General features: G+C 67.8%; 67 protein-coding genes, 4 tRNA genes and 1 pseudogene (2 of these 72 cut by a window edge). 13 read left to right on the top strand and 59 right to left on the bottom strand.

Annotated elements, in window-relative coordinates; genetic code table 11:
* From AC0693_RS18870 to AC0693_RS18855, 4 genes are all read left to right on the top strand, one after another.
* Nucleotides 1-47, top strand: a tRNA-Cys gene (locus AC0693_RS18870); it begins 27 nt to the left of the window's first position.
* A 1-nt stretch (nucleotide 48) separates the two neighbouring features.
* Nucleotides 49-120, top strand: a tRNA-Val gene (locus AC0693_RS18865).
* A gap of 21 nt (nucleotides 121-141) precedes the next feature.
* Nucleotides 142-213 (top strand) — tRNA-Val (locus tag AC0693_RS18860).
* Between the two features lie 42 nt (nucleotides 214-255).
* Nucleotides 256-327 (top strand) — tRNA-Val (locus AC0693_RS18855).
* A gap of 199 nt (nucleotides 328-526) precedes the next feature.
* Here AC0693_RS18855 and AC0693_RS18850 read toward each other — a convergent pair.
* On the bottom strand, nucleotides 527-712 hold the full coding sequence (locus tag AC0693_RS18850; protein ID WP_356412041.1) for a hypothetical protein: 186 nt from the start codon (nucleotides 710-712) through the stop codon (nucleotides 527-529).
* A 556-nt stretch (nucleotides 713-1,268) separates the two neighbouring features.
* Here AC0693_RS18850 and AC0693_RS18845 point away from each other — a divergent pair.
* Nucleotides 1,269-2,540, top strand: a complete 1,272-nt coding sequence (locus AC0693_RS18845) for a serine/threonine-protein kinase (RefSeq protein WP_468468746.1) — start codon at nucleotides 1,269-1,271, stop codon at nucleotides 2,538-2,540.
* A gap of 67 nt (nucleotides 2,541-2,607) precedes the next feature.
* Here AC0693_RS18845 and AC0693_RS18840 read toward each other — a convergent pair whose 3' ends face one another.
* The 8 genes from AC0693_RS18840 to AC0693_RS18805 form a co-directional block, all read right to left on the bottom strand.
* Nucleotides 2,608-3,426 carry a TrmH family RNA methyltransferase gene (locus tag AC0693_RS18840; RefSeq protein WP_356412038.1) on the bottom strand — a complete coding sequence of 273 codons (819 nt, stop codon included), beginning with the start codon at nucleotides 3,424-3,426 and terminating at the stop codon, nucleotides 2,608-2,610.
* Between the two features lie 114 nt (nucleotides 3,427-3,540).
* Nucleotides 3,541-4,761, bottom strand: a complete 1,221-nt coding sequence (gene cobA, locus AC0693_RS18835) for a uroporphyrinogen-III C-methyltransferase (RefSeq protein ID WP_468468743.1) — start codon at nucleotides 4,759-4,761, stop codon at nucleotides 3,541-3,543.
* A gap of 1,095 nt (nucleotides 4,762-5,856) precedes the next feature.
* Entirely contained in the window at nucleotides 5,857-9,261 is a 3,405-nt protein-coding gene (gene cobT, locus AC0693_RS18830) for a nicotinate-nucleotide--dimethylbenzimidazole phosphoribosyltransferase (RefSeq protein ID WP_478802342.1), read from the bottom strand.
* 387 nt (nucleotides 9,262-9,648) lie between these two features.
* Complete coding sequence (gene cbiE / locus AC0693_RS18825; protein ID WP_356412033.1) at nucleotides 9,649-10,887, bottom strand: precorrin-6y C5,15-methyltransferase (decarboxylating) subunit CbiE; 1,239 nt, start codon at nucleotides 10,885-10,887, stop codon at nucleotides 9,649-9,651.
* Nucleotides 10,888-11,018: 131 nt separating this feature from the next.
* Complete coding sequence (locus AC0693_RS18820; RefSeq protein WP_469320336.1) at nucleotides 11,019-11,687, bottom strand: GNAT family N-acetyltransferase; 669 nt, start codon at nucleotides 11,685-11,687, stop codon at nucleotides 11,019-11,021.
* 200 nt (nucleotides 11,688-11,887) lie between these two features.
* Nucleotides 11,888-12,748: a MetQ/NlpA family ABC transporter substrate-binding protein gene (locus AC0693_RS18815; protein ID WP_356412019.1), complete on the bottom strand. Its 861-nt coding sequence runs from the start codon at nucleotides 12,746-12,748 to the stop codon at nucleotides 11,888-11,890.
* A gap of 94 nt (nucleotides 12,749-12,842) precedes the next feature.
* Nucleotides 12,843-13,511, bottom strand: coding sequence for a methionine ABC transporter permease (locus AC0693_RS18810; protein ID WP_356412016.1), 669 nt, complete (start codon nucleotides 13,509-13,511; stop codon nucleotides 12,843-12,845).
* Complete coding sequence (locus AC0693_RS18805) at nucleotides 13,508-14,587, bottom strand: methionine ABC transporter ATP-binding protein (RefSeq protein ID WP_478802341.1); 1,080 nt, start codon at nucleotides 14,585-14,587, stop codon at nucleotides 13,508-13,510. The genes AC0693_RS18810 and AC0693_RS18805 overlap by 4 nt, the downstream gene beginning before the upstream one ends.
* A 630-nt stretch (nucleotides 14,588-15,217) precedes the next feature.
* Between AC0693_RS18805 and AC0693_RS18800 the strand changes: the two genes are divergently transcribed.
* Together AC0693_RS18800 and AC0693_RS18795 are read left to right on the top strand one after the other, a co-directional pair.
* A complete protein-coding gene (locus AC0693_RS18800) occupies nucleotides 15,218-15,586 on the top strand; it encodes a hypothetical protein (protein WP_356412010.1) in 369 nt (122 codons plus the stop codon).
* Nucleotides 15,579-16,007 (top strand): hypothetical protein, encoded by a 429-nt coding sequence (locus AC0693_RS18795; protein ID WP_469332296.1) that lies wholly within the window; start codon nucleotides 15,579-15,581, stop codon nucleotides 16,005-16,007. The genes AC0693_RS18800 and AC0693_RS18795 overlap by 8 nt, the downstream gene beginning before the upstream one ends.
* Nucleotides 16,008-16,031: 24 nt before the next feature.
* On the opposite strand, the gene AC0693_RS18790 is transcribed toward AC0693_RS18795, so the two are convergent.
* From AC0693_RS18790 to AC0693_RS18780, 3 genes and pseudogenes are all read right to left on the bottom strand, one after another.
* The gene (locus tag AC0693_RS18790) at nucleotides 16,032-16,529 is read right to left on the bottom strand and encodes a GNAT family N-acetyltransferase (RefSeq protein ID WP_356412004.1); all 498 of its coding nucleotides are present in this window, start codon (nucleotides 16,527-16,529) and stop codon (nucleotides 16,032-16,034) included.
* Nucleotides 16,530-16,566: 37 nt separating this feature from the next.
* Nucleotides 16,567-17,085 (bottom strand): RNA polymerase sigma factor, encoded by a 519-nt coding sequence (locus AC0693_RS18785; protein ID WP_469320334.1) that lies wholly within the window; start codon nucleotides 17,083-17,085, stop codon nucleotides 16,567-16,569.
* A 91-nt stretch (nucleotides 17,086-17,176) separates the two neighbouring features.
* Nucleotides 17,177-17,770 (bottom strand): annotated as a pseudogene (locus AC0693_RS18780) (glycerophosphodiester phosphodiesterase family protein); the annotation flags it as partial.
* Between the two features lie 53 nt (nucleotides 17,771-17,823).
* On the opposite strand from AC0693_RS18780, the gene AC0693_RS18775 reads away from it, so the two are divergent.
* The 3 genes from AC0693_RS18775 to AC0693_RS18765 all read left to right on the top strand — a co-directional run bounded on the left by AC0693_RS18775 (nucleotide 17,824) and on the right by AC0693_RS18765 (nucleotide 20,707).
* Nucleotides 17,824-19,458 (top strand): recombinase family protein, encoded by a 1,635-nt coding sequence (locus tag AC0693_RS18775; protein ID WP_478741378.1) that lies wholly within the window; start codon nucleotides 17,824-17,826, stop codon nucleotides 19,456-19,458.
* A gap of 416 nt (nucleotides 19,459-19,874) precedes the next feature.
* Complete coding sequence (locus AC0693_RS18770; protein ID WP_478741376.1) at nucleotides 19,875-20,303, top strand: hypothetical protein; 429 nt, start codon at nucleotides 19,875-19,877, stop codon at nucleotides 20,301-20,303.
* Nucleotides 20,300-20,707 carry a hypothetical protein gene (locus AC0693_RS18765; RefSeq protein ID WP_478741375.1) on the top strand — a complete coding sequence of 136 codons (408 nt, stop codon included), beginning with the start codon at nucleotides 20,300-20,302 and terminating at the stop codon, nucleotides 20,705-20,707. The genes AC0693_RS18770 and AC0693_RS18765 overlap by 4 nt, the downstream gene beginning before the upstream one ends.
* On the opposite strand, the gene AC0693_RS18760 is transcribed toward AC0693_RS18765, so the two are convergent.
* The 35 genes from AC0693_RS18760 to AC0693_RS18590 form a co-directional block, all read right to left on the bottom strand.
* Nucleotides 20,708-20,854 carry a hypothetical protein gene (locus AC0693_RS18760; protein WP_478741373.1) on the bottom strand — a complete coding sequence of 49 codons (147 nt, stop codon included), beginning with the start codon at nucleotides 20,852-20,854 and terminating at the stop codon, nucleotides 20,708-20,710.
* Nucleotides 20,851-22,329: a hypothetical protein gene (locus tag AC0693_RS18755; protein WP_478741371.1), complete on the bottom strand. Its 1,479-nt coding sequence runs from the start codon at nucleotides 22,327-22,329 to the stop codon at nucleotides 20,851-20,853. The genes AC0693_RS18760 and AC0693_RS18755 overlap by 4 nt, the downstream gene beginning before the upstream one ends.
* Nucleotides 22,330-22,338: 9 nt before the next feature.
* On the bottom strand, nucleotides 22,339-22,821 hold the full coding sequence (locus AC0693_RS18750; protein WP_478741370.1) for a hypothetical protein: 483 nt from the start codon (nucleotides 22,819-22,821) through the stop codon (nucleotides 22,339-22,341).
* Nucleotides 22,818-23,792, bottom strand: coding sequence for a hypothetical protein (locus AC0693_RS18745; RefSeq protein ID WP_478741368.1), 975 nt, complete (start codon nucleotides 23,790-23,792; stop codon nucleotides 22,818-22,820). Before AC0693_RS18745 ends, AC0693_RS18750 begins: the two co-directional genes overlap by 4 nt.
* A gap of 171 nt (nucleotides 23,793-23,963) precedes the next feature.
* Nucleotides 23,964-24,341 carry a hypothetical protein gene (locus tag AC0693_RS18740; RefSeq protein WP_478802340.1) on the bottom strand — a complete coding sequence of 126 codons (378 nt, stop codon included), beginning with the start codon at nucleotides 24,339-24,341 and terminating at the stop codon, nucleotides 23,964-23,966.
* 29 nt (nucleotides 24,342-24,370) lie between these two features.
* Entirely contained in the window at nucleotides 24,371-24,712 is a 342-nt protein-coding gene (locus AC0693_RS18735; protein WP_478741365.1) for a thermonuclease family protein, read from the bottom strand.
* The gene (locus AC0693_RS18730) at nucleotides 24,712-25,203 is read right to left on the bottom strand and encodes a hypothetical protein (RefSeq protein WP_478741363.1); all 492 of its coding nucleotides are present in this window, start codon (nucleotides 25,201-25,203) and stop codon (nucleotides 24,712-24,714) included. Before AC0693_RS18730 ends, AC0693_RS18735 begins: the two co-directional genes overlap by 1 nt.
* Nucleotides 25,204-25,218: 15 nt before the next feature.
* On the bottom strand, nucleotides 25,219-25,890 hold the full coding sequence (locus tag AC0693_RS18725; RefSeq protein WP_478802339.1) for an aggregation-promoting factor C-terminal-like domain-containing protein: 672 nt from the start codon (nucleotides 25,888-25,890) through the stop codon (nucleotides 25,219-25,221).
* 64 nt (nucleotides 25,891-25,954) lie between these two features.
* The gene (locus tag AC0693_RS18720) at nucleotides 25,955-26,728 is read right to left on the bottom strand and encodes a C40 family peptidase (protein WP_478741361.1); all 774 of its coding nucleotides are present in this window, start codon (nucleotides 26,726-26,728) and stop codon (nucleotides 25,955-25,957) included.
* An 85-nt stretch (nucleotides 26,729-26,813) separates the two neighbouring features.
* Entirely contained in the window at nucleotides 26,814-26,984 is a 171-nt protein-coding gene (locus AC0693_RS18715; protein ID WP_478741360.1) for a hypothetical protein, read from the bottom strand.
* A 2-nt stretch (nucleotides 26,985-26,986) separates the two neighbouring features.
* Nucleotides 26,987-27,175 carry a hypothetical protein gene (locus AC0693_RS18710; RefSeq protein WP_478741358.1) on the bottom strand — a complete coding sequence of 63 codons (189 nt, stop codon included), beginning with the start codon at nucleotides 27,173-27,175 and terminating at the stop codon, nucleotides 26,987-26,989.
* 207 nt (nucleotides 27,176-27,382) lie between these two features.
* Nucleotides 27,383-27,859, bottom strand: a complete 477-nt coding sequence (locus AC0693_RS18705; protein ID WP_478741356.1) for a hypothetical protein — start codon at nucleotides 27,857-27,859, stop codon at nucleotides 27,383-27,385.
* 15 nt (nucleotides 27,860-27,874) lie between these two features.
* Nucleotides 27,875-28,138: a hypothetical protein gene (locus tag AC0693_RS18700; RefSeq protein ID WP_478741355.1), complete on the bottom strand. Its 264-nt coding sequence runs from the start codon at nucleotides 28,136-28,138 to the stop codon at nucleotides 27,875-27,877.
* Between the two features lies 1 nt (nucleotide 28,139).
* Nucleotides 28,140-28,433: a hypothetical protein gene (locus tag AC0693_RS18695; protein WP_478741354.1), complete on the bottom strand. Its 294-nt coding sequence runs from the start codon at nucleotides 28,431-28,433 to the stop codon at nucleotides 28,140-28,142.
* A 104-nt stretch (nucleotides 28,434-28,537) separates the two neighbouring features.
* The gene (locus AC0693_RS18690; protein ID WP_478741353.1) at nucleotides 28,538-28,825 is read right to left on the bottom strand and encodes a stage V sporulation protein S; all 288 of its coding nucleotides are present in this window, start codon (nucleotides 28,823-28,825) and stop codon (nucleotides 28,538-28,540) included.
* Nucleotides 28,826-28,925: 100 nt separating this feature from the next.
* On the bottom strand, nucleotides 28,926-29,486 hold the full coding sequence (locus AC0693_RS18685; protein ID WP_478741352.1) for a hypothetical protein: 561 nt from the start codon (nucleotides 29,484-29,486) through the stop codon (nucleotides 28,926-28,928).
* The gene (locus tag AC0693_RS18680; protein ID WP_478741351.1) at nucleotides 29,483-30,058 is read right to left on the bottom strand and encodes a deoxynucleotide monophosphate kinase family protein; all 576 of its coding nucleotides are present in this window, start codon (nucleotides 30,056-30,058) and stop codon (nucleotides 29,483-29,485) included. Before AC0693_RS18680 ends, AC0693_RS18685 begins: the two co-directional genes overlap by 4 nt.
* Nucleotides 30,055-30,543 carry a hypothetical protein gene (locus AC0693_RS18675; protein WP_478741350.1) on the bottom strand — a complete coding sequence of 163 codons (489 nt, stop codon included), beginning with the start codon at nucleotides 30,541-30,543 and terminating at the stop codon, nucleotides 30,055-30,057. Before AC0693_RS18675 ends, AC0693_RS18680 begins: the two co-directional genes overlap by 4 nt.
* Nucleotides 30,506-30,769: a hypothetical protein gene (locus AC0693_RS18670; RefSeq protein ID WP_478741349.1), complete on the bottom strand. Its 264-nt coding sequence runs from the start codon at nucleotides 30,767-30,769 to the stop codon at nucleotides 30,506-30,508. Before AC0693_RS18670 ends, AC0693_RS18675 begins: the two co-directional genes overlap by 38 nt.
* Complete coding sequence (locus AC0693_RS18665; RefSeq protein WP_478741348.1) at nucleotides 30,769-31,053, bottom strand: hypothetical protein; 285 nt, start codon at nucleotides 31,051-31,053, stop codon at nucleotides 30,769-30,771. Before AC0693_RS18665 ends, AC0693_RS18670 begins: the two co-directional genes overlap by 1 nt.
* Complete coding sequence (locus AC0693_RS18660) at nucleotides 31,046-31,600, bottom strand: hypothetical protein (protein WP_478741347.1); 555 nt, start codon at nucleotides 31,598-31,600, stop codon at nucleotides 31,046-31,048. Before AC0693_RS18660 ends, AC0693_RS18665 begins: the two co-directional genes overlap by 8 nt.
* Nucleotides 31,597-31,956 carry a DUF6915 family protein gene (locus AC0693_RS18655; RefSeq protein ID WP_478741346.1) on the bottom strand — a complete coding sequence of 120 codons (360 nt, stop codon included), beginning with the start codon at nucleotides 31,954-31,956 and terminating at the stop codon, nucleotides 31,597-31,599. Before AC0693_RS18655 ends, AC0693_RS18660 begins: the two co-directional genes overlap by 4 nt.
* On the bottom strand, nucleotides 31,953-32,198 hold the full coding sequence (locus tag AC0693_RS18650; RefSeq protein ID WP_478741345.1) for a hypothetical protein: 246 nt from the start codon (nucleotides 32,196-32,198) through the stop codon (nucleotides 31,953-31,955). The genes AC0693_RS18655 and AC0693_RS18650 overlap by 4 nt, the downstream gene beginning before the upstream one ends.
* Entirely contained in the window at nucleotides 32,195-32,833 is a 639-nt protein-coding gene (locus AC0693_RS18645; RefSeq protein WP_478741344.1) for an RNA ligase family protein, read from the bottom strand. The genes AC0693_RS18650 and AC0693_RS18645 overlap by 4 nt, the downstream gene beginning before the upstream one ends.
* A gap of 13 nt (nucleotides 32,834-32,846) precedes the next feature.
* Entirely contained in the window at nucleotides 32,847-33,005 is a 159-nt protein-coding gene (locus tag AC0693_RS18640; protein ID WP_478741343.1) for a hypothetical protein, read from the bottom strand.
* Nucleotides 33,002-33,490: a hypothetical protein gene (locus tag AC0693_RS18635; RefSeq protein WP_478741342.1), complete on the bottom strand. Its 489-nt coding sequence runs from the start codon at nucleotides 33,488-33,490 to the stop codon at nucleotides 33,002-33,004. Before AC0693_RS18635 ends, AC0693_RS18640 begins: the two co-directional genes overlap by 4 nt.
* A 2-nt stretch (nucleotides 33,491-33,492) precedes the next feature.
* On the bottom strand, nucleotides 33,493-34,278 hold the full coding sequence (gene thyX / locus AC0693_RS18630; protein ID WP_478802338.1) for an FAD-dependent thymidylate synthase: 786 nt from the start codon (nucleotides 34,276-34,278) through the stop codon (nucleotides 33,493-33,495).
* Nucleotides 34,279-34,294: 16 nt separating this feature from the next.
* The gene (locus AC0693_RS18625) at nucleotides 34,295-34,492 is read right to left on the bottom strand and encodes a hypothetical protein (protein WP_478741339.1); all 198 of its coding nucleotides are present in this window, start codon (nucleotides 34,490-34,492) and stop codon (nucleotides 34,295-34,297) included.
* Nucleotides 34,493-34,690: 198 nt separating this feature from the next.
* Nucleotides 34,691-35,038: a hypothetical protein gene (locus AC0693_RS18620; RefSeq protein WP_478741338.1), complete on the bottom strand. Its 348-nt coding sequence runs from the start codon at nucleotides 35,036-35,038 to the stop codon at nucleotides 34,691-34,693.
* Complete coding sequence (locus AC0693_RS18615) at nucleotides 34,953-36,119, bottom strand: hypothetical protein (protein ID WP_478741337.1); 1,167 nt, start codon at nucleotides 36,117-36,119, stop codon at nucleotides 34,953-34,955. Before AC0693_RS18615 ends, AC0693_RS18620 begins: the two co-directional genes overlap by 86 nt.
* Nucleotides 36,038-36,418, bottom strand: a complete 381-nt coding sequence (locus tag AC0693_RS18610) for a WhiB family transcriptional regulator (protein WP_478741336.1) — start codon at nucleotides 36,416-36,418, stop codon at nucleotides 36,038-36,040. Before AC0693_RS18610 ends, AC0693_RS18615 begins: the two co-directional genes overlap by 82 nt.
* Nucleotides 36,419-36,724, bottom strand: coding sequence for a hypothetical protein (locus AC0693_RS18605; RefSeq protein ID WP_478741335.1), 306 nt, complete (start codon nucleotides 36,722-36,724; stop codon nucleotides 36,419-36,421).
* The gene (locus AC0693_RS18600) at nucleotides 36,705-36,863 is read right to left on the bottom strand and encodes a hypothetical protein (RefSeq protein ID WP_390400109.1); all 159 of its coding nucleotides are present in this window, start codon (nucleotides 36,861-36,863) and stop codon (nucleotides 36,705-36,707) included. The genes AC0693_RS18605 and AC0693_RS18600 overlap by 20 nt, the downstream gene beginning before the upstream one ends.
* Nucleotides 36,860-37,921, bottom strand: coding sequence for a P-loop NTPase family protein (locus AC0693_RS18595; RefSeq protein WP_478741333.1), 1,062 nt, complete (start codon nucleotides 37,919-37,921; stop codon nucleotides 36,860-36,862). Before AC0693_RS18595 ends, AC0693_RS18600 begins: the two co-directional genes overlap by 4 nt.
* A 183-nt stretch (nucleotides 37,922-38,104) precedes the next feature.
* Nucleotides 38,105-38,296, bottom strand: a complete 192-nt coding sequence (locus AC0693_RS18590) for a hypothetical protein (protein ID WP_478741332.1) — start codon at nucleotides 38,294-38,296, stop codon at nucleotides 38,105-38,107.
* A gap of 232 nt (nucleotides 38,297-38,528) precedes the next feature.
* On the opposite strand from AC0693_RS18590, the gene AC0693_RS18585 reads away from it, so the two are divergent.
* Both AC0693_RS18585 and AC0693_RS18580 read left to right on the top strand, forming a co-directional pair.
* Nucleotides 38,529-39,026 (top strand): hypothetical protein, encoded by a 498-nt coding sequence (locus tag AC0693_RS18585; RefSeq protein WP_478741331.1) that lies wholly within the window; start codon nucleotides 38,529-38,531, stop codon nucleotides 39,024-39,026.
* A 6-nt stretch (nucleotides 39,027-39,032) separates the two neighbouring features.
* A complete protein-coding gene (locus AC0693_RS18580) occupies nucleotides 39,033-39,821 on the top strand; it encodes a hypothetical protein (RefSeq protein ID WP_478741329.1) in 789 nt (262 codons plus the stop codon).
* A gap of 52 nt (nucleotides 39,822-39,873) precedes the next feature.
* On the opposite strand, the gene AC0693_RS18575 is transcribed toward AC0693_RS18580, so the two are convergent.
* The 8 genes from AC0693_RS18575 to AC0693_RS18540 form a co-directional block, all read right to left on the bottom strand.
* A complete protein-coding gene (locus tag AC0693_RS18575) occupies nucleotides 39,874-41,823 on the bottom strand; it encodes a glycyl radical enzyme family protein (RefSeq protein ID WP_478741328.1) in 1,950 nt (649 codons plus the stop codon).
* A gap of 379 nt (nucleotides 41,824-42,202) precedes the next feature.
* Entirely contained in the window at nucleotides 42,203-42,574 is a 372-nt protein-coding gene (locus AC0693_RS18570) for a hypothetical protein (protein ID WP_478741326.1), read from the bottom strand.
* Nucleotide 42,575: 1 nt separating this feature from the next.
* Complete coding sequence (locus tag AC0693_RS18565; RefSeq protein ID WP_478741325.1) at nucleotides 42,576-44,519, bottom strand: DNA polymerase; 1,944 nt, start codon at nucleotides 44,517-44,519, stop codon at nucleotides 42,576-42,578.
* 117 nt (nucleotides 44,520-44,636) lie between these two features.
* Nucleotides 44,637-45,479 carry a hypothetical protein gene (locus tag AC0693_RS18560; protein WP_478741324.1) on the bottom strand — a complete coding sequence of 281 codons (843 nt, stop codon included), beginning with the start codon at nucleotides 45,477-45,479 and terminating at the stop codon, nucleotides 44,637-44,639.
* 1 nt (nucleotide 45,480) lies between these two features.
* Nucleotides 45,481-45,708 carry a hypothetical protein gene (locus tag AC0693_RS18555; protein ID WP_478741323.1) on the bottom strand — a complete coding sequence of 76 codons (228 nt, stop codon included), beginning with the start codon at nucleotides 45,706-45,708 and terminating at the stop codon, nucleotides 45,481-45,483.
* Nucleotides 45,705-46,193, bottom strand: a complete 489-nt coding sequence (locus AC0693_RS18550) for a MerR family transcriptional regulator (RefSeq protein WP_478741322.1) — start codon at nucleotides 46,191-46,193, stop codon at nucleotides 45,705-45,707. Before AC0693_RS18550 ends, AC0693_RS18555 begins: the two co-directional genes overlap by 4 nt.
* Nucleotides 46,190-46,708, bottom strand: coding sequence for a hypothetical protein (locus tag AC0693_RS18545; protein WP_478741321.1), 519 nt, complete (start codon nucleotides 46,706-46,708; stop codon nucleotides 46,190-46,192). The genes AC0693_RS18550 and AC0693_RS18545 overlap by 4 nt, the downstream gene beginning before the upstream one ends.
* Before the next feature lie 209 nt (nucleotides 46,709-46,917).
* On the bottom strand, nucleotides 46,918-47,808 hold the full coding sequence (locus AC0693_RS18540) for a hypothetical protein (RefSeq protein ID WP_478741320.1): 891 nt from the start codon (nucleotides 47,806-47,808) through the stop codon (nucleotides 46,918-46,920).
* A gap of 134 nt (nucleotides 47,809-47,942) precedes the next feature.
* On the opposite strand from AC0693_RS18540, the gene AC0693_RS18535 reads away from it, so the two are divergent.
* Nucleotides 47,943-48,134 carry a type II toxin-antitoxin system Phd/YefM family antitoxin gene (locus AC0693_RS18535; RefSeq protein ID WP_478741318.1) on the top strand — a complete coding sequence of 64 codons (192 nt, stop codon included), beginning with the start codon at nucleotides 47,943-47,945 and terminating at the stop codon, nucleotides 48,132-48,134.
* Here AC0693_RS18535 and AC0693_RS18530 read toward each other — a convergent pair.
* The 4 genes in view from AC0693_RS18530 to AC0693_RS18515 are tightly spaced (each overlapping or abutting the next) and all read right to left on the bottom strand, a layout consistent with a single transcriptional unit that may run on beyond the window.
* Entirely contained in the window at nucleotides 48,113-49,753 is a 1,641-nt protein-coding gene (locus AC0693_RS18530; RefSeq protein WP_478741317.1) for a DEAD/DEAH box helicase, read from the bottom strand. The genes AC0693_RS18535 and AC0693_RS18530 overlap by 22 nt on opposite strands.
* Nucleotides 49,753-50,730, bottom strand: coding sequence for a CHC2 zinc finger domain-containing protein (locus AC0693_RS18525; protein WP_478741316.1), 978 nt, complete (start codon nucleotides 50,728-50,730; stop codon nucleotides 49,753-49,755). The genes AC0693_RS18530 and AC0693_RS18525 overlap by 1 nt, the downstream gene beginning before the upstream one ends.
* Nucleotides 50,705-51,979, bottom strand: coding sequence for a DnaB-like helicase C-terminal domain-containing protein (locus AC0693_RS18520; RefSeq protein WP_478741314.1), 1,275 nt, complete (start codon nucleotides 51,977-51,979; stop codon nucleotides 50,705-50,707). The genes AC0693_RS18525 and AC0693_RS18520 overlap by 26 nt, the downstream gene beginning before the upstream one ends.
* Nucleotides 51,979-52,171: the 3' portion of a hypothetical protein gene (locus tag AC0693_RS18515; protein ID WP_478741313.1), read on the bottom strand. 53 nt of this gene lie beyond the right edge of the window; only the last 193 of its 246 coding nucleotides appear in the window; the start codon falls outside the window, past its right edge — the gene reads right to left on this strand; it ends in the stop codon at nucleotides 51,979-51,981. Before AC0693_RS18515 ends, AC0693_RS18520 begins: the two co-directional genes overlap by 1 nt.

The raw sequence follows: 52,171 nt of genomic DNA, 5'->3' as shown, positions 1-52,171 counted from the left end.
GGCCTGCAAAGCCGTCTACACGGGTTCAAATCCCGTCTCCACCTCCAAGGACGATTAGCTCAGCGGGAGAGCGCTTCCCTGACACGGAAGAGGTCACTGGTTCAATCCCAGTATCGTCCACTGGATCCGCAAGGATCACCCGCGCGATTAGCTCAGCGGGAGAGCGCTTCCCTGACACGGAAGAGGTCACTGGTTCAATCCCAGTATCGCGCACGCTGTACAGTTGTGAACTGCGGCTTCACGGCCGCGGAACCCGCGCGATTAGCTCAGCGGGAGAGCGCTTCCCTGACACGGAAGAGGTCACTGGTTCAATCCCAGTATCGCGCACCGCCTGAAAGCCCCGGCCGTTTCGACGGCCGGGGCTTTCGCGTTCCGGGGCTCGGCAGGTACGGAAAAGGGTGCTGCCCGTACGACGTCTCCGTCGCACGGGCAGCACCCTTCTCCTGCCGTCCGCCGCACCCCCGTCCCCACGGGGCTGAAGGCCGATGTCCCGGCCCGGGCCGCTCTCCCGGACCTGGGGCGCCGCTCAGCGCCCCAGCATCGCGCCCACGGACGACGCTTGCGCCGCCACCTGGTCCCATCCTCCGAAGAGGAAGACCAGGAGGGCGGCCAGGGGGAGCACCATCGCCGCGGCGACCAGCGGGTGCCGCGTGCCGGACTCGTGGCCGTTGAACGCGAATGCCTTGCGTCCGTGCCGTGCGAAGTCCGCCATGGCCCTCTCCCTGTGGTTGGCAGCGGCGGGTTCGTGACCTCGGGGGACGAGTGCGCCACCCGCCGCTTGTCTTCAACACTAGGCGGGCGGCGCCCTCCTGGCCTCATGCCTTCGTACCCCTCGCGGGCCTCCAGGAGGATGACTGCGGCGGCCCCCGTGTACACCTCTGGTTGGAGACCGCCCGCTCCGTGTAGGGGTCATCCCCCAGGGGTGGGTGGGGCCCCGCTCCCGGGCGCCGCGGGGCCGTCACCGCTGGTGACTTCCCTCACGTCCGCCGCCCGTCGCACGCGGGCGCGCGCCGGGCACGCACGGGATCCGCGCCGGCCGGGCGCGGCCGGGGCCGCGTCCGGGTGGGGGCGCGTCAATGCCCTTGGCCCAAGGGCCGTTTGGGGGAACGGCCGTTACCCCGGACCCCTCACGCTCGTACCCCTGATTCTCCCTCAAGTGGCCTTCCCCGCACTGACAATCGAATCTCCCGGCGAGGGCGCGGCCTCTGAGCGGAGGTGCCGGATGGTCCGTAAGCTGTGCCACGTCAACAGGACGACCGGTCAGCGGGGTGGACATGGCGATGATGCGGCTCCGGCGGGAGGACCCGCGTGTCGTCGGTTCGTTCAGGCTGCACCGGCGGCTCGGCGCCGGCGGCATGGGAGTGGTCTACCTCGGCTCGGACCGGCGCGGTCAGCGGGTCGCGCTCAAGGTGATCCGTCCCGACCTCGCCGAGGACCAGGAGTTCCGTTCGCGCTTCGCCCGCGAGGTGTCCGCCGCGCGGCGGATCCGCGGCGGGTGCACGGCCCGGCTGGTGGCCGCGGACCTGGAGGCCGAGCGCCCCTGGTTCGCCACGCAGTACGTCCCCGGACCCTCGCTGCACGACAAGGTCGCCGAGGAGGGCCCGCTCACCGCCGCCCAGATCGCCGCGATCGGCGCCGCGCTGTCCGAGGGGCTGGTCGCCGTACACGAGGCGGGGGTCGTGCACCGCGACCTCAAGCCGTCGAACATCCTGCTGTCGCCCAAGGGCCCGCGGATCATCGACTTCGGCATCGCCTGGGCGACCGGTGCGAGCACCCTCACGCACGTGGGCACGGCCGTCGGCTCCCCCGGCTTCCTCGCCCCGGAACAGGTGCGCGGCGCCGCCGTCACGCCCGCCACCGACGTCTTCGCGCTGGGCGCCACCCTCGCCTACGCCGCGACCGCCGACTCGCCCTTCGGGCACGGCAGTTCCGAGGTGATGCTCTACCGCGTCGTGCACGAGGAGGCGCACCTGCTCGGCGTACCGGACGCGCTCGCCCCGCTGGTGCAGGCCTGCCTGGCCAAGGACCCGGAGGACCGGCCGAGCACGCTCCAGCTGTCGATGCGGCTCAAGGAGATCGCGGCGCGGGAGGCCCAGGGACTCACGGACGGGCGGCCGCCCGCCCAGCGCACCCGGCCCGAGCGGCCGACGGGCCGCCTCGCGGACGAGTACGCCGACCAGCGCACCGAGCGGCGTACGGCGGGCACTCCCGCGCTGCGCCCCCAGGGTGCGCCGCACGCGCCGTCCGCGAGCGGCTCGCACGGCGCGCAGGACGGGGCGCACGGCGCGCACAGCGGTTCCCACGCACGCCCCTCGGGCCCCCGGGAGCCCGGCGGCCCGTCCTCGCGGCCCACGGCGGGGCGTACGGGCGAGCGCACGAACGGGCGGCGTACGGGCGGCGGCCGCACGGGGCCGCGGACGACGGGCACGGGCCGCCGGCCCTCCCGGCCCGACCCGCGGCTGATGCGGCAGCGGCTGATCGTGTTCGTGCTGGTCACGCTGATCGTGGCGCTGGGGATCGCGGCCGCGCAGAAGCTCTGACGTCCGCCCTGCCCCGCGCCGGTGGAGGCGAGGCCCCGGGGCGGCTGAGGCCCCGGGGCGGGCCGGGTCAGGCCCGGGGGCGGGTCGCGTAGAAGGCGACGGCCGAGGCCGCCGCCACGTTCAGCGAGTCGATCCCCTCCGCCATGGGGATGCGGACCCACTCGTCCGCGGCGCGCAGGGCGTAGGTCGACAGGCCGTGGCCCTCGGAGCCCAGCATGATGGCGGACTGCGCGAAGCGCTCCGGCGGGACCTGGTCCAGCGGGGTGGCCTTCTCGCTCGGCGTCATGGCGAGGATCCGGTACCCGGCCTCGCGGACCTGCTCCAGGTCGGCGGGCCAGTCCGTCAGGCGCCCGTACGGGACGGAGAAGACGGACCCCATCGAGACCTTGATGGCCCGTCGGTAGAGCGGGTCGGCGCAGTCCGGAGACAGCAGGATGGCGCTGATGCCCAGGGCCGCGGCGCTGCGGAAGGCCGCGCCCAGGTTGGCGTGGTCGACGAAGCCCTCGAAGATCGCGATGCGGCGGCCACCGGGTTCCGCGCCCAGCAGTTCACCGGCGGTCGGCAGCTGGTTGCGCTGCATGGAGGCGAGGGCGCCGCGGTGCACGTGGTAGCCGGTGACCCGTTCGGCCAGCTCGGGGCTGACGGCGTACACCGGGGCGGGCAGCTCGTCGATGACGTCGCGCATGACGTCGACCCACTTCGCGGAGAGCAGCATGGAGCGCATCTCGAACCCGGCGTCCTTGGCCCGGCGGATGACCTTCTCGCCTTCGGCGATGAAGAGTCCTTCGGCGGGCTCGCGCCGGCGGCGCAGTTCGACGTCGGTCAAGCCCGTGTAGTCGCGCAGGCGCGGGTCGTCGGGGTCCTCGATGGTGATGAGATCAGCCACAGGGTGATACTGCCTTGTCCTGGGTGTGGTGCCAACGGCTTGGCGGTGCGGGGGAAACGGGGGTGGGCGCCCCCGGGGAGGGGCGCCCGGGGTCGGACGGCGGGGCGCCCCTGGTCAGGCGGAGGGGCCCACGTTCACGACCTCGCCGATGACGATCACGGCGGGCGGGCGGACCTCCTGGGCGCGGACGGTCTCGCCCACGGTGGCGAGGGTGGCGTCCACGCGGCGCTGGGTGGCCGTCGTGCCCTCCTGGACGACCGCGACCGGGGTGTCCGCGGAGCGGCCGTGGCGGACCAGGGCTTCGGCGATCAGCCCGATCTTGTCGACGCCCATGAGGATCACCAGGGTGCCGGTCAGTTTGGCGAGGGAGGCCCAGTCGACCAGCGAGCGCGGGTCGTCGGGTCCGACGTGGCCGCTGACGACCGTGAACTCGTGGGCCACCCCGCGGTGCGTCACCGGGATGCCGGCCGCGCCGGGCACCGAGATCGAGCTGGAGATGCCGGGGACGACGGTGCAGGGGATGCCGGCCTCGGCGAGCGCCTGGAGTTCCTCCATGCCGCGGCCGAAGACGTACGGGTCCCCGCCCTTGAGCCGGACCACCGACTTGCCGGCCTTCGCGTGCTCGATCAGCGCGTTGTTGATGGCCTCCTGGGCCATGAACCGGCCGTACGGGATCTTCGCCGCGTCGATGACCTCGACGTGCGGGGCGAGCTCGTCCAGCAGGTCGCGGGGGCCGAGCCGGTCGGCGATGACCACGTCGGCCTCGGCGAGCAGGCGGCGGCCGCGGACGGTGATCAGGTCCGGATCGCCCGGGCCGCCGCCGACCAGGGCCACGCCGGGGTTGCGCTTCGCGCGGCCGTGGGCCGGGGCGGCGAGGGTGCCGTCGCGCAGGCCCTCGACGATCGCGTCGCGCACGGCGGCGGAGCGGCGGGGGTCGGTGCCGGTCAGTACGGCCACGGTCACGCCCTCGCTGCGGCCGGTGGCCGGGGTCCAGGCGGTGGCCGCTTCGGCGTCGTCGGCGCGCACGCACCAGACGCGCTCGCGCTCGGCCTCGGCGGAGGCGGCGTCGTTGGCGGCCTTGTCGCGGGTGGCGATCAGGGCGTACCAGGTGTTCGCGAGGTCGCCCTCCTGGTAGCGGCGGCGCTCCCAGCGGATCTCGCCGGTCTCGGCCATGACGTCCACGGAGGGGGTGGCCGACGGGGAGATCAGGAGCACGTCGGCGCCGGCGGCGACGAGCGCGGGGAGGCGGCGCTGCGCGACCTGGCCGCCGCCGATGACGACGACCCGGCGTCCCGCCAGACGGAGGCCTACGGGGTAGGCGGGGTGTGCGGCCATGCGGGTCTCCTCGTGCGGGGGGTTCCGGTGCGGGCGGATCTCGCGGCGGCGGTGGCGCGAATCGCGTGGCCAACGTTACGGGCCGGGGCGGGCGGGTGCCGGTCCGGGGGGCGGGGTGACGGCCCCGCGGCTCCCGGGTCCCCACCCGGTGCCCGGGACGCGGCGATTCGTCCCGCCGAGCGGCGGGTGCGGTGCCCTTGGGCAGGGAGTCGGCTCGGGGCCGGCGGCCCCTGGTGCGGCGCCCCGGCCCGGCCCCCTGGGGCAGGGTTCGGCCCGGGGCGCCCGGGACCCGACTGACGGACTCGGCCCGAGGGCCGGGACCTGGCCAAGGCCGCCGCCCGAGTGCGGCCCGGTAGGCCCTCCGGGGGCGCCTCAAACGCCGGCGAGGCTGAATTTGGCGGGCCCGGTCGGTAAGCCCCGGGCGCCGGTGGGGCCGGATTTGGCGGGCCTGGTCGGCCGGTGCGGGCTACGGACCCGCGCTGTGGGGCCGAGACCCGGCCGAGGCAGCCGCCCGAGTGCGGCCCGGTACGCCCTCCGGGGGCGCCTCAAACGCCGGCGAGGCTGAATTTGGCGGGCCCGGTCGGCGGGTGCGGGGCGCCGGTGGGGCTGGATTTGGCGGGCCCGGTCGGCGGGTGCGGGGCGCCGGTGAGGCTGGATTTGGCGTCCCTGGTCGGCAAGCCCCGGGCGCCAGTGGGGCGGCTGGATGTGGCGGGCCTGGTCGGCAGGTGCGAGTGCCTCGGACGCCCGTGGGGCGGGGGTGGTCTGCGGTGTGTCGCTCGGTCTGCGGGAGAGGACCGGCTCCGGCCGCCATCCCTTCAGCCCCGCCGGCGTTTGAGGCGCACCCCGGAGAGGACCGGGAACAGCGAGCTCAGCCAGCAACCAGCCCCGCCGGCGATTGAGGCGCCCCCGGAGGGAACCGGCGGGGGGCAGCCCGGCCAGCCCAGCCGCGCCGGCGATTGAGGCGCACCTCTGGGGGACCGGGGACAGCGGCCACAGCCGCCATCCAGCCCCGCCGGCAATTGAGGCGCCCCCGGAGGGAACCGGCGGGGGCGGGTCGGCCCCCGCCTCGCCGGTGATTGAGGCGGGGGCCGGGGGTTATTTTTCGGTGACGCCCGCTGAGTCGAAGGTGGCTACCTCGTGCATCGCGCGCGCCGCGCTCTGGACCAGGGGGAGGGCGAGGAGCGCACCCGTGCCCTCGCCGAGGCGGAGGTCCAGGTCGACCAGGGGCCGCAGGCCCAGGGTGTTCAGCGCGGCCACGTGCCCCGGCTCCGCACTGCGGTGGCCCGCGATGCACGCGGACAGCGACTCCGGCGCAATGGCCCGGGCCACCAGCGCCGCCGCACCCGCGCTCACGCCGTCCAGGATGACCGGCGTCCGCAGCGAGGCCCCGCCCAGCAGCAGGCCGACGATCGCCGCGTGCTCCAGGCCGCCGATCGCGGCGAGCACGCCCACCGGGTCGGAGGGGTCCGGCTGGTGCAGTTCCAGCGCCCGGCGGACGACCTCGACCTTGCGGGCGTGCGTCTCGTCGTTGATGCCGGTGCCGCGCCCGGTGACCTCGGCCGGGTCGACCCCGGTGAAGACCGAGATGAGGGCCGCGGACACGGTGGTGTTCGCGATGCCCATCTCACCGGTGAGCAGCGCCTTGTTGCCCGCCGCGACGAGGTCGCGGGCCGTCTCGATGCCCACCTCGATGGCCGCGACGGCCTCCTCGCGGGTCATCGCCGGGCCGACGGAGAGGTCGGCGGTGCCGGGCCGGACCTTGCGCGGGAGCAGCCCCGGAGTGGCCGGGAGGTCGCCCGCGACGCCCACGTCGATCACGCAGACCTCGGCGCCCACCTGGTTCGCGAAGGCGTTGCAGACCGCTCCGCCGCCCAGGAAGTTGGCGACCATCTGCGTCGTGACCTCCTGCGGCCACGGGGTGACGCCCTGGGCGTGCACGCCGTGGTCACCGGCGAAGATGGCGACCGCGGCCGGCTCCGGGATCGGCGGCGGACAGACCCGCGAGAGGCCGCTGAGCTGCGCGGAGATGATTTCGAGCATGCCGAGGGCCCCGGCGGGCTTGGTCATGCGCTTCTGCCGCTCCCAGGCCTCGCCGAGCGCCTTCGCGTCGAGCGGCCGGATGCTCGCCACCGTCTCGGAGAGCAGGTCGTGCGGCTCCTCGCCGGGCAGCGCGCGGCGCCCGTACGTCTCCTCGTGGACCACCCAGGACAGCGGGCGCCGCTTGGACCACCCGGCCTGCATCAGCTCGGGCTCCTCGGGGAACTCGTCGACGTACCCGACGCACAGGTAGGCCACGACCTCCAGGTGCTCGGGCAGGCCGAGCGTACGGACCATCTCGCGCTCGTCGAAGAAGCTGACCCAGCCGACGCCGAGGCCTTCGGCGCGGGCGGCGAGCCAGAGGTTCTCGACGGCGAGCGCGGAGGAGTACGGGGCCATCTGCGGCTGGGTGTGCCGGCCGAGGGTGTGGCGGCCGCCGCGGGTGGGGTCGGCGGTGACGACGATGTTGACCGGGGTGTCGAGGATCGACTCGATCTTCAGTTCCTTGAACTGCTTCGCCCGGCCCTTGGGCAGCGACTTCGCGTAGGCCTCGCGCTGCCGCTGGGCCAGCTCGTGCATCGTCCGGCGGGTCTCGGCGGAGCGGATGACGACGAAGTCCCAGGGCTGCGAGTGCCCGACGCTGGGCGCGGTGTGGGCCGCCTCCAGCACGCGGAGCAGCACCTCGTGCGGGATCGGGTCGGTGCGGAAGCCGTTGCGGATGTCGCGGCGCTCGCGCATGACGCGCAGGACCGCTTCGCGCTCGGCGTCGTCGTAGGCGGGCGCCGGGGCGCCGCGCTCGGCCGGTTCGGCGGGCGCAGCGGGCTCGGTGGCCGCGCTCTCCCCGGCCTCCTCGGCCGCTTCGGCCGCTTCGGCCGGTACGGGCTCGGGGGCGGCCACCGGCTCGGCCTCGGCCGGGGCTTCGGCGGCCGGAACCTCGGCGGCGGGGGCGGCGGCAGCGGCGGGCTGCGGCTCGGGGAGCGGCTCGACGGGCGCGGCGGGCGGGGCGGCTTCCTCGGCGGGGGCCGGGGCCTGCTCGGCCTCGGGCGCGGGAGCGGCCTGCGCCCCGGCGGCCTCGGCCGGCGCTTCCACCGGCTCCGCGACGGGTTCGGCGACGGCCGCGGGGGCCGCCGGAGCGGGCTCGGCGACCGGCTCGGCCACGACGGCCACCGGCTCGGGCTGCGCGGCGGCGGGAGCCACCGGCTCCGCCGTCCACGGGGTGCCCGCGGGGAGCGGGACCTCCTGCGGGACGTCGAGGTATTCGAGGCCGGCGCCGGTCACCGGAGCGCTCTGGAAGACCTGAGCGGGGGCGACGGCTTCGGCGGGCGCTTCGACCGGAGCCTGCGCGGACTCCCCGGCGGGGGCCTCCGCCTGAACCTCGGCCGGAGCCTCGGGGAGCGGTGCGGCAGCCGCCTCGGCGGGGGCCTCCACCGGCGCCTCGGCCACGGCCTCCGGCGCGGCGGCGGTGACGGGCACGTCCTCGACCGGAGCCTGCACCGGATCCGCGGCGGCGACGCCGGGCTCGGCCTCTGCCCCGGCCTCGGCCTCGACGACCGATGACGCCACCGGTGCCTCGACCGGCGTCTCGACCGGCGTCTCGACCGGCGCCGGAGCCTCGACGGGAACCGCGGGCACCTCGACCGGAGCCGCGGCCACGGCCTCGGCAGCGGCCTCCGGGGCCTGCGCCTGGGCGGGTACCGCGACGGGAGCCTCCACCGCTTCGGCGACCTGGACCGGCGCCTCGGCCGGAAGCTCGTCCGACACCTGCACCGGAACGGGAGCCTCCGCAGCGGCCGGCACCTCGTCCGCGACCGGGGCCGGGGCCTCGGGAGCGACGGCGGCGGCCGGAGCCGGTACGACGGGCGCGGCCTGCGCTGGGGCGGCGGGCGCCACGGGCGCCGCCGGACCACGGTCGGCGAGGGAGCGTACGACGCCGCCCGAGGCGTCGGGGACCGGCGGCCCCATGTGCAGCGGGCGCCGGGCCGGGGTCACCGGCGCCGCCACGGCGGCGGGCGCCGGCGCGGACGGGGGCGGCAGCAGGCCGCCGAGGTCGAGGGCGCCGGAGTCGCGGCCGCCCGCCTCGTGGGCGCCGTGCGTGTAGGCCCCGGTGTCGCCGAAGCCCTGGTCGGTGAAGCCCGTACCGGTGAAGCCGGGTTCCGGGAAGCCGGCCGGGGGCTCGTAGTAGCCGTCGGCGTAGCCGCCCTCGACGGGGAAGACGGGCGCCGGGGGCACCACCTGCGGGTCGCTCCACGCGCTCTGGTTGCTGGGCATCAGCAGCAGGTCGTCGTCCTCGGCGGGATTGTCCATCAGGTCCTGGAACGCGTACCCGCCCGTGCCCTGGAGCGGACCCGGGGTCTGCGCCGGAGCCTGGGTCGGGGTGGGGACCGGCGCGGGGATGCCGTGCTGATCCACCATGCCCGCGTTGTCCGGGAGGCCCTCGCCCGGAACCTGGCCGGTGTCAGTCATGCGTACCCCTCGCCCATCGGTGTTGCTGCTTCGATCGCCCGGCGCCCGTATGACCAACGAGCGTGGCCGCCGTGCGGCACGAACCCCTCGGGCACGACGCCGCCGACAACCACTAAGCATTGTCGCGCCCGTTCGCCACCATGGCGGCCATAACCGCCACGGTCCGTTGTGGACTGCGCCACGTCGGGCGTCCTGTGGTGCCGCTGTGCCCGGAGTGACAGGGCAGTACGACGATCGGCCAGCCTACCCCGGGGCTCCGGCCCGCGCCGAGGGGGGCGTTCGCGCCCGGGAGCGCGGTGTTCGGACCGGGCCGAGGGGTCGTCAGCACCGGTCGGGGGCGGCCCGTTCCGTCAGACCCGTCGGATCCGTCAGGCCCGTCAGGGCTCCTCAGCGCTGGGGAGGGCGTTCGGCGGCGACGAGGAAGACGACCGCGCGTTCCTGTTCGTGCCAGGTCCGGGTGTCCATGGCGACGGACTGCAGGAGCGCGCATTCGACGGCGTACCCGCGTTCGGTCAGGGCGCGGCCGACGGCCTCCGCCTCGTCGCGGGTGGAGGCGTGGGTGACGATCCGTTCGGGACGGCGGTCGGCGCAGGCCTCGACGACCGGGACTCCCCCGCCTCCGATGCGGATGACGTCGGGTTCGGGCAGGTCGTCGAGCACGTGGGGGGCGCGGCCCGCGACGGCCTGGAGGAGTACGCCGCGCCGGCGGGCGGCGACCTCGGTGTGTTCGCAGGCGCGGGGGTCGGCGTCGACGGCGATGACGGCCGCGCCGAAGGCGGCCGCGTCCACGGCGAAGGCGCCGCTGCCGGCGCCGATGTCCCAGACGAGGTCGCCCGGGCGCGGGCCGAGCCGGGCCAGTTGGGCGGCGCGCAGCAGCGCGGACTCCCCTTCGGGGGCGGGCGTCTGCGGCGACCGGGGGTCCGGGGGGAAGTCGGGGTGGGCCCAGCCGCGGGGCCCCGAGGCGGCCACGGCGACCGCGGTGGGCCGGCCCATGAGCCAGCCGGGGTCGGCGGAGACGGGTCCGCCGCCGCCGACGACGATCACCACGTTCGGGTCGCGCCAGCTGTGGTCGGCGGCCCGGTCGGAGGTCAGGACGGTGACGCGTTCCTTGTCGGTGCCCAGTTCCTCGCAGATGACGAAGGTCCGGTGGACTCCTTCGAGCAGCAGGGCGAGTTCGGCGGGACCGGCGCCGGGCGAGGTGAGGACGGCGACCTTGGTGTGGGCCCGGCAGACGTTGACCGCGCGGCGCAGGGTGCGGCGCTGGGCGACGACGACCTGGGCGTCGTCCCAGGGCATGCCCGCGCGGGCGAAGGCGGCGGCCACGGAGGAGACGGCCGGGACGACTTCCACTTCGAGGCCGTGCTCCGGGGCGCGCAGGGCCCGTACGACGCCGAAGAAGCCGGGGTCGCCGTCGGCGAGGACCACGGCGGTGCCGCGGTGGCCCGCGATGCGGCGGGCGGCGAGGCCGAGGCTGCCGAGCCGGATGCGTTCGGCGCTGGGCGGGATCTCGGGGAGTGCGAGGTGGTGGCCGGCTCCGGCCACGAGGGTGGCGGCGGACAGCGCCGAGCGGGCGGCCGCGGTCAGGGGCGAGCCGTCCCAGCCGATCACCGTGACCCGGTCGGCCATCGTCCTCGGTCTCCCTGGTGTGGGTCGTGGTGCGGGGCGGCCCGGCGGTGTGGGCGGGCACGGTGAGACTACCTGCTGATCGGGGGGCGCGGCGTCGGCGGGCGGCCGCGGGGGCGGCCGGGGCCGGTGGGTCAGGCACGGTCCGGGAGGGGCCGGCGGACGGGGCCGCGCTGTTCGGGGACGGCGTGGAACTCGCCGTAGCCGTCGAGGACGTCGAGGTCGTCCAGGTCCTCGGGGACCAGGCCCCAGACGAGCAGGTCGGTGCGGGTGTCGGCCCATCCGCCGTCGGGCGTCTGGGTGCGCACTATCCAGGCGTTGCGCAGCACGCCCTCGCTGATGCAGCCGATCTTCTGGGCGACCTGCTGCGCGGCGGTGTTGTCGGCGGCGGTGCGCAGTTCGAGGCGTTCGAAGCCGTGGTCGCGGAAGAGCCACTGGGCGACGGCGAGGACGGACTCGCAGGCGTAGCCCTCGCCGCGGGCCCAGGGTGCGGTGGCGTAGCCCACTTCGGCGCTGAGGCAGCGCCAGTCGGTGTGGCGGACGTGCACGGCGCCGACCAGGCGGTGGGTGAGGAACTCGGTGACGGCGAAGACGATGCCACGGCCTTCGGTGCGCTCGCGGTGGGCGTCCTCGGTGACCCAGCGGCGGCCGTCGGCGCGGGTGTAGGGGTGCGGGGCCTCGGTCCAGGCGGTGATGAGCTCGTCGTTCATCATCGCGGTGAGCGCGCTGACGTCCTCTTCCTCGAAGGGGCGCAGCACCAGCCGGTCCGTGCTGATGGAGACGTCCGGGAAGGTGGTTGTCATGCGCAGCTCCATGCCTGAGACCGTGGCCGTAGAGCCACAGCATGCAGTATCGGGCCGGTCGGGTGCGGGACCGGGCTGCCCGGAAGCGGGCAGGCCGCGGCGGTGCGCGCGCAGCGGCGCGGCCCCGCCCGCCCGGGGAGGGCGTGCGGGGCCGGGGCGGCCCGGGGCCCCTGTCGGGAGGCCCCGGTCGGGAGCCGGGATCAGGAGGCCGGGGCGCCGAAGGCCGGGATGACCGAGCCCTGGTACTTCTCCTCGATGAACTTCTTGACCTCGTCGGTGTTCAGGAGCTTGGCGAGCTTCTGGATCCGGGGGTCGTTCTGCTTGCCGTCCTTGACCGCGAGGAGGTTGGCGTAGGGGTTGCCCTCGGCCTTCTCCAGGACCAGCGCGTCCTTGGCGGGCACCAGCTTCGCCTCGATGGCGTAGTTGCCGTTGATGACGGCGGCGTCGACGTCGTTCAGGGCGCGCGGGACCGTGGCGGCCTCCAGCTCCTTGAACTCCAGGCCCTTCTTGTCGGTGATGTCGGCCAGCTTGGCGGCGGTGCCGACACCCTCCTTGAGGGTGATGAGCTTGTTGGCGGCGAGCAGCTGGAGCGCGCGGCCCTCGTTGGTGGGGTCGTTCGGGACGGCCACGGTCTGGCCGGCCTTGATGTCCGTGAGGGACTTGGCCTTCTTGGAGTAGAGGCCGAGGGGCTCCAGGTGGACGTTGACCACCGGGACGATGTGGGTGCTGTTCTTCTTGTTGAAGTCGTCCAGGTACGGCTTGTGCTGGAAGAAGTTCGCGTCGACCTGGCCCTGCTCGGTGGCGGTGTTGGGCAGGACGTAGTCGGTGAACTCCTTGACCTCGATCTTCAGGCCCTCCTTCGCCGCCAGCTTGTCCTTGACGAAGTTCAGGATGTCGGCGTGCGGGCTCGGGGAGGCCGCGATGACGAGGGGCTTGCTCTCGTCGGTCGTGCCGCCGGAGGAGGCGGCGGACGGGTCCGAGGAGGTGCCGCAGGCGGTGAGGCCGAGGGCGAGGGCCGCGGTGGTGGCGGCGAGGGCGGTGGACTTGATGGAGCTGCGCACGAAGAGTGCCTCTTTCCTGATGGTGCGGACAACGCCCGAGCACGACGAGTGCGGGCTGTGGGGGAAGGAAGTTCATGGGGGCCGGGGCCCCGGGTCAGGCTGTCCGGCCGCGGCGGGCGAGGAGGCGGACCACGCCGTCGCCGAGCAGCTGGATCACCGTGACGAGTGCGATCAGTACGACCACGGTGGCGACCATGAAGCCGGTCTCGAAGCGCTGGAAGCCGTACGTGATGGCCTTGGAGCCGAGGCCTTCGCCGCCGACCGCGCCGGCCATGGCGGAGTAGCCGACCAGGGTGATCACGGTGGTGGTGACGGCGGCGACCAGCGAGGGCAGTGCCTGCGGCAGGAGCACCTTGCCGACGAGGGTGGGGACTCCCCCGCCCATGGACTCGACGGCCTCGACCAGCCCGTGGTCCACGCCGCGGACGGAGGTCTCGACGAGCCGGGCGAAGAAGGGGATGGCGCCGATGGCCAGCGGGACGATCATCGCGGTGGGGCCGATGAAGGTGCCTACGACGGCGGTGGTCACCGGGATCAGGAAGATCAGCAGGATGATGAAGGGCATGGAGCGGCCGACGTTCACGATCGCCCCGAGGACCTTGTTGACCACCCGGTTCTGCAGCAGGCCGCCGGTGTCGGTGAGGACGAGCAGGATGCCGGTGGGCAGCCCGCCGAGGACGGTCACCAGGGTGGACCACAGGACCATGTAGAGGGTGTCGTACGTGCCCTGGGTGAGCAGGGGCTGCATCTCGGACCAGGTCACTTGGCGCCGTCCTTCACGAGCTGGGCCGGGACGGTGCCGGCGGGGGCGGACGCTTCCCGGACCGCGGGTTCCCCGGCGTCGACCACGTCGACCTGGAGGCCCCGCTCGCGCAGGAAGCCGACCGGGACGACGTTGTCCTCGTAGCGGCCGGGGAGTTCGATGCGCATCCGGCCGACCTGGCGGCCGGCGACGGTGTCCATCGCCGCCCCCAGGATCGATATGTCGATGTTGTAGGTGCGCGACAGCTGGGAGATGACCGGCCGGGTGGCTTCCTCGCCGTGGAAGGTGACGTCGACCACCGTGCGGTCGGCGCCGGTGGCGACGCCGCTGACGGGGAAGAGCTCGTCGGCGAGTTCGGAGCCGGGGGTGGCCAGCAGTTCGGAGACCGTGCCGGATTCGACGATCCGGCCGCGCTTCATCAGGGCCGCGGAGTCGCAGACGGCCTTGACCACGTCCATCTCGTGCGTGATGAGCAGCACGGTGAGGCCGAGCTGCCGGTTGAGGTCGCGCAGCAGCTGGAGGATCGAGCGCGTGGTCTCGGGGTCCAGGGCGCTGGTGGCCTCGTCGGAGAGCAGCACCTTGGGGTCGCCGGCCAGGGCGCGGGCGATGCCGACGCGCTGCTTCTGGCCGCCGGAGAGCTGACCGGGGTAGGACCCGGCCTTGTCGGCGAGGCCGACGAGGTCGAGGAGTTCGAGGGCCTTGCGGGAGCGCTCGCGGCCGGAGATACCGAGGATTTCCAGGGGCAGCTCGACGTTGCCCCGCACGGTGCGCGAGGACAGCAGGTTGAAGTGCTGGAAGACCATGCCGATGCGGCTGCGGGCTTCGCGGAGCTCCTTGCCCGCGCGGCGGCCCCGGCCGGCGAGCGCGGTGAGGTCGACGCCGTCGACGCTCACGGTGCCGGCGGTGGGGCGCTCCAGCAGGTTCACGCAGCGGATGAGGGAGGACTTCCCGGCGCCGCTCTGGCCGATGACTCCGTAGACCTCGCCCTCGCGGACGTGGAGGTCGACCCCGTCCAGGGCGGTGACCTCGCGGCCACGGGACTGGTAGACCTTCGTGAGGCCCGATGTGGTGATCACAGGAATTCCGTCGCTGTCGAGTGCACGGCATGGCAGGCCGGGCACGGGGCAATCGTCTGGGGACGCGATACGGGACGAACCGGGATGAATCGGCGGTTCGGCGCCGGGCGTGGGGCAGGAGTGTCCGGGGTGGCCCTACAGCGGGGGGACGCTACGGCGGGCACGGTCCGGACGGACTCGGCCGGTCTCGCTTCGGGGCGCGAGGCTCAGGAAGGGGGGCCCTCAGAAGGCGCGCATTCGACACATACAACGAGCACCGGGCGTCATCGTCGCCTCGGTCGCAAGGGTGCGGCTGCTCGTCGTGGTCATGGCCCCAGTAAACCAGACGTATCCCTCCACCGATCAAAGGTGTCCGGATAGCGGACGGATATCGTCCGTCATCCGGATGCTTCCGGGCGGCGGCGCGGCGGCGCCTACCACCCGGAGCGACCCCGATGCCCGCCTGGTACCCGCCCGGTGACCTGCGCCGACGCCGTCGACGGCGCCGTGGCGAGCGCGCCGCGGTGCGGCGCCCGGACGGCCCGCGCTGTGGTCAAGACCACGGTCCCCGCCGCGGCCCGGGGGTCCGGGGCGGCCGGGCCGGGACGGGGCGCGCGCAGGGGGTCGCCGGACCCGTAATACCCTCGCAGCATGCTCGACGCCCTGACGGTCGCCATCGGCGCGGCCGCACTCGCCCTCGCCGCCTGGTGCGGATTCGCCGCCTGGCGGGACCAGCCGACCAAGGACTGGCATTTCGCCGGGATGGCCGTGGTCACGCTGCTGGTCCTGGCGCAGCTGGTGGTCGGGCTGGTCAAGCTCGGCGGGGGCGCGGAGCCGCACGACGGGACCGTGCTCTTCGTGGCGTACCTCGTCGGGGCCTTCGCGGCGGTTCCGGCCGCCGGGCTGCTCTCGCTGACCGAGCGCAGCAAGTGGGGCTCGGTGACGGTGGCCGCGGGCGCGGTCGTCCTCGCGGTGCTCGAAGTACGGCTCTACGACATCTGGGGTGGCACCGGTGCCTGACACGAACGCGAACGCCGGGACGGCCGCCGGGCGCACGAAGCTGGTCTCCGGGCCGGGCGTGCTGCTCGTCTGGCTGTACGGGGTGATCACCGTCGGCGCGGTCTCGCGCTCGGCCTACCAGATCTCCACCGAGTTCGACCGGGCCCCGCTGCCCTACGCGCTGAGCGCGGTGGCCGCGCTGGTGTACGCCTTCATCACGTACTCGCTGGTGCGCGGCGGGGAGACGGCCCGCAAGGCGGCGCGGCTGTGCTGCGCCGCCGAGCTGACCGGCGTGATCACCGTGGGGACCTGGACCGTGGTGCGGCCCGATTCCTTCCCCGACTCGACGGTGTGGTCGCAGTTCGGGATGGGCTACCTGTTCATCCCGGTGATCCTGCCGATCACCGGGATGCTCTGGCTGCGCGCGAAGCGCGGGCAGTGACGGGAGGGGCGGGGCCCGGGCCGGTCAGGCGCTGACCGCGTAGTCGGCGGTCTCCTTCTCCAGCATGACCAGCTCCACGCCGTCCGAGGCCGTGCGGCCGCCGACCGCGACGTAGCCCGCCTTGCGGTACATCCGCAGGTTGGACTCGCTCTTGCGGCCCGTGAAGAGCCGGAAGCGGGAGGTTTTGGAGCCGTCGGCCAGCGCCTCCTCCACACCGCGCAGCAGCCGGGCGCCGAGCCCGTGGCCCTGGAGGCGCGGGTGGACGCAGAGCTTGGCGATCTTGCCGGCGCCGTCCCCGTCGGTGCTGCCGCGCACCGCGCCGACCACCTCGTCACCGAGGCGGGCGACCAGCACGGTGTCGCTGGCCAGTTCGCCCTTGAGGGAGTCGAGGGACTGCGTGAGGGGCTGGATGAGGTAGTTGCCGTACAGCTCGGCCTCGCGCTGGAAGCACAGGTACTGGAGCTTGAAGATCTGCTCCGCGTCTTCGGCCGTCGCCGCCGAAATGGTCACGCTCATGCCCATGTGCGCATGCCTCCCGCTCACCTGGTAGCCCGTTGGTCTACCGCTCCTTTCCCCGCAGGCCAGGAGCCTCAACCTCTGCAGCCAGCATTCTGCGCAGACATCCCAGGCAACGGGAACGTACGGGCCCCAAACTTCCTTGTGAGATACCCAACTCTCCTGCGATTTCACGGTAGGTGAGGTCCCTGGGCGAAAGAAACGCATTCATGAGCTCCGGACAGCGTCCGGGCAGCCGGGCGACCGCCGACCGGACGGCGCGGTCCTGCTCCCGGTGGAGCAGCTCCCCTTCGGGTCCGTGTCCGGGCGCCTGCGCGGCGGATCCCGCGGGCCGGGCGTACGGGACTTCGCGCTGCGAGCGGCGGCGGCCGAGCCGCGCTTCGGCCCGCACGGCGCGGCGCAGCCAGCGGGCCGGTTCGGCGGGCGCGGGCCCGCGCGGGTCGCGCTCCAGCAGCCGCACCCACACGGCCTGTTCGAGATCGGCCGGATCCATCCCGGCGAGCGGTGCTTCGGCGGCGGCCTCCGCCGAGAGCAGGGGTCCGAGTTCCTTGAGCAGGTCCATGCCGGGCGGGACGCGAAGACCGCGCCCGGTGGTTTCCCCACCGGGCGCGGCACACTCGTACGAGTCATTGCGCCACCGGGTTGACGGCCGGTCAGCGCGGGCGGCGTCCCGGGCGGAAGTCCTCGGCGGCGAGCAGCGCGGTGTCGGCGTTGTCCGAGAAGATCCCGTCGATCCCGAGGGCGAAGTAGGCGCGGAAGGCGCCGAAGGCGTCCCCGTAGGCGTTCGGGTCGGTGCCCTTGCGGAAGTCGGCGGGCAGGAAGACGTTCTCGTTGCGCGCGGTATAGGGGTGCAGGACCAGCCCGCGCGCGTGGGCGTCGCGCACCAGGGTGGTCGGCGTCCCGAGCTTGCCCGCCGCGTCGCGCGGCACGATCAGGTCCAGGGTCGGGCCGATGCCCTGCGCGTAGCCCGCGATCCACTTCAGGCCCTCGGGCGTGACCAGGTCGGCGACGGTGCGCGGGTCCTTGGCCAGTTCGAAGTCCCAGGGGCGGGTGTTCGCGGCGCCGAGGAGCACGACGCGGGGAGCCGAGACCAGCTTGGCGAGCCGCTGGATGCTGGAGGGCTCGAAGGACTGGAGGAAGACGGCCGAGTTCCGCCGGTCGCGACCGTAGCGGCGCAGCAGCTTCGCGAGCGGCTCCTCCAGGCCGAGGCCGAGGGCGCGGAAGTAGCTGGGGTGCTTGGTCTCTACCTAACGTGAACCAACACCTACTAGTATGAAAGTCCTTGTGACTTGGGGGTTTGGTGCGTACCGCAGTAAGAAGCCGCCTGAAGGCAATCGTGTACATCCGCGTGAGCATGAAGCGCGAGGAGATGTACAGCCCAGAACAGCAACTCTTCGCCTGCCAGCAGTACGCGAAGATGCACGACATTGACATTGTCGATGTTGTGGAAGACCTCGACCTCAGTGGCCGAAACTTCGCCAAACGCAAGGTCTCGGAGATCATCGAGCGCGTCAACAGCGGTGAGGCCCGCCTGGTCCTGGTCTGGAAGTGGAGCCGCTTCGGACGCAACATTCTCCAGAGCCACGTGCACCTGCACGCTCTGGAGCAGGCCGGCGGCCAGCTCCGTGCGGTGACCGAGGACTTCGACACCACGACTTCGGCTGGCAAGTTCTCCCGCGACCAGATGCTTCTGATCGCGGACTTCCAGTCGAACATGATCGGTGACGTATGGAGAGACACACACAACCGACGAAAGAGGGACGGCCGGAGCCACCACGGCCGACAGCAATTCGGTTACCAGCGGTGTCCCGACTGCAAGCGCAACCCGGAAAACACGCGCGCCTACCTTTCCTGCGACACATGCCACGGCATCCCGGTCGTCGACCCGGTGCGCGGCCCGGCACTCGCCGAGGTGTTCGAGCGCTTCGTCAGAGACGAACCTATGCGGTCCATCACCAAAGACATGGCGGCACGCGGGATCCGCTCTGTCAACGGCAAGGAGATGACGTCCACCAAGTGGTACCAGGTCATGGACACTGGCTACGCTGCCGGCCTAATCCGCTACCGCGTGAAGAGTCCCGGCGATCTGCCGGAGGTGAAGGGTCGTAGCAGTAAGCCGGAGACCTTCGACGCCTGGTACGAGGGTGATCACAAGGCTCTGATCGAGATGTCCGTGTGGGAGGCGTACAAGAAGAAGCGTTTGCTCTCCGCAGGCCCCCAAAACGTGCGCGAATCGCAGGCCAAGTATGCGTTCTCAACCATGGCGCGATGCATGCGCACCGACGTATCCGGGTCTACCTGCCGGGCAGTCATGACTGCCGGACAGATCAACAAAAAACAGCGTGGCTTCCGGTGCGACAGGGTTCACGCCAGCGGCGGATGTAAGGGCCTGTCCGTCCCGACGCTGAAGCTGACGAAGGTGGTGCTCCAGTGGTTGCTTGAGCACGCGTCAGGCGAGGGCGCTGGGAAGGCGGCGATGCTTCAGGCTGCCGCGGCGGAGCGGGCGTCCGCGAACGCCGACAAGATCCGCGGAGAGATCTCGAAGCTGGAGAAAAAGCGGGACACCCTGCTTGAGATGACTACAGACGGTCTGGTGTCGAGGGACGACTACGAGCGGAAGAACGGCGAGTTCGTCGAAAAGATCAAGCTGCTGGAGCAGCGGGCCGCTCGGCTCGAAGCCGAAGGCACCTTGCGCATCGTTCCGCCGCCTGAGCATTTCAGCGGCATCCTGGGCATCTGGCCGCGGATGGAGGAGCACGAGCGGCGCGCGGCCTTGAAGAAGGTGATACGCCGGATCGAGATCCACAAGACGGAGGGCGCAGCGCGGAACCTCGTCGTCATCATCCCGAGGTGGGCTCCGCCGGATGGTCCGGAGTGGGATCAGGCGGCTTCCGCTTCGAAGCGTTCGCGGTCGGAGCTGGTTGCCGCAAGTTGATCCTCGCGCCAGATGCGGTAGGCGGCGTGGCCGACTACCTCCCAGAATTCCTTCCAGCAGGCGGCTTCGTGGCTGGTCGGCGGGTCACTGGGAACGCTGTGCAGGTGAGTCATGTCAGCGGCTCTCTGGGTTGGGGCTGGGGAGCCACCGGCTGGGCAGGCCGGCCCGAGCTGAGGAGGGCACCCTCGGCTTGTTGCTCAACTTGTGGAACAACTTAAACAACAAGTGCGTCCAAGGTCAACTACCCGGGACGCAGCAAAGAGGCCCCCTCTGGTAGGAGGGGGCCTCTTGCGCGAGCCAAGGTGGAGCTGGTGCGCACAGAAGGCCCCGGCTGGCTGGCCGGGGCCTTGCATGGCTACTCAGGATGCGCTCAGCCCACTCGGCAGCCAGGGTGGAATGGAGGAAGGGGGTGCTCCATGGCCATCCACGTAAGCCTGCTGGCGACCAACATCGACGCCCAGATGATCGGGCACCGCAACATAGCCGCGCCTGACACACCAACTGAGAACCTTCAGGTCAGGGACGGGCCAGAGATCGCCGCTGAACTTGGGGGCCGCGTGCTTCTGAGATACGGCAGCCTCATCGACCTTTCTACCTTCCGGGCTGGAACCACCCGCGAGATCTTTACTACGCCGACGCCATACCCACCCGACCAGGTCATCATCAACCTGGAACTTCCGGGCGTGACTGTGGAGAGGCCCTTCGCTCTGATTCTGGACCCACACCAACTGACGGATGTCGCTGGCCCGAGATTTGTCTGGTGGGGGCTGGGCATCGAGTACATCCTTCTGAGAGGGTTCGAGCCCAAAGCCATCCTGTCAAAGTGGGAGGTCGTGCTGTCATGACGCGAGAGCAGGCATTTCAGTCCTGGCTCGACTACGTACGACCGCGCATGGAGCACGGAAAGGTGCCCGACCGGTCCGCCTACAAGGTGATCAACAACGGCGGCGATCGTCACGGTGCCCTTGAGTGGTCCTACTGCACTGAGCCTAGTGATGCCGATCCCCTAACGCGTTTGGTCGGCCTCGCCGTCCTCCCGGACGCTGTGGGCAGGGCGGCCAGGATCGAGTTTTGGTTCGGCGCGCGACTCGAAGACCGTTACGTACGCAGGCCTGCCTCGGCAATTATCGCCTGGCTCGATGACAACGAGTGGGAAGCCGTCGAAGAGCGTCTCACGGACGCCCAGACAATGGCGGACAGCCTGTCGGAGCCCGACCTGAATCAGCAAGTACCGGCCCTTCTCTGGTGATCAAATCACCACAGTGCCGTCGCCTTCACAGACGACGCAGGAATCCATCTCGGGCCAGCGCCCCTTGCAGTGTGGGCAGGGGCGCTCGGTCACATGACCCTCGGTGCTGCTGTTTTCCATGGCTGTCCAGTTACTCCAGTCGTTCATGCGGTGCCGTCCTCGATCACCTCGGCGTCAACGAATCCGGCCTCCAGGGCCGTACGCTCGACCGTCACCGGGTTAGGCAGGGCGCGGGCTTGCTCGCCCTCTTCGCGGCCGAAGAGCCGGCTGATGAGGCCGGTCTCAGCGGCGCCTTTTTGGGTGGCGGTGATCTTCACGGAGAAGCTGCTCTCTTCCATGTCGGACACGTTCTTGAGCATCTTGTTGAATCGGTCGATCTCGCCAGAAAGCACAGGAGAGGGGAATCCGCCCTCCAGTTCTTCGGCGAATCGCAGGCTAAACACCCGGCCCGCCTGCATTTCCAAGAGTGCGGCGGCTACGTCTGCGCGTTGGTCCTTGGTGCGGATCTCCAGCGGGAGGCTGAACGCGCAGGCTGCTCCGGGGTCTGCGGCGGGGCATTGGGCGGCGAGGTAGCAGCGGTCACAGGACCGGACACCCGGGTCAACGGTCTTGATCACGGGGCGGCCGGAGGTGCCGTCGTCGGCGGTGTCCTGGACTATTTGTAGGCCTGGGAGGGGCTGTCGCTCGCGCTGCCTGAGTGGTGCTGGAGTTACTCCTGCGTGCCGCGCCTTATCGGGGAGTTGACCAACTGCGTGGGGGGTTGGATCCGCGTTTGGCTCATTTGGCTGGTCAGCTGGGGCAGTTACTCCTCTGGGCTGGATGTGCTCGGCAAACTGGCGCCAGGACCAGATGGAGAGTCGCAGCACCTCTGTGGGGTCGTCGGCGAGGACTGCTTCAGCGTCGAATCCGGCGTCGGTGATGGCGTTCTTGTGGCGTGTGCGAGCGAGGTCCTTGTAGCGCTTGGGGTAACGGTGGAGCTCTCTGCCGGCCCAGACGATGGTGTCCCCGAACTGGGACGGTGAGATCCAGGAGGTGGATGCCGCGGCGTACCAGAAGCCGTGTTCCAGGGCCGCGGTCTTTGTCATGCCGAGGCCGAAGAGCTTGACGCCTGTGCTCTTGGTGATGCCCGGAAGGTGGTGAGCTACGTCCAGGCGGTCGATGCCGGCCTGCGTGATGCCGACGTTCGGCCAGATGTTGCACAGGTCTGCGAGGGCCTGTCGGCCTGTCTCGGGCCGCCACACTACGACGGCCTTGTCCTTGTATGTAGTCAGGCGTGTGCGCTGGTCAGTGATCCATTCATCGCCGAGCTGGTGTGCGTCGAACTCGACGACGTAGGAGAGGCGGGCGAGGTTGGGCTCGACCATCTCTGTGTAGTAGTGCTCGGCGATGTCTTTCAGCTCAGCGTCGGTGATGTCGCTTGTCGGCTTGGCGTTGACGGAGTGACAGCCGGAGTCGAGGAGGATCTCGGCCTGGTCCCCGAACTTCTCGCTGAGGTTGAAGGGCTTGGTGAACTTGGTGCGTCGGCGGAGCCCCCAGTAGGAGAGGGAGACGGTGCGGTAGCCCTCTGCTTCGAGCAGGCTGCGGTAGGCCGGTATCTCGGCGCCGGCCAGGTAGAGCTTCAAGGGTGTCTCCTACAGCGGTCCGGCGGTGCGCCGGGTGTCGCTGGCGTAGTGCTGGTCCTGGCTCTCTATTTCGGCGACGATGCCGTCCCAGGCGCGGGGCTCGCCTGTCCAGTCCGGTTTCCATTGGGGCCGGCTGTAGCGAGGGTGGGCGAAGAGGCAGACGGTGTAGCCGGCGGCGAGGAGCTGTTCGGCGCTGTGGGGGTCGGCGACTACGACCAGGTCGACAGTGAGGTCTGCGCGTGTGGAGCGGATGGTGTCGAGTAGTGCCGTGTCGCTGGTGGTGGGCTTGAGCAGCCGCAGGTGCTTGGTCAGCCCGTGGGAGCGCAGCCAGCTCTGGGCGACGAGTCGGTTGGCGTTGAATGTCCCGTGGTCATCTACCAGGTGGATCGCGTGGGTGGTGGCCAGGCCGTGGTAGAGAAGTTGGCCGGCGGGGATGATGGCGTCGCTTTCGGGGCGCTTCAGGACGCCGTCGACTGCGAGCAGAACGTTCATCGGTTCCGCCACAGTGCCGCGTTGCGCAGGGCTACCTGAGCGTCGCTGATGGGCTGGCCGTAGAGGTCGATCTCCACCTGGTTGTGGGTGGTGACTTCCACGTCCTTGATGGTGCGGAGCATCTCTGCTGTGCCGCTCTGCTTTGCGGCCTGCCAGCGGTAGTTGGCGTAGTCGCCGTAGCCGGAGCCTCCGGGGGTGAACGCCGCGCGGCGGCCGAGGTGGATGTCGTCGTAGAGGCTGGCGGCTTGGGCTATGACGGTGCGGAGTTGGGAGGCGGCGGTGATCCACTGGCCGGTTCCGCGGGGGAGGTTGGCAAGGTGCTCGCTGAGAGCGTTGTAGGTCGTGCTGAGGCGGTGGGCCTCGGCGTCATCCCGGGCGGAGGCGTCGCGGAACTCCTGCGGGTAGAGCTCGCGGGGATCGGCGGGTAGCTCGGGTGGGGTGACGGTCCACTCGTCCTTGGTGAGGGAGTAGGCCGCGTAGGGGTTGATGTTGCGGATGTCCCGGGAGTTGGGGTTGACGTAGTAGGTGACCTCGTAGTGTCGGTCCCCGATTTCGACGGAGGCGGTCCGGGGCCAGAGTTCGGCCTTGAGCTCTTCGTCGAAGAGGTCTGCGAGCTCTTGGTTGGTGAGGCCTGCGTAGTCGTGGTTGTACCAGGCGAACTGGGCGAAGTCGACGCCGATGAGTACGTCGAGGTCTCCGTTTCCGCGGTCGGCTGCCCACTGGTAGCTGATGCCTGAGCCTGCGAGCCATACTTCGGCCCAGGTGGTGGCGGCAGCGTATCGACTGTCCCAGAACTGGTAGAGAGTGTCGAGTATCCAGCGTCGGACCTCGGGAATTACGGTGGCGCCATTAAAGAGGTTCGGGTCAAGGTGGTCAGCTGGGCTAGAGAAATAGCCGGAGGCGCCGATGGCGGGCTCCATGACGTGCTGAGCGTTTTCCCCGAGACGACTGTAGAAAGTATTCGTCTCCATATGCCGAATCCTACCGGCGATATACGGGATGCAAAGGGGTCCAGATTTAACCCCAGAAACAGGCGAAGGCCCCTTGCCGAAGCATGGGGCCTTCCCTTGAGAGGAGAGAGTACGCGGTCGAGACCGAGCACCCACTCGGGCGTTACTTTACACCACCTCGTGGCCGCCTGTTTACAGCTTGAGGCTGTTGACGAGGGCCTGTGTGCGCTGCTGCTCGACCATGGCGGAGGTGATCTGTGCCATCTGCTGCCCGACCAGGCTTGCAGTCTTGATGGCGAGGGCGTCGTCGACAAGGACGTGGCCGGCGCGCTGGAAGTCGTCGAAGCCTGCTCGGCGGCGGAGGCGTACGGGTGTGGTGACGTCGGGCTCGGCGACGACCTGGCCGTCCGGGGTTATGACGACAAGGAAGGCAGTTTCGACAAGCTGTCCCTGGTCGGAGATGCCGGCGTCTTCGCCCATCTTGCGGAGCGTGTCGCGCTGCTCGCTGGTCAGCTCTTCCTCGGCGCCTGCGGACTGGGAGGCGAGGCTGGACAGGTCGATGGTGCTCATGGTGCTCCTGGTGATGGTGGATGTGGTGATCAAGTGCGGGGGCCGTGGCCGTCGTAGGGTCGGGCGAGGCCAGCCTTGACGAGGGCGACATCGAGGGGGCCAGCGCCTGTGGCGGTGATCGTTCCGAGGTAGCGCCCGTACTTCTCGCGTCTGTCGCGGAAGGTGGTGAGCGTGAAGTTCGGGCCGTGTGCCTGCACCCAATCGACGACGAACTTCTGAGCGGCCTTCCCGGCCTCGGTGTTCTTCTCCGGACAGTTGACACCCGAGAGCCTGATGCGTTGGCGGGTGATGGTCTCGAAGCCGAGGTCCACTTCCATGTCGAGTGTGTCGCCGTCTACGACTTTGAGTACCGCGGCCTTGTACTCGTACATCAAGCCGTCTTCTCGAACGAGGCCCGTCGTACGGCGTTGGCCACAGGGCAGAAGTGGCAGAGGTAGACGTCCTTGGCCGACTTGTACTTCGGGAGGCCGGCAGCCTTGCGCTCTGCCGCGGTGTCGGGGGTGAGTCGCTTCTTGTCAGAGCAGAAATCGGAGCAGGTGATGCTCCGGTTGTGCTGGGACCAGCAGGCCATGGCGTCTTCCTGGAAGGTGGCCTTGGCGTTGTAGAACGCGGGGTCAAGGCCGGTGTGTCCGGTGTTCTCCCGAATTCGTTTGATGATCTCCTCGCGGGTGCTGGGGCTGTCCCAGTGGCGCTTCTCGACCTTCATGAGCGGGTGCGCGACGTGCGCGCTGCCATCCGGATCGCGGTGGCGCTTGACGAGCGTGTCGAGGAGGAAGTCCTGGCGGGGATCGCCCTCGTAGTCAGGCAGTTCCTCCATGGAGCCGCAGGTCTTGCACAGCAGGAGGCGTATGTGGTCGGCCATGTGTTGTGTCCTTGCTCAGTACCATTGGTTGTTCTGCCAGAAAGCCCAGGCGTTGCACGGGGTGCCGTAACGCTGCTGTATGTAGGACAGGCCCCAACGGACCTGCGTGATTGGGTTGGTGCGCCAGTCCGCTCCTGCCGTCGCCATCTTTGAGGCCGGCAATGCCTGGGGGATGCCGTAGGCGCCAGAGGTCGGGTTGGTGGCGCGGTAATCCCAGTCGCTCTCGTGTGTGAAGAGCTTGTTGACGCAGGCGTACTGCGACGCGCTGAGGACGGACCGCGCGTAGTCCTTGGGCGACCCGGTGTCGGGGAGAGATCGGGGCGACTGCGTAGGTGCTTCGCTGCGCTGGGTGGAGCTGGGCGTTGCCTCAGGTTCGGCCGCAGGACTTTCCTCGACCTCTGGCGCCGACGCTGGCGGGGTTGGCAGCTCCGCAACTCCAGAGGCTTCGGCGCTAGGGCTTGGCGCCTGAGAGGTTGCCGGCGAGGTCGTGGCCGCGGCTGTCTTGGGGGGCGGCGTTTGCGCCGCGGCTGAGACGGATGTTCCCAAATTCTCGGTGGCGTCGTGGAATGCCAGCGAAACCGGTATGAGTACCAGAAGTAGCGCGGCAGAGATATACGGCAATGGCCTGCGAGTCACACGGGATTCCTCACTTGGGGGTATTCCCGTCCGACGTTCCTCGCAGGCCATTCAGACGCTCGGGAAATAGTAACATGCGGACCCCGCGGCATAAGAGCCGTGGGGTCCTTTGGTTTTATCCGTACGCAAGGGTGAAAAGGAGTGCCCAGCCCTTGGGGCCAATTGCAGGGTCGTAGGCGACGCCGGTGTCATTCAGCCGGTGCTTGGCGTTGAAGCCGGCGACGGCCCGCTGGGTCAGCGGACCGTAGTTGTCGGATTCCGCGACGCTCTTGTCCATCCAGCTTGTAGCCTTCAGCGCTCGCTGCAACGAGCGGGCGGAGGGATCTGCGCTGTTGGGTCGAAGGCCCCGCGGGAAGGGCGGCGGCGCGTAGGCCGGCTGCGTAGTCGGACTGGTTGGAGCGCCTGCGTAGGCGGGCCGGCCGAAGCCGAGGATGGTGGAGCGCGCTCGGCTTCGCTGGTAGACGCCGTCACCGTTGCTCTGTGAGCCGCTCTGGCCCGAGGAGGTGTTGCCTTCAATGGTGGGCACCGGCTGGCCTGGCGCAGCGGCGGCCCGAGCTACTCCTACGTGGTCGGCGACCGGACCTCCGTCCCAACTGAAGAAGATGATGTCGCCGGGCTGCACAGCTTCGTTGGGGCCGTGCCACTCGCCGCGGTTGCGGAAGAAGTTGACGTGCGAGGGGCAGTAGGCGTATTCGCCGATCACATCGGCGTTGCCCGAGGCGTAGGCGCAGTACGACACGAATTCATCGCACCACGCGGCATAGGCAAAACTGGAGTCCTCGGCCAGCTTGGCGTACCACTCGCCGAAGTCGGTGTGGTTGGAGCGGCCTTCCTTGTAGCCAACCCAGCGGTTGGCTTCTGCCAGCATTGCGGCAGCAGTGCTTGCCATGGTGTAGCTCTCCCGTAGCTGTGTGCTCCGGGTGGTGGTGCCTTATGAGTGCTCTGCGTGGTGGTTCTGCGGATGTGTGTGGGCGTTAGCGGCGGCCCTGGACGGTTGCGCCGCCGTGGAAGGCGGCCCAGTTCTGTTCCCAGTCGGAGTCGCCGTCTCGATGGCCGCCCCAGTTTGGAGCGTCCTTGCGCTCGCGGCCGTCGGTGAGGCCGTAGTCGAGGTCGCCGTTCAGGTGGCGCTGTTCAGGGAGTCCCATGCCTACATCGACCTCTTTCCGCCGAGCTTGAGCGCCTTGCCGCCGAGGCTGGAGCTGCGATCGTTGAACAGGGAGGCGAGCCGGTTTTCGGCTGAGGCGAAGGTGCCTGTCTCTCCCACCGTGAACTTGACGTTGTCCCCGTGGCCGGCCCTGCGGCGGTCGAACATGGACATGGGCTCTTTCTCAGCCATCACTGGCCTCCGTAACTTAGGCCGAGCACGTCTTCTATGGTCGGCTCGCGTTTGACAGCGCCTCGCGGCCGGACGACGGGTGTTGGGGGCGTCCAGCGGGCGGGGGTCTGTGCACCGAGGTAGGCGAGGACATCGCTCACCTGTCGTTCTCGAAGGCTGGACCACGGCTTGGTGTGGTCGTACACACCGTCCTGGTGCTGCATGCCTTCACCTCCATTGCGGTCGGAGCCGCCGGAGTGCTGCGGTGCGGTCCTGGTCCTGTGCCTCGCGGATTGCTCCGCTGCCGACCAGGTGCCGGCCGGGTAGGGAGTCGCCGGTCTGTGTCCACTTCTGTCCGCGCGCCTGGTACTCCAGCGCTGTCATGGGACCGAAGTCTGACGGCCACAGGTAATCGTCGGCGTTGGTCTTTTCGCCCCTGTGCACCCCGCGCGTGTAGCTCTTCTGTGCGCTGCGCATCGGCTGGCTGTTGAGCGCTGGGTCGCCGAGTCGCTCACTGCGTCGGGTGTTCAGCGTGCCGAGGTATCCGTCGGGGTATTCGGCAGAAGGCGTTCGGGCAGTGGCCATCATGCGCTTGGCATCGAGGATGCTTCGCGCTCCCACCATGTCGGTGCGCCCGCCACCGCCGTATGTGGGTGAGCCCGGCTGCGGTACACCCATGGGCGCGACATAGGAGATGTTGCTCATGAGTGTCCCTGTCGGTTAGTTGAAGACCGGGTTGGTCTCTTCGGCAGCCTGAGGGCTGGTGGTCGACTGTCCGCGGGACTCCCCGTGTCCGGAGGCGAAATGGCTCATCATGCCCTGGCCTGCGGCGCGCGCGATCCCGCTGCCGCCGCCCGCAACGGCTCCGCCCTCCGCTGCGGCAGTGCCACCAACGACTGCTCCGCCTTCGGCTGCGGCGGTACCGCCGGCTGCGACGGCGCCGCCCTCCGCGAGCGTGGCGACGAGGGGTGCGAGGAAGGCCATGTCACTTCCCGTCTACGGTGAACTTGGACGGGAGGACCTTGACGTTCCGGCCGGTGGCTGCCGCCTGTGCCGCGTTGGTGTACTCGCGGTAGACCTTTACGCCGCGTCCGCCCATCACGTCGCGGCTGAGGACGTTGGTGCGGTGGTTGGCTGTCGCCGCCTCGCTGGAGCCACCCTTGGCGTTGCCGCTCTTGCGGACGAGGGTGCCGGCCGTCGGCTGCCGAACGACGAAACTGGTGGCGGCCGAAGTTCCCATGGTGGGGAATTCGCCGCTCGAAAGGACATTCTCAGACACGTTTCTCCTCGCGAGACGCCGTATGGAGCAGTCCGGTCGGAGTGCGAGTGGGACACGGATACTTGAACTGCTTCACCAGCTTATGGGCGGATAGCCGTGTGTTGTTAGGCGGCTTCATCAAAAACGACGAAGGAGAGGCCGGACACTTCGCCTTCGGGTACCCGGGCGGTGAAGAATGCGGGTCGCATTGCAAGCCGGTGGCCGCGGGAGCCTGCGTAGCCCTGGGCGATCGGGATCGACTTCACGGCCTGGTTGATGGCGCCGGCGCCGATGGCTCGCAGGGTGACGTGCTTCTTGGCGTACACGGCGTGGGCGACGGCTGCGCCAAGGTCTGTCGCAGAGGTGCTGCTCTTGACGAAGAACACAGCGTCGTCGGTTTCCTTCTTGTCCACGTGTTTATCTCCTCGAATTGATCTCCTTGGCTAGCCTAGGCAGACGGTCGTTAATTGTGTTACACGCAGAAAGCCCCACCGCCGTGGTGGGGCTTTCTGTTCAGGGGCTGTGCGTGTCGGCGCTGTATCGTTTGAGGCCCTTCAGGGTCTCTAGCTCGCTTTTCGTGCCGGCCTTCTCAAACCAGGTGTGTGCGGCTCGTGCAAGGCTGTAGGCGTCGGCGAGGTTGTCGTCCTTGTAGTCGACGCCCCATTTCTTGTAGACACCCAGTAGCATCTCGCTCTTGGCCGCATTTCCCCTGCCTGTCGTGTACCGCTTGAGCTTGGTGGGGGCGATGACTATGGGCCAGCACTGCGGAAGCAGCAGATTGTCGTACAGCGCCAGCTTGATCGTGGCCGCGAGCTCACCGGCCAGCTCACGACCGTACTTCGATCCTGGCGCGTAGCCCTCCAGGGCGACGACGTCGATGTTCCCCAGGGTCCTGGTGAACTGGATGAGGTTCCGGGAGACGCCGTGCCGGATGGCGTTGAGGCGGTCGGTCTGGTTACGGAAGCGCTCCGCGGGATAGCTGTTCAGCTGGTCGCTGTGCTCGCCCGTAGCAGCGTTGTAGGCGACCATCGCCAGGCCCGAGTAGGACTGGTCGATGCCAAGGCAGATCGTCATGCGGGCTCCACCCCGAACAGGTCGTGTAGGAAGCTCCCCACTTCGGACTCCAAATCGGGGAGGGTGCCCTTGTTGTGCAGGACGTGCTGGAAGTCCTCGGCGATCAGGGACGTCTGGGACGGATGGTCGCTGAGGGGGGTGGCTCCCTCACGCTCGATCCACACGGTCATGGCGTCCCAGTACTCCGTGAGGGCGTCGAACTCGTTACCGTGTCGCACATCGGTTATGACGATGCGGTGGTGCTGTCGGCCTTCGGACATAGCCGCGGTCACCCATGCCTCTGGGTCGACGTGGTAGCGAATCCCCTCGCCCAGTTCTTCCATGAGACGACGTACCTCGGGATTCTGGCGCTTGGCGACATCCCATCCCGCGTCTCCGACGATGTACGCGAGGTTGACTGCTCCCTCCGCCGTGGGAATGAGGGGGTTCATGTCGAGCAGGACCTTGCGCAGGGCATCGGCGAACCCAATGCGGTGGTAGCCGTACTTCTCGACGAGGATCTTGCCGACGCTGTCCTTGCCGGCGCCGCAGTATCCGCCGAGGGCGATGATGTCAGGCAGTTCAGCAGTCATGCGGCGATGTCTCCGGGAGTGTTCGGGGAGGGGACCTGGGTGGACGGGAACGTCGTGTGGGCCCAGCACTTCGGGCAGACGGCGAGGGCCTGATAGGCGGCAGGGGTGGAGATGATGAACTGGCTGTCGGGCTTGAGGGTGAGGGCGACGGGGACCCAGCGGTGGTGGGTGAGGTCCACGCAGGTTTGCGGGAGGCGGACGACCGTGGCGGCCAGTTGGCCGGCCTCCTGCGGTATCTGGTCTTCCTCGACCAGCTCGTACTCGCCGTCGTAGAGCCTGGAGATGCCGATCCGGGTGGAAGATCCGCGGCGGTCCACGGCCGAGGCGGGGCCGTAGGTGTCGAGGCGGTCCTGAACGCTGTGCATGTTGGCAACGACGGTGCCGAAGACGAAGTTGGCCTTGATCTCGTCGATTCGAATGAGGCGACCGGTGCGGCGCTTGTCCTGATCAGCCCAGATCTGGCCGGGCTCCACGCGGTGGGTCATGGGCGAGTCCTTGTTGCAGGCGCTTGACTTCGTCAAGCAGGGCGCGGATGTCGGTGGGTGCGTGGGATAGGGCGTGCGCGGTGAGCCAGTAGCTTCCGTGGACGATGGCGATGCGTCGGCCGTCGTCGGTGACGAGGTGGGCCATACCGCCCTCGTCGAGCTGCCATTCATAGGGGCCCGGTAGAGCCTTGGCCCACCGCTCTTCAATCGCCCCGGTGTCAAGCATTACTTGCAGGCGGGGTCCAGGATCGTTGAGACGCTGCCGTACGCCCCGTCCTGGTGGTAGATCGTGGTGACGCGGACGCCCAGGCCGGCGAGGCACTTGGTGGCGCCGTTTCCGAAGCCGTCCGGCATGGTGAAGACGACAGCCGGTCCGTTGTCGGTGCCTCCGCGGGGTGCGTCGCGCCAGGGCTCGGCGTACTTCTCGCTGATTCCGCACGCGGTGAGGCAGGCAAGGAGCAGGGTGGTGATTCCGGCGGCTACGTACTGGCGGCGGCTGGTCTCAGTCATGGGTGTACTCCTCGACATCGATCCGCTCCTTGGTCACAACGATCTGAGCGTGGTCACCGAACAGGTCCAGCAGGACGTGGTCGCACTTGCCGGACTGGATGGCGCCGTCCAGGGCGCTGCCGGCGTCGTACAGCGCCTCGTCGGGTCCCTCGTAGTCGCCGTAGACGATGCGGCGGTCAGGCCACTCACCCGCCCAGTCGCAGGGGCGGCCACCGAGGGTGGGGTGCTTCTGGTAGCCCAGGTTGAACGTTTCCTCCACCATGTACGGATCGTTCTCCAGGAGCTCCTCGTACTGCTCGATGTCGCTGGTGGTGATCACGTACAGCTGACCGGCGCTGAACTCACACACGTCGCCGTCATTGAAGTAGGGGGTGTACTGCCGCCAGCCGAAGAGGTGCACATCAGGGTGGTGCAGGAGGGGTTTGATGAGGGCTGCGAACTCCTCCCTGGTCAGCTGTGGCGTTCGGGACGAGCCTTCCTTGCTCTCGCCGATGATCGGGATACCCAGGAAGGTCTGCCGATCAGTCTTGGTGAGGATGTCGGTCACTGGGCTGCTCCGAGAATGTGAGAGACGGGAAGGGTCTTGCGCTTGGCCCCGGACATCCATGGCGCGATGGGCATGCCGTCGATGTAGTCCTTGGGGCTGGGGAGCCAGCCGAGGTCCTCGATGATGTGGCGCTCGGCGATGAGACGGGTGGGGATGTGCTTGCGGCCGACGGTGAGGGTCTTGCCGAAGATTCGCTCGCAGAGGTAGACGCCGAGCGTGTGGTGGTAGAGGGAGCGGTGGCGGACGTCGCCCACGACCTGCTTGCTGGAGTCGATGAACTCCGAGATGGGGAGGTAGTCCTCTGGTGTGCCGCCCCATTTCCGGGACGCGGACTGGGCGTGGTACCAGCTGTTCACGTGGGGAACTTTCGGCCGGTCTTGGGGTCCTTGGGGACGACGATCCAGATCAGGCAGGCCAGTGGCCACAGGGCGCCGATGATGATCGTGAAGAGCCCGCTGAGGACCAGGTCCTCGGTTTCGACGCGGTTCGCGGTGCCCCACATGGCTTGCTTGACGCCGGGGGCGACGGTCTTGGCGACTGCGAGGGCGATGAGGAGGTAGGCGAGGGGCAGGCAGAGGCTGACGTAGTAGTCGATCACGCGGCCATGCCCTTGGGGAGGTCGTCGTTTTCGAGCAGCGCCTTGTAGGACTGTCGGGCCTCGATGCTGTGGATGACGATGCCTTCGGCGGACGCCCCGGATTCCGCTACGGAGCCCAGGACGCGCAGCAGCCTCATGCAGTCGCGGATGGTCTCGTTGAGGACGTGGCCTCGGGTACGCGCCAGCTCGGGGACGACGGTCAGCTCGGCCGGCGCCTCGGCGGGCAGGTTTCCGTGAGGTCTGGCGAAGCGGGTGGTGTTGAAGAGGGCGAACTTGCGCCCGTCCATGCCATAGCCGCGCTGGATGCCGCGGCCGTACCACTCTCCGTAGTGCGTGCCTTCGCCCAGGTTGGCAAGGCTGTTGGCGTTGGAGGCGACCCAGGCCGCGAAGCCGAAGTTGTCGGTGTTGGGGGCGATCCAGCGCCTGCGGCTGCCGGCGCGCAGTACGTAGAGACCGTCCTCCTTGGCGACGACGTTGAAGCCGGGCTGGGTGAGGAATCGCTGGGGGTCCTCGTCGGCCAGGAGCTTCTTGATGGCTATCTGAGCATTGGTGCCGTCCAGCTTTTCGGTGATCACGTACTCGCGGTTGAACCGCGGTGTCTTGGGCCAGGGCTTGAAGTCGGTGACGTTGCTCATGTGATGCTCCAGGTCAGGGGCAGTCGAATGCGAAGGCGTAGTCGTCGTCCCAGTCGGGTGCGGCGCAGATCTCGCAGATGGTCTGTCCGTCGAGTTGCCCGGCGTACTCGTCTGCCTCGATCAGTCGGCCGCACGTGCAGTGAGTGTCGTGTGGAGCTGGGGAGAGCGTCATGCGCCGACGTCGAACCGGTCGAGGATCTCCCGCCACATGAGTTCCATCTGGTCGAGCTTCCCCTCATAGAGGCGGAACTCGGCGTCCTTCTCTGCGAAGGCCTTTTCCGCCTTCTGTGCGCGTGCGGTCAGAGCTGAGACTTCTTCCGCGTGGGCCAGCTTGAGAGCTTCGGCTTCCTCCCGCGCTTCCTTGAGCTGGCTGCTTTCCTCCTGGAGTCGCCGGATTCGGGCGGTGTCGTCCTCGACTCCGTAGTGGGCGTTGAGTCGGCCCCGCAGGGCCTTGGCCTCTTCGGGCGTCAGCTCGAAGGTGGGATTACCGAAAGCCGCGGCGGTGTAGGCGACACGACCGGAGGAGATGTGGCCCTGCTTGATCGCCGCACCGTCTTCGCCGGTCTTGACGAAGTACACGCGCAGCAGCTGTGTGTCCTGCGAGTACACGATGCGCGCGGTGACCGGGAGGAGGTCCGTAACGGAGCTGAAGAACAAGGTCAGACCTTTCGGTAGTCAGTAGTCCACTCGCCCTGGTCGTTGACCGTGTAGTCACCGAAGAGGGCTGGGCATTCGTTGCGCATGAGGACGCCGATCTGGTCGGCGACGAGCCGGACTTCTTCTTCGGCGCCTTCGGCGGTACGGGTCTCGATGACGTGCCGCAGCGTGCGAGCGTTGGCGGTCCAGGTGAGGACCGTGGCCAGACCTTCGGGTGCAAAGCGCCGCATGAAGCTGGTCTTGGCCTTCTTGTCGTGGAAGGGCAGGCCGGCCTGGTCCAGGTCGAAGTGCTCGGACATCCAGTGCTGGAACGTCTCCATCGCCGTGAGCATCTCGATGGCCTTGTCCATCAGCTTTGTGTCTTCCTGCGCCCAGCTCGGGATCCACATGGGAATGTCGCCGAGGCGCACGTAGCGCAGGGACTCCTGGGAGATGGCCACGCCTTGGCGGTGGCGTATCCACTCGTGGGTGAAGACGCGGCTGACGTTCTGGAGAACGAAGGTGAAGCTGATGTGCTCCAGGACCGAGCCGTGGCCGCTGGCAAGGAGGTTTTCGAGGTACTTCGTTGAGTCGGTGCGGACTCGCGTCACGTTGGGGTTCAGGCCGGGCTTCCAGGAGCGGTAGCACATGCGGCCGGCGAACTCGACAAGGTGCTGAGCGTCATTGACGCCGTCGAGGTTGGTGGACCAGTCCAGGCCGCCGACATCTGATAGGTAGCTGTCCATCTGTTGGTAGGAGAGCCAAGGCCGTGTGATGACGCGGACTTGCGGCTGCACGAGGGTGGTCACAGATTGAGGCTCCGGGTCAGGTGGCGAGGGGGCGGAACTGGTTGGTGAAGGCCGAGAGTCGGATCTGCACGTACCGGCGGCTGCACTTGCGGAGGTTGTAGGAGAGGCAGTTGGCGTAGCCGCCGCGGTTGGGGCTGACGGCCTGGATGTAAACGACCCGCTCGCCCTTGGACTTCTTGTCGAGCCAGAGCTGGCCTTCCTCAACTCGCTGCATGCTTGGCCTTTCTGGTGGGTCGCTGCGCGAGCGCGCGGATGGTCAGTTGTGCGATGACGGAGCAGCCGACATAGCTGGTGATAAGGGCGGGGTGCCAGTGGTCGAGGCCGCTGTGGCTTCGAGCGACGCTGATGCCGGCTGAGACTGCGGTGAAGGCGGCGAAGACTTCGAGGGCGGCGTGGGCGAGAGGTCGCCAACTCAGGCGTTCCATCGGTTGGCCCGGCCTTCTCGGTCGTTGCGGCCGATGCGTCGGGTGAGCTCTCGTGAGACGACTGCCGATTTGCGGTCGGCGCCGTTGTAGATCGCCTCGGTGAGCTTGCGGATGGCGTACGCCCCGCGGTACTCCTCGTCGGCTTCCACGACGTCCTCATCTGAGGCGGCTGCCGCCTTCTGTGCGGTGACGGACTTCTCGTTCTTGGCCTTGACCGCGGCGAGGGCTTTGCAGCGCTCCAGGCTGGCTTCAGCGTCCTTCTCGTCCACCGCTGCTGCGGCCAGCTGTGTTCCGGCGAACTCGGCCCAGCGGGTCAGCTCCACGAAGAGGCTCATCAGCGCGTCGTCGCCGAGTTCCGTCAGGTTGGCCGGCAGGTCGGGTAGCTCGTCCTCGGGTCGGCTTGCTGTCTTCATGCCGCGTCGGCTGAGTGTCCGTGTCGTCTTCGCCGAGAGTTTCTCGTCGGCCTCGTCGAGGCGTCTGCGAGTCATCAGCGTTCTCCAGGTAGGGCTTGCATTGCTTGCAGCCGGTGTCGTTGACGCATTCCGGTGCCGTCTTTCCCGAGTCGAGCCGCTCCTTGATGTCGAGGGCTTTCGCCAGGAGAGGTGCGATGAGGTCGGGGTTGTATCGGACGGTGAACTGCTTGACGTCCTGGTTGAACTTCGACTCGTAGACGAAGGTCATCTTGTCGACGTCGTGGCCGTGCCTCTGGGAGAGCCAGAGGTAGATCTGGCCTTGGCGGATGTGGCTGGGGAAGGGGACCTTGATGGAGGCCCACATGGCTGCTAGGTCAACCAGGGTGCGTCCGTCCGGCAGGTCGATGAGGTGCTCGGCCAGGCGGGCGGGTTCCTCGAAGCGGACCGTCCCCTCCCCCACCGTTTTGACTTCGAGGAGGCTCTTCGCGGGGGTGAGCATGCCGTCGCTGTGTCCGACGATGAGGTGGGTGTCCTCGGCGGATAGCGGGACCTCTGCGTACTCCATGGCGGGGCTGTTGCAGGCTGGGCAGTGCTTGGGGCTGATGTCCCACCAGTGGTGTTGGCAGTGGAGGCATTTGAACTTGCCTTCAAGCCAGCCGATGCGCCAGGCCCGGTTTTGCCACTTGCGGTGGGCTTCGTGGCCGGTGTCGAAGATGTTCAGCGACTGGAAGCCGAAGGACTGCTTGTGGTGTATCCCGGTTTGGATGCGTAGGTAGGTGGCCTTGGGACACCAGTCGGTCTTGACCATCTCCGATGGGTGGATGATGTCCTGCCGGCGCGAGTTGTCGGCCTTGTTGAGCTCGACGATGTCCTTGCGGACGCTTCCGAGGAAGTTCTCCTCGGCGGCCCCGCGCTTTTCGGTCAGGAAGTCGGAGAGGCTGGTTGGGATGGGGGCTCGTTTCCGGGCTCCGACTCGGGGGGCCTTACGGTTGGGGGGTGCCATTCCCATTTCTCCGGTTGGTTCCTGTACTTCTTGCGGAGGCGGGCGCGGTCGTGTGGGAGCATTCCGCCCCAGACTCCGTAGCGCTCGCAGTTCTTCATCGCCCAGACCAGGCACCGCTGTCGCATCGGGCAAACCTTGCCGTCCACGTCGCCGTTGCAGAGGGTGACGGACTCCCGCATGTCGTCAAACCATGGGTCGCTGTCGCGCGTTGGCGTTTCGTGCTTTCGGCACTTTGCTTCCTGGTCGGGGTCGTCCCCTGCGGTCCAGTCGGGGGCAGAGCATCGGGAGAATAGGGCCACTTAGGTCTCCAGGATGGTGTCGAAGGTTTCTTGGGAGACGACCATCCAGTTCCTCCCTCCCATCTCGATCACGAAGACCATTTCTCTCCCTGAGAGAAGTGCGTGTCTTTCGGCCAGTTGCAGCTCGGCGAGCTTGAGCGGGTACTGGCTCTTCTCAGTGGTCTTTGCTTCGAAGCTGAATGCTTCGCTGCGGATGTCGTTCTTGTGTACCCAGCCGTTGCCTGAGCCGGGGTTGACCTTGCCGTCGTACTTATTGGCCAGGTTCTTTTCCTGCTTCTGCGACCGCTTAAGGCCCCGGTTCGTCACCTGCGAGCCTCTTTCGAATGATGTCCAGCAGCTGGTCGATCTCCTCCGCCTTGCGTTTGAGGAACCGGTGGGCCCGCCAGGAGAGGAAGACGATGTAGACGGCTTCGGCTGTGGCGAGGCCGGCAAGGGCGCCGGTCATGCTGCAACCTGCTGGGGTTCGGGGTGGAAGGCCGCCTTGAGGACCGCTGCGGCTACCTCGTCGCGCAGGTCGAGCTCTTCGCGGAGGGAGTCGATGATGGCGTCCTTGAGGTCCCAGGTGCGGTCTGCGAAGTCGAAGTACCGGCCCCTGCGCTTGATGACGTCGTAGTAGACGCCCCAGGTCATGAGGTCGCGCACCGTGTCGTACTCACCGGCCATGACTCCGCGGGAGGGGGAGTCGGCGAAGCAGAAGTGGGTCTCGGCAACCTTCTGCGGGGCGTGCTGCTTGTTCTTGACCGTCCGGAATTTGATGACCTGGCCACATCGGGCCTTGCCCTTGCCCGGGGTGGCCTCGTCGAGGTACTCGGCGCGGGTGATCTCAAGGCGGACGTAGAAGGCGAAGTTCTTGGCGAGGCCGCCGGGCGTGGTCTTCGGGGTGCCCTGGGGGCTGAAGGCGCCGATCTTCTCGCGCCACTGGTTGATGATCACGCCCATCATCGGGCGCTCGTCCTCAACGTGGGAGCGGGCGGTCGCCTTGCCGGCCTTCCGGAAGAACTTGCCGGTGAGGCGGGCGCCGAGGGCCACGCTCAGCTCGTCCATCTGCTTCTCGGTCTCCTCGTCCGGCACGAGGGCGGGGTAGGAGTCGAGGACGATGGCGTCCACGGAGCGGGAGTCCGCGAAGTCCAGCATCACCTGGTACGCCTCCTCCATCGCCGAGGTGGCGTGCACGATGACGCGACTGGTGTCGACCCCGAGTTGCTCGGCCCAGGCCTTGTCGTAGCCCTCGGCCGCTACCCAGAGGGTCACGAAGTCGGGGTCGCGGCGCTGGTTGGCGGCGATGGTCTTGTGGACGACGGAGGTCTTGCCGGAGGACTCGAATCCGATGATCTCGGTCCACTGATTCGCCGGGAGCCCGCCGCCGAGGATGATGTCGAGCGGGAGACTGCCGGTAGTGAAGGGGGCAGCGACCCGCATCTCACCGGCGGCGATCATCGTGCCGGGGCCGTACTTCTTGTTCGCCTGCTTCATCAGAGCGAGAACTTCGGGCGAGAGTGCCACGCTTCCTCCTCTCGATATGTGCCACATGTTGTGGAACAACTTGTTGCTCAAGAGGAGACTATGGTCGCTGCGCCGATCGCGACAGGCAGAGGAGTTGCTCCTCTAAGTCACGGGTAGGTAACACTCGAAGGGCACCAAAAAGCCCCCCGGGGAATCCCGGGGGGCTGGCCACAGACCGGTCGATCAGGCGGCTGGTACAGGGTGTATGTGATGCGCGGCGAGCGCGTAGACGACAAGTCCTGTTTGCAGGTTCACCCGGCAGGAGATCAGCCCGTCCTCGACCGCCTGCCCCAACGCCTCGCCGGCGAGGCCGTCGTTGAGCAGATCCTGCACGTTGTCCGGTATCCGGACTTCCCCCGCCTGACCCATGTCCACTTGACGCACTCCCCCTCAGCGGACCGCACCCCGCACCCCTACACGTAGGGGGACCCATCCGAGACTCGGAGGGTCGACGTCCGCATGAAAAGGATGCGTGGCGCACGTGTGGTTGTCAACTAAACTTTCCAAAGGTCCCTGGCCGCTCCGGAGTGCGCTTGTGCTCTTGAGCTGGGACAACGCAAGCTACAACCTCGCACTGACACTCCAGGCGCCACGAGAGAGGAGCGCAGTGAGAATCTCCAGAACCCTGGCGGCCAAGCTGAGCTGGCTCATGGATCACCGCACGGACGCAAACGGCGACCGGTGGACCTCCCGCTCTCTGGCCGTGGAGACCGCCGCGCGCGGCGATGGCATGTCGCACGCCACGGTTGGCGCCATCGCCAACGGAACCAACGCCAACCCGCGCATCCAGACCATCGAAACTCTCGCACTGGCCTTGGGCGTCCCGGCCTCGTTCTTTCTCCGTGGCTACACCGAGGAGGACCTGCCGGCACTCGCCCTGCTCGACATCCCCCGTATCCGCCGCATCGTCCACCTGATGCAAGGCCTCTCTGGGGAGGACTTCGACAAGCTCGAAGACACGCTGCACCTGATACACGTTCGCCGCGGCCTGGAGGGCGAATACGTCCCCGAGGCAGCCGCAGAGGAAGCGCCCAAGAAGCGCCGCCCTGGCCGACGACGAACCTTGACCGAGGCTGCCAAGCGCGCAGCCGACACGCTGGAGTAGTTACTCGTGAAGACCCTCATATACACCGTCACCGCCATGTGGGGAGCCGCCGCGACGATCCTGTGCTCCATCCGTGCCCGGGAGAAGTCCAAGAGCCGGGACTACTCCGTAGCAGCCTGGCTCACCACCGCAGCCCTTGCATTCGCCACCTCAGCAGTCTTCTGGAACAACCCCGCCATGCTCCGCTACATGTCCGACCTGCCTGGCGGGTGGCACCTGGGGACGTTCTTCTGCGCCGAGTCCTTGATCCTCATGTGCCTCATGGTCAAGCTGACCCTGGTGTGGTGGATGGCCAGCGAAGGCCAAGCACGCGTACCGATGACCGTGCTCTCCGCCATCAGCGTCATCGCAACGATTGCCCTCCTGGTGCTCTTCGTCAACGACACATACGCCAGCGCCTACATCAACCCCTGGCTGACGAACCTCTTCGAAGACGTAGCCAGCGGCGCCCCAATGAACCCCTCCGCCCTGACATTCGCCCTCATCACCTTGGGCTACGTCTGCGTCACCTCCATCGTCGCCGGCGTGTGCTACGGCCTCCTCGCCGTCGGCACCTGGAAAACCCGGCGCCGAGCATTCGTAGGAATCGCCTTCGCCATGGTGGCAACCATCCTGGGCGTCATCTACACCGCCGGATACCTCTTCATGATCATCAACGCATACAGCCACACAAACGTGGCCATCTCGGCGGACGACTTCGACCTGTTCGGAGTGGCAGGCGCCGGACTGCTGGCTGCGGGCCTGGTCCTCCCGTATACGAGCCTGACCTCAAAGTGGGCAGTCAGACAGCACTGAGACGCAACAGGGGCCACACCTCATCAGGTGCGGCCCCTGTCCTGCTTCCTGGTCAGGCGGCTACAAGGTCGACAACTTCGCACGCTCCAGCGGTGCAAGCCAGCTCCTGCGAACCGACAGTGGAGTCCTCCAGCTCGTAGAACGGCAGGTCGGCCCATACGATCTCGGGCATCTGTGCCAGCAGGTCCCGGTACTGCTGCTCGGTGCAGGACTCGTACGGGGCCTGCTGGTAGGTGTGGTCGCTGTGCGGCAGGAAGCTGACGCCTGAGATCTCGTCCAGGTGGCCCCACACCCACTCCCCAACTTCGTCCCACTCCTCGTTCCTTACCGAGATGGTCACCGAGGGCTTGTGGTCACACCAGTGCCGCTGGATGTCCAGCCAGAGCTTGAGGTGGTCCACTGCGGTGATCTGGTCGCGTGTGATGGCGCCCGGCGGAGCGGCGATCGGGAAGGAGAAGACGTTGTTGGACGGGTTCATCACATCGTCCTCGCACGGCACTCCGTATGCCTTCAGCAGCTGCGACAACGGGTCCTTCTTGTCGGCCCGAACCCGGCGTACGTAGAAGAAGTCGTGCCACGTGTGCATGCCCGAGGAGACCCCCGTGAGCTGGGAAACGGTTCCTGAGGGCTTGACACAGGTGATCGCGTGAGAGCGGGTGATGCCCAGCGCATCGGCGCAGTCGGCGTTGACCGCGGTGGCCCGTTCCCGCATGTCGGCGAGAAGCTGATTGCGGTGCGCTGCGCTCTGCGAAATGAGCATCTCGGAGCCGAAGATGCCTGTGAGGCTCACCCCCAGGAGACGCTCGGTCGCGGCATTCTCCCGCCATTCGTCCCGTAGGAACGGGTAGTCGGTGAGCGTGCTCTGCCAGGTCCCCAGGATCGTGGCCAGCTCGACCTTACGGGCCAGCGTCTCTTCGGTGTCCTCCGCCTCCACAACGACCTCGGAGAGGTTGCAGAAGGAGAAGGGCTTGAGCACGATCTCTGAGCACGGGTTGGTTCCGTACGGGGCGTCCGGGGAACGCCGACCGTACTTGGCAGCCTGGCGCTGGGCCGCGCCGCGGTGGAAGATGCCACGCTCGCCGGAGCCGGAAGCCACCAGGTTGGACCATTCAGCATCGAAGGCCTCGCGGGTCATCCCGTCGGAGTACACCGCGGAGTTGTTCGCCAGGGCGCGGTAAGCGTGCTCCGTCCACCACTCCCCCGACTTGGCGGTTGCCATCTCCTGGTCGTCGAGGTCGGATAGGGAGATCATCGCCGAGCGGCGGACGCCTCCGACCACGATCACGGAGGCGATCTTGCATGCCAGGTCGTGGGCTTCGATCGGGCGTATCCGGCGGCCCGCTGCATCCTTGAGCAGGTGCACAGTGAAGTCGAACAGGTCTGCCAGCGGCTCGGGGCCGGATGCTCGGCCGCCGAAGGTACGCAGCCTGGCGCCGGCCGGCCGGACCTCGGAGTAGTCGACGGCCGGAACCATGCCGTGGACCCAAACGAGGTTCAGCAGCTCCAGGAAGGACTCCGCCCAGCCGAGCTTGCTGTCGCCTACCCGCAGCACTACTTCGGGGGTGTCTCGGATGTCGACGGGCACGGACGGCAGCTTGTCGACGTTCTGCCGCTCGACGCTGTAGCCGACGCCGGTCCCGTTCATGAGGATGTACAGCAGTTCGGCGAAGGACCGTATGTCTGCCAGGGGCAGGTACGAGCAGTTGAAGCCAGCGATGTTGGACAGCTCAAGGGCGTCGCCTGCCGTCATGACCGACCGCATCGACGGCATGACGCGGTGGTTGAGCACCGCATCGCGCAGCTCGTACAGCTCATCACGGTCGGGCTTGTAGGAGAAGTTCTCCTCCAGGTGCTTGACCATGAAGGCAAAGTAACGGTCGACGGTCTCGGTCCAAGTCTCCCGCCGATTCTCGCTGTCCAGATACCGCGCGTACCGCGACAGCGCGATGTAGTTGCGGTACGGGTCCTGGATTGTCCCGTCCGTTTTCAGGATGGTGCTCACGTACTCTCCGGTTATCCGATACGTCCGACGACGCTCATGCTGAATCCGCCGGCCTTGTTGGCTGCCGTCTGTCGTGCGGGAGTCGCTTTGCCTTCAGAGCTGCCCATGAGCCCGGAGGTGCTCTGCACCTTGGGGTACCCGCACTCGTAGCACCGCTTGCCGGCCCGCGGCTCGGTGGGCGCGGCGAAGTAGTTGCTTCCGTCGCAGGACGGGCAGGTCCCTGCGTCGCGAGCATGCATGGCTTGGCGCGGGGCCGCGGGTGCCTGCTCGTAGGGCGGCTGTGGGTACTGCGGGGGCGGGCTCTGAGGGTACTGCGGGGCAGGAGGCTGGTAACCCGGCGCCGGCGCGCTGGAACCCAAGTGCTTGCTCCAGAAGTTGCTCACAGCACTACTCCGCTCTGGATGAGTCCCTTGTCGGTCAAGTTGGACAGCACCGCAATGACAGAGGCGGTCAGAATTGTCTGGTAGTCCGAACGGAACGACGAATAACCAACCGGGTCGTCTTCCAAATCAGAGGTGTCCAGAATACCCCCGAAGAGTAGATCGGTGGCGAGCTGCCCATAAACGGCGAGGAGAGGCATCAGTGGCTCAATTGCCGCGAGCCGTTCGACAGAAGCGAGCTGTTCCATCTCCAGGACGTCGTCGCTTCTTCCGACCTGACCGGATTTCACGAGGAGCTCGTTCTCGGCGCAGCCGGCGTTCATGTCCTGAGCCAGTTCGGCCTTGAGTACCTCGAAGGGAATCGTCTTCATATCAATCCTTGGCTTCGGACCAGCGGTCGCACACGACCACGTCGGCGGTAAGTGGAACCTTGAGCCACGCCTGGATCTCCTCGCCGATCATGGCCTCCTGGAGCATCTTGGAGCCGATGTCCACCATGTCCTCGGGGCAGATGACCACCAGCTCGTCGTGAACCGTGAGCGACAGGCGGATCGGCGAGTCAGCGGCCTTGACTGCACGGTGGAGTCGGACCATGGCCAGCTTGATGAGGTCGGCGGAGGAGCCTTGGATGAGGGAGTTGACGGCCCGTCGCTCGCCCTTGCCGCGCAGCCACCCCTGGCCGGAGGCGATCTCCGGAAGTCGGCGCTTGCGTCCCAGGAGAGTCGTGAGGTCGTGGCTAGCACGCTTGCGTACGGTGCTGATCACGGAGCGCTTGAACTCGTAGATCTCCGGGAACTGCGTCTCGTGTACTTCCATGATTCGCTTGGCCTCGGACACCGGTATGCCGGCCATGCTCGCCACGGTCTCAGGTCCCGCCCCATAGACGATGGCGAAGTTGAGGCCCTTGGCCACCTGCCGCATCTCTTTGGTGACGTCTTCCCATGCCACACCAAAGACGAGGGCCGCGGTGGCGGTGTGGGCGTCGACACCGGCAAGGAAGCCTTCGTAGAGGGCTCCGCGCCCGAGGTAGTGGGCGAGGACCCGCAGCTCGATCTGTCCCCAGTCAGCCACGAGCAGTTTGTGGCCAGGCGGCGCGATGAACAGCGACCGCACTTTGGTGCCGAGCTCGGTTCCGGGCCGCGGAACGTTTTGGAGGTTGGGCGCGGAGCAGGAGAACCGGCCGGTGCGAGCACCGGTTTGTTTGAACTGCGGGTGGATGCGTCCGTTGAAGATGCGGCGTGGCTGGTTGTCCCGGCCGAGGTATCCGTAGACGTACGTGCTGAGGAGCTTGTCGACCTCGGCGTACTCCAGGAGGATGCGGCATACCTCGTTCTCGGGGTATGCCTCCAGCGTCTCGGCGTCGGTCGAGTAGTCACGGTAGGTCAGCTTCTCCTTGGCCCGCTTTTTCTTGACGCCGCCGTCCGTCAGCCTCAGCGGTTTCAGGCCCTGGCCGCCGGTCGGCTTGGGGCCGAAGAGAACGTCCTGCTTCTGCTGTGGCGAGTTGACGTTGAAGACCTTGCCGGCGGCACGGAAGAGCCGGGTCTTGATCTCCTCCAGCTTGATGACCAGCTCGTGTTCGAGCTCCAGGAGGCGGTCTTCGTCTACGCAGGCGCCCGTCTGGTGCATGTCGAGCAGGCACTCAGTGACGCCAAGTTCGAGGCTCATGATGCGCGAGAGGTTCTGCTCTACCAGGTCGCCCGACATGGTGCGCCACAGCAGCCAGGCGTATTTGGCGTCCAGGTAGGCGTAGCGGGCGACGGTTGAGAAGGCGTGCTTCTCGACGCACTTGCCGACGTTCTCCGTGTCGTACTTGTGCCGGTACCTGTCCTGTACGAGGTTCTTGAGACCGTTGAGTCGGTTCTCATCGAGCAGCCACCCTGCCACGAGGGTGCAGCCATACGGGCGGGGAGGGACTCGGCCGCCGTAGTACTTGGCCAAGGAACCGAGGTCGAACGTAGCCGAGTGGGCGATCTTGCGCCGGGGTGAGAAGAGGAGGGGTTCCAGCGCCTTCCAGACCTGAGAGGGGCGCAGTTGCCGGGGCGGGTCGCTCCACACCGCGGGGACCACTTCCCTTTCCCCGGTCTGCTTGTTCTTCCGCCAGGTGTCCTTCGATATGAGTTCGTCCCCGTTGGGGTGGCCCATGGGAATGACGATCGCCCGCCCGTAGGTGGCGAGCGCCACCCAGGTGATCTCGTTGGCGATCGGCACGCCGCGGTGGTCGCCGACTGTCTCCAGGTCGATGACGAACTCGTCGTACCTCGCAAAGTGCGCGACCGCCTCGTTGAGGTCGTCAAGCGTGAGGATCACGTCGCGCACGGGTGCGGGTCCTTCCGGGAGGTCGAGTGGTGGGGAGGAGAAGGGGAAGGCCCGTGGGCCGGCCTTTCCCCACCCGGGGAGGGGGCGGGTGGGGAAAGGGGCCGCTTGAGGGGTGGATTACTCGTCGTCCTCGTCGTCGCCGTCGAGAACCTTGCGGACCACGGCTTCCAGCTCGGCGCGGGTGCTGTGGCGCTCCCACGGATCGTGGAAGGTGTTCTCTTCGAGGCGGTCGAGATCCTCGTCGGTGACCTGGGAGGCGTCCCAGTCGGACTCGACGTCGCGCGCCTTGACGGCCTCGACGTGGTACTCAGTCTTGGTGCCCTTGCCGGTCTTGTAGACGGACAGGTAGAGCATCGGCGACGTGAGGTTCGCGGTGGCCTCGTCACGGCCGACCTTCTTCGGGTCCTTTGCGATGGCCTGAAGTGTGCGAGCGGCCCGTACGCCGACCTCCCAGACCTTGCTGACCCACTTCTCGTCGTCCTCGTCCCAGAGGGCGACGTTGAAGAAGGCGACCTTGCGTCCGTAGTGGTCGAGGTCGTCACACAAGGGGCAGTCGTCCTTGGGGGCGAGTCCGCGGAAGGAGCGCTTGCCGGACTTGATCTCCTGGATCCAGTGGAGCTCGAAGCTGTCGAACGGCTCAGCTTCCAGAAGCTTGATGAGCTGGGGATCCTTGGTGATCTCCAGCTTCAGCTCCTTCTGCTGCTCGAACGAGCCACTACCGCTACCGGCAACTTCGTCGAAGGCATCCCAACCAGAAGAGGCGGCGTTCTTCCGGGCGGAGTTCGTCCGAGTGGCCTTCCCCTTCTGGTCGTCGTCCTCGTCGAAGGCTGCACGGTTACGGCGGACCTTCTCGGGCTTCTCCTCCTCGTCGAAGGCGTCGGCGTTTCGACGGCCTGGGCGGGGCCGTCGAGGCGCAGGGACGTCCTCGTCGAAGATGTCGTCGATGGGAGCTCGGGCCATATCAGTCCTCGTCGTCGGAGATAGCGGGGTGGACGTGCGCGAGGGAGTTCGTCTCGGTGGTGAGTTCCGCGGCCATCAGGCGCTCGCGCTCCATGAGCTGGTCGAGGGCGTCGTTGAGCAGCCGCGGGTCGTCGGAGGAGACTGTGGCGGTGACCTCGATGTGCTCGTAGGAGCCCATGTTGAAGCGCTCGGTGACGCTCTTCGTGTACTGCACAACCGGGGACTTCACGCGAGCTCCTTGAGGGCCAGGAATGCTTCCTTCACGCGAGTGGTGAAGGCGGTATCGGTGATCCGGATGCCGCGGGGGTCGCCGTCGAAGAGACCTTCCTCTTCCGCGATGCGGACGATGACCTCGATCTGCTCGCGGGTGTAGAGACGCCTATTACCGTTCGTCGTCTTGCCGCTGATGAGGTAGGTGGCCTTGGGGATGACTCCCTTTGCTTCCCACTTGCGGATGGTGACTGCGTCACGGCGTAGCGCCTTGCCGAGGTCTCCGATGCCGAAGAACTCGACGTAGCGGTCTCCGAGCTTTTTCACCTGCGGCTTGGCGTCCCAGCCGTTCTCGTCGATCTCGCCTGTGGCCGTACGGTGGTCGTCGCCGGCCTGCACGACGGAAGTCTTGGCTCCTCGGACCCGGCGCGATGAACCGGGGTAGAAGGCGGTTGTGGGGCGCTCAGCGATCTCGGCGAATTCGGCGTGCCAGTCGCGGCTCATGCGGCCACCCGGACGAAGCGCCAGCCCTCCTTCTCAGGAAACATGCGCTCCATGTCGTCGTCGGAGAGCCGCCCTTCCTGGTAGAGGACGTACGCCTCCTGCGGATCGAACTGGCGGACCAGCGGGAAGAGGCGGTCGTACACCGTGGCCTCAGGGGGGTCGGTGTCGCCGGCCTCGACGCTTTCGGCTTCGTCGCTGTCGACGTGGCGGGCGATGCTCTCAGCCACTTCCTCGTCGGCGACTTGGGTCGTCGTCCGCTCCAGCTTCATACCCTTGAAGCGCTTGTCTCCGACGGAGAGGGCGGCCGGCAGCTCGATGATGTAGCTGCCCTTGTCGTCCTTGACGCCGAAGGTGCGCAGGTCAGCGCTCATGTCGTCGCGGAGCTTGTTGAGCATGCTGGTCTGGGTGTCGACGCGGGCCTTGATGATGGCCCACTGAGCCGCCTTGCGCTCGAATGCGGATTCCGGCGTGTTCGCGGTCAGGACCGACTCTGCTGGGGCGTCCGAGAATTCCACGCCGTCTCCTCGTAGTACGTGTAGGGACAGTCGCCAGGGCGACCACATATGCGCGGTATCTCAGACCGCCGCATAGTCGGTGGTTCACCCTGGCGACTGACCCCAGATTAGCACTTGTGGAACAACTTGAACAACAACATGTGCCACAGTTCTTTGGTGCATGGGAAAGCCCCGGCGGTCTTTGACCGCCGGGGCTTCAGAGGTGCTGTTCAGTTGGCCAGCGCCTCTTCGATCCGCTCAATCACCTCGTCCGCGTTCTCCTTGGCGTCCTGGGCGGCGAGCCACTGACCCTCGATCTTCCAGAACTCCTCGCGCATCAGCTGGCGGCAGCGCACGATAGTGGGGGCCTCCTCCCTCATCTCCGCCACCAGTTCCTTGTACCAAGCGGCGGCCGGGTGGTCCTCATAGGTCTTGCCGGCGTCGAGCCATGCCCAGACGAACTCGCGGCAGGTCGGCCGGAGCGGAGTCTCAGGGCGCTTACCGCGCCGCTTGGCGGAACGAGCCTCATTCTCGACCTCCTTGGCCCAGAGCTCGGCTTGCAGCTCCTCCACCATCCGACCCAGGTCGTCAACCGCGGGCTGCTCGACAGTGGGCTCCAGAGCACCGAGGACCACAGTCGCCCGCTCACGGGCGGCGTGAACCTGACGCATCATCCACGGCGCCAGCTCACCCCACATGAGGAGCAGGGTCGGCATGACGGCGTCAAAGGCGGCTTCACCATAGGCGGCGGCAAGGAAGGCGTCACCGCAGTTCAGGGCATACGTCATGGCGCCGATGAGCAGAAGCCAGAGCCGGGGCTTGAGAAGCTCCCGGTGACTCCAGCCGCGCAGGGCGAGGTACTGCTGCCCGACCATGAGAGCGAGGTAGCTGATGGTGACAGCGGGCGCGGTCAGGGGCTGCACTCGATCAGGGACGCCAAGCCGGGCGGCGAGTGCCCAGACGTTGCCGAAGTCGAAGCCGAACGCCAGCAGGATCGCGGAGACCGCGCCCGTCATGACGAAGAAGACGGTGAACCGCTCGCCGGGGATACGGCCGTTGGGGTCCGCCGGGTTCACCGACTTCGGCGCCGTGGAGCGGTTGCGGCGGATAAAGTTTCGCATGGGAGGTAGTTCTCCTAACTCGACGGCTCTGGGTGCGCGCCCAGGGCCGTCTTCCGTTTACGTGTACGTATCGCCTTGCCTCACGTACAGACCTTACAGACCTTACAGAACTGACAGGCCGGTACGCTACCGACATGGAGAAGATCGAGACTGTCGGTGTGCAGCAGGCGCGCGACAAACTGCGCGACCACATCGACGCTGCTGTGCGAGATGGGCAGATCACCCGGATTACCCGACACGGGAAGTACGTGGGTGCCCTGGTGCCCGAAGAGTGGTATCAGCAGGCTCTGGCTGCCCTGGAGGCTCAGGCAGCCGCGGAGAACTGAGACAGGGAACGGGAGAGGTTTTCACGCAAGGACTCGACGTCGTTGACCACACGTCCGTCTGAATCCGCACCGTGGCCGTCGAGGATGGCCTCAGCGGTGCGGGTCTTGAACTGGCGTCGCTGAGCTCGCCGTTCCTCCACCGTGTCCTTCGCCATGACGTCCACGATCGAGACGACGTCGTGGCGGCTGGAGGCGCGCACGTGCCTGGTGTCCTGCTGGTCCTGCGCGCCAGCTGAGTCCCTCTGGTCAAAGTTCACGAGGATGCGCGCCTCGGGTAGGTCGAGTCCGTACCCGCCGGCGCCGGAAGCCAGGAAGAGACGCACGTCCTTCTCGTAGGAGAAGTAAGCCCTGGCTTCCGCCTTCTTGAGTGCGGTGTGATCACCGGTGAAGGACACCGAGCGGTACTGGGGAAGGGCTTCGGCGATGAGCTTGAGCATGCCCTTGAAGAAGGAGAAGACGACGACCTTCACTTCTGGGTCGCGCATCAGCTCCATTCGCAGGTACCGCACCAGCTCTTCCAGCTTCGGGGAGTGCTCGACGCCGTCGAGAATGCCGGCCGCGATCAGGTCGACGCAGTACTTGCTGCCTCCCTTGCCGGCCTCGTAGCGGGCAGCTGATTCACGGATCAGCCCCGGGTGGTTGACGAGCATGTGGAGGGCCAGGAGCCGGCCCATGACGCGCCCCTGCACGGTGTCTTCGGTGGGCTTGGCCTTGCCCGAGTACAGGGCCGCAAGGTCGATCGCGCCGGAGCCGTGGCCAGCTGCTTTGGTCACCTCCGTCAGGACGTCTTCGGCGATGTGCCGGTAGACCCTGGCGGTGGGGGCGTCGAGCTCGACGAGGATGGTGGCCCGCTCGACTTTGGGCATGTAGACGGCGACGTCTGGGTCTTCGCGGGTCTTGCGGACCATTGCCGTGGAGACCTTCTTGTGCAGAAGGGGAAGGTTCTTGTAGGCGATGGGGAAGCCCCCTCTTCCCTTCCCCCCGTTGCTGCGGACGATGAAGGCGGGGTCGAAGTACTCCCACGGGCCGAGCACTTCGGGGTCGACCCACTGGAAGACAGAGAAGAGCTCCTCCGGGTTGCCGTTGTCCATCACGGTGCCCGTCAGACCGATCCGGTGGTCGGCCTTGATCCGCTTGATCTTCCGGGTACGGTCGGCGTTGAAGGTCTTGATCAGGGATGCCTCGTCGGCGACGACGATGCCCGGCTTGATCTTCCGCACCTCCGTCCAGTCGTGGACGAGGTTCTCGTAGGCGGTGACGACGTAGTCCGGGCGGTTCTCGCGGATATAGGCGAACTGCCGCCGCTTCTGGACTGGCGTGCCGTCTATGACGGTGCAGTGATGGTCGGCCGGGACGGTGATGTGTGCCTTTCCTACCGGACGCTTCCTGGTGTCGACGTCGGTGAACTGGGCGATCCGCTCGGCCCACTGCCACTTCAGGGCGGCCGGCACGACGACCATGCACGTGATGTGCCTGTCGGTGTCCATGAGCATCTCGGCCGCGGCGATGGCCATGACGGTCTTGCCTGTGCCCATGCCGTAGGCCGCGAGCATGGCTCCGCGTTCAACGATGCGATCCACGTCCTCGGCCTGGTAGGGGTGGAGCACTCCGGTGAACATCAGCGCCTCCCGAATCTCGCGAGGCTACGCATCATCGGGTGGTACGCCCGCTCGTAGGCGGCCCGGTTCTGCTCCGCGGTCATCTCGCCGGGGTCCTTGACGTCCATGTCGGCGTAGTCGAAGTACCTGACGATCAGGCCGGTTCCGTGGAAGTGCTGGTAGGTCTTGGTGCGCTCGCGCCGGCCGTCGTGGTCGTTGTCGTGGGCGTCGACCAAACGGTTGAGTCGGCCGCCGAGGATGCGGAGCTGCTTGGGGGTGAGGATGGCTCCGTAGCTCGACAGTCCGCCGGCTATGCCGTGCGTCCAGAGCACGGCGGTGTCGATGGGTGACTCGACGAGCACCCCTTCGTCACCGTCAAGGGCTTGGAGGCCGAAGAGGGACTCGCCCTTCTGCATGCCCTCGGGGCAGTTCTTGAAGTGACCCTTCCCCTTCTCCTGCCACCCCAGAAGTTTCCCCTCCTCGTCGCGGACAGGGAAGATCCAGTACTTCCTTTGGGGATCCCACAGGATTTCGAAGCGCTGGGCCGCCTCGGCGCTGATGCGCTTGGATTCCAGGGCCTTGGGCGGCGGATCGGTGAACAGTGCCAGGTGGGACTCGCCGATGTCCTCGGTGGCCTTCTTCTTGGCGTAGGTCTGGCCGGACAGGAGCCGCACGGCCAGGTCGATGGTGCCCTGCTCGCTCACCCACTGCGCGGCGTCCTCGAACTGAACTTCCTGGACCTCGGCGACCAGGGCGACGAACGGGCCGCGGAAGTCGCAGGAGAAGCAGATAAAGACCCCGGTGTCCTTGTGGACGTAACAGGAAGGGTTTCGGTCTTCCTTCCCCTTCCGGCGAAGGTGGGCGGGGCAGGCGATACGGAAGTTCGCGGCGTCTTCCCCCACGATTTCGATCTTCAGCTTGCCGAGCGCCGATTCCACGTCCCCGGGGATCGGTGTGTCGAAGAGGTCGTTGTCACCAACCTGCGTACGCCGGGACATCCTCGCTCACCTCCTCGCCGAACGGGTCGCCCTTCTCCTCGATGAGGGATCCGGACTCCCAGTCGAGGCGTACGTGCCACTCGTCCTTGGGGACGTTGCGGCCGGCCAGGACCTTAAGTTTGTAGTACATGGGGTCATCGGTCTGCTCGACACCGAGGGCCAGGGTGGCGTCCTGGGCGAACGCGCTGGTGTAGCCCATAGAGCCGGAGTTCAGGCCGTTGGCGCCGAGCTTGGAGCGCAGAGCCTGGGTAGTGACGACGAACGGCAGGGCGTTGCGCGCGGCCATGCGCTTGATGCCGCGGGAGATGTTCGTCATCGCGAGCGGAGTCTGCTGCTCTCCGCTGACGGCGTCCACGAAGAAGTAGGCACCGTCGATGATGACCGCGTCGGGCTTGTACTCGTCGATCTTCGCCTGGACGTTGTCGAGGGTCATGCGGGCGGAGGGGTCCTCGGCGATGATGTAGTCGCCCATGCCTTCCAGCTTCCGCATGGCCTTCTCCAGCTTCTTCCACTCCAGCTCGTTCAGGTCACCGCCACGGAGCTTGCGCTGGCTGATGCCGGCGAGGAAGGCGTCGAGGCGCTCGGAGATTTCCATCGCGCTCATCTCGAAGGAGAAGAGCAGCGGCCGGGCGCCGACGGCGTGCATGGCGCGGGTGATGGCGAGAAGGGTGGTGGTCTTGTTGGACTTCTCCAGACCCGTGAGTGTGACCATCTGGCCGGCCTGGAGGCCGAGGGTGAGTCTGTCGAGGCTGGGGAAGCCGGTGGGAAGGCCGATCAGCTCGCCCTCTTCGCGCTCCGCGTAGGCACGGTAGGTGGCAAGGCGGTCGTCCACCGTCCGTGCCCAGTTGAAGTCGCTGCCGACGGGGGTGTCTTCTGCGACCTTGCTCATCAGAGCCCGCAGAATGTCGAGCGAGTGGCCGGTGTCTCCATCGACCAGGGCCTGTACGGCTGCGTTGAGACCGCGTTCGGTCAGGGCGGTCCGGCGCGCTCCGCGAATGCGGTCGATGAGGTAGTCGAGCGGCTCATCGACTTGGGCGTGCTTGAAAGTGGGGTGATCGGCCAGGACTGCGTCGAGGGTTGGCGCCACGCCGTACTCGGCGTTGAAGGCGATCATGTCCTCGAACACGCGGCGGATCTCGCCATCGGCGATGTGCCGAGGCTTGATCTTCGCGTTCAGGACGGCGGAGATGTCGCCAGTCTGGATGACCTTGCAGACGAGCTTGTGCTCGGGCGAAAGGACCGCCTTCATCAGTTCTCCCCCTTCCGGGCCGCGATGGTGGTGTGGACTTGGACGGTGGCTCCGGTGCGGCTGGTCGGCCATTCGACTCGCAGGTCGAGACTTGACCAGTCGGGCTCGCAACCGTCCTCGCGAATGCGGTGCAGGATCACCGTGAGTCCGGCGCGTTTGACGCGCTGGACCTGGTGCTGCGGCATCCAGGCC

Source organism: Streptomyces sp. NPDC043876 (assembly GCF_056435825.1).
This window is presented reverse-complemented; position numbering and strand designations above follow the sequence as displayed.

Excerpts from the sequence above, each read along its gene's own strand:
- AC0693_RS18850 (WP_356412041.1), bottom strand. The coding sequence starts at position 712 with ATGGCGGACTTCGCACGGCACGGACGCAAGGCATTCGCGTTCAACGGC.
- cobA (WP_468468743.1), bottom strand. The coding sequence starts at position 4,761 with ATGGCCGCACACCCCGCCTACCCCGTAGGCCTCCGTCTGGCGGGACGC.
- cobT (WP_478802342.1), bottom strand. The coding sequence starts at position 9,261 with ATGACTGACACCGGCCAGGTTCCGGGCGAGGGCCTCCCGGACAACGCG.
- cbiE (WP_356412033.1), bottom strand. The coding sequence starts at position 10,887 with ATGGCCGACCGGGTCACGGTGATCGGCTGGGACGGCTCGCCCCTGACC.
- AC0693_RS18820 (WP_469320336.1), bottom strand. The coding sequence starts at position 11,687 with ATGACAACCACCTTCCCGGACGTCTCCATCAGCACGGACCGGCTGGTG.
- AC0693_RS18800 (WP_356412010.1), top strand. The coding sequence starts at position 15,218 with ATGCTCGACGCCCTGACGGTCGCCATCGGCGCGGCCGCACTCGCCCTC.
- AC0693_RS18790 (WP_356412004.1), bottom strand. The coding sequence starts at position 16,529 with ATGGGCATGAGCGTGACCATTTCGGCGGCGACGGCCGAAGACGCGGAG.
- AC0693_RS18785 (WP_469320334.1), bottom strand. The coding sequence starts at position 17,085 with ATGGACCTGCTCAAGGAACTCGGACCCCTGCTCTCGGCGGAGGCCGCC.
- AC0693_RS18770 (WP_478741376.1), top strand. The coding sequence starts at position 19,875 with ATGGCCATCCACGTAAGCCTGCTGGCGACCAACATCGACGCCCAGATG.
- AC0693_RS18765 (WP_478741375.1), top strand. The coding sequence starts at position 20,300 with ATGACGCGAGAGCAGGCATTTCAGTCCTGGCTCGACTACGTACGACCG.
- AC0693_RS18760 (WP_478741373.1), bottom strand. The coding sequence starts at position 20,854 with ATGAACGACTGGAGTAACTGGACAGCCATGGAAAACAGCAGCACCGAG.
- AC0693_RS18750 (WP_478741370.1), bottom strand. The coding sequence starts at position 22,821 with ATGAACGTTCTGCTCGCAGTCGACGGCGTCCTGAAGCGCCCCGAAAGC.
- AC0693_RS18745 (WP_478741368.1), bottom strand. The coding sequence starts at position 23,792 with ATGGAGACGAATACTTTCTACAGTCGTCTCGGGGAAAACGCTCAGCAC.
- AC0693_RS18740 (WP_478802340.1), bottom strand. The coding sequence starts at position 24,341 with ATGAGCACCATCGACCTGTCCAGCCTCGCCTCCCAGTCCGCAGGCGCC.
- AC0693_RS18735 (WP_478741365.1), bottom strand. The coding sequence starts at position 24,712 with ATGTACGAGTACAAGGCCGCGGTACTCAAAGTCGTAGACGGCGACACA.
- AC0693_RS18730 (WP_478741363.1), bottom strand. The coding sequence starts at position 25,203 with ATGGCCGACCACATACGCCTCCTGCTGTGCAAGACCTGCGGCTCCATG.
- AC0693_RS18725 (WP_478802339.1), bottom strand. The coding sequence starts at position 25,890 with ATGGCCTGCGAGGAACGTCGGACGGGAATACCCCCAAGTGAGGAATCC.
- AC0693_RS18720 (WP_478741361.1), bottom strand. The coding sequence starts at position 26,728 with ATGGCAAGCACTGCTGCCGCAATGCTGGCAGAAGCCAACCGCTGGGTT.
- AC0693_RS18715 (WP_478741360.1), bottom strand. The coding sequence starts at position 26,984 with ATGGGACTCCCTGAACAGCGCCACCTGAACGGCGACCTCGACTACGGC.
- AC0693_RS18710 (WP_478741358.1), bottom strand. The coding sequence starts at position 27,175 with ATGGCTGAGAAAGAGCCCATGTCCATGTTCGACCGCCGCAGGGCCGGC.
- AC0693_RS18705 (WP_478741356.1), bottom strand. The coding sequence starts at position 27,859 with ATGAGCAACATCTCCTATGTCGCGCCCATGGGTGTACCGCAGCCGGGC.
- AC0693_RS18700 (WP_478741355.1), bottom strand. The coding sequence starts at position 28,138 with ATGGCCTTCCTCGCACCCCTCGTCGCCACGCTCGCGGAGGGCGGCGCC.
- AC0693_RS18685 (WP_478741352.1), bottom strand. The coding sequence starts at position 29,486 with ATGACGATCTGCCTTGGCATCGACCAGTCCTACTCGGGCCTGGCGATG.
- AC0693_RS18680 (WP_478741351.1), bottom strand. The coding sequence starts at position 30,058 with ATGACTGCTGAACTGCCTGACATCATCGCCCTCGGCGGATACTGCGGC.
- AC0693_RS18675 (WP_478741350.1), bottom strand. The coding sequence starts at position 30,543 with ATGACCCACCGCGTGGAGCCCGGCCAGATCTGGGCTGATCAGGACAAG.
- AC0693_RS18670 (WP_478741349.1), bottom strand. The coding sequence starts at position 30,769 with ATGCTTGACACCGGGGCGATTGAAGAGCGGTGGGCCAAGGCTCTACCG.
- AC0693_RS18665 (WP_478741348.1), bottom strand. The coding sequence starts at position 31,053 with ATGACTGAGACCAGCCGCCGCCAGTACGTAGCCGCCGGAATCACCACC.
- AC0693_RS18645 (WP_478741344.1), bottom strand. The coding sequence starts at position 32,833 with ATGAGCAACGTCACCGACTTCAAGCCCTGGCCCAAGACACCGCGGTTC.
- AC0693_RS18640 (WP_478741343.1), bottom strand. The coding sequence starts at position 33,005 with ATGACGCTCTCCCCAGCTCCACACGACACTCACTGCACGTGCGGCCGA.
- AC0693_RS18625 (WP_478741339.1), bottom strand. The coding sequence starts at position 34,492 with ATGCAGCGAGTTGAGGAAGGCCAGCTCTGGCTCGACAAGAAGTCCAAG.
- AC0693_RS18620 (WP_478741338.1), bottom strand. The coding sequence starts at position 35,038 with ATGAGCCTCTTCGTGGAGCTGACCCGCTGGGCCGAGTTCGCCGGAACA.
- AC0693_RS18615 (WP_478741337.1), bottom strand. The coding sequence starts at position 36,119 with ATGGCACCCCCCAACCGTAAGGCCCCCCGAGTCGGAGCCCGGAAACGA.
- AC0693_RS18600 (WP_390400109.1), bottom strand. The coding sequence starts at position 36,863 with ATGACCGGCGCCCTTGCCGGCCTCGCCACAGCCGAAGCCGTCTACATC.
- AC0693_RS18570 (WP_478741326.1), bottom strand. The coding sequence starts at position 42,574 with ATGAAGACGATTCCCTTCGAGGTACTCAAGGCCGAACTGGCTCAGGAC.
- AC0693_RS18560 (WP_478741324.1), bottom strand. The coding sequence starts at position 45,479 with ATGGCCCGAGCTCCCATCGACGACATCTTCGACGAGGACGTCCCTGCG.
- AC0693_RS18550 (WP_478741322.1), bottom strand. The coding sequence starts at position 46,193 with ATGAGCCGCGACTGGCACGCCGAATTCGCCGAGATCGCTGAGCGCCCC.
- AC0693_RS18540 (WP_478741320.1), bottom strand. The coding sequence starts at position 47,808 with ATGCGAAACTTTATCCGCCGCAACCGCTCCACGGCGCCGAAGTCGGTG.
- AC0693_RS18535 (WP_478741318.1), top strand. The coding sequence starts at position 47,943 with ATGGAGAAGATCGAGACTGTCGGTGTGCAGCAGGCGCGCGACAAACTG.
- AC0693_RS18530 (WP_478741317.1), bottom strand. The coding sequence starts at position 49,753 with ATGTTCACCGGAGTGCTCCACCCCTACCAGGCCGAGGACGTGGATCGC.
- AC0693_RS18525 (WP_478741316.1), bottom strand. The coding sequence starts at position 50,730 with ATGTCCCGGCGTACGCAGGTTGGTGACAACGACCTCTTCGACACACCG.
- AC0693_RS18520 (WP_478741314.1), bottom strand. The coding sequence starts at position 51,979 with ATGAAGGCGGTCCTTTCGCCCGAGCACAAGCTCGTCTGCAAGGTCATC.